General features: G+C 62.2%; 46 protein-coding genes and 1 pseudogene. 24 read left to right on the top strand and 23 right to left on the bottom strand.

Annotated features, from left to right (window positions below; genetic code table 11):
• Window positions 1–210: 210 nt before the first annotated feature.
• From JNA92_RS24025 to JNA92_RS24010, 5 genes and pseudogenes are all read left to right on the top strand, one after another.
• Window positions 211–1,983, top strand: coding sequence for a bifunctional diguanylate cyclase/phosphodiesterase (locus JNA92_RS24025; protein WP_241807022.1), 1,773 nt, complete (start codon window positions 211–213; stop codon window positions 1,981–1,983).
• A 39-nt stretch (window positions 1,984–2,022) separates the two neighbouring features.
• Window positions 2,023–2,784, top strand: a pseudogene (locus JNA92_RS25865) (PAS domain-containing protein); the annotation flags it as partial.
• Window positions 2,785–2,814: 30 nt separating this feature from the next.
• A complete protein-coding gene (locus tag JNA92_RS25860; protein ID WP_277818278.1) occupies window positions 2,815–3,321 on the top strand; it encodes a methyl-accepting chemotaxis protein in 507 nt (168 codons plus the stop codon).
• A 134-nt stretch (window positions 3,322–3,455) separates the two neighbouring features.
• Window positions 3,456–4,808, top strand: coding sequence for an MFS transporter (locus JNA92_RS24015; protein WP_241807020.1), 1,353 nt, complete (start codon window positions 3,456–3,458; stop codon window positions 4,806–4,808).
• Between the two features lie 201 nt (window positions 4,809–5,009).
• Window positions 5,010–7,202, top strand: a complete 2,193-nt coding sequence (locus tag JNA92_RS24010; RefSeq protein ID WP_241807019.1) for a TonB-dependent receptor — start codon at window positions 5,010–5,012, stop codon at window positions 7,200–7,202.
• 229 nt (window positions 7,203–7,431) lie between these two features.
• Here JNA92_RS24010 and JNA92_RS24005 read toward each other — a convergent pair whose 3' ends face one another.
• The 7 genes from JNA92_RS24005 to gloB form a co-directional block, all read right to left on the bottom strand.
• Window positions 7,432–9,036 (bottom strand): ABC transporter ATP-binding protein, encoded by a 1,605-nt coding sequence (locus JNA92_RS24005; RefSeq protein WP_241807018.1) that lies wholly within the window; start codon window positions 9,034–9,036, stop codon window positions 7,432–7,434.
• Window position 9,037: 1 nt separating this feature from the next.
• Window positions 9,038–10,057 (bottom strand): ABC transporter permease, encoded by a 1,020-nt coding sequence (locus tag JNA92_RS24000; RefSeq protein WP_241807017.1) that lies wholly within the window; start codon window positions 10,055–10,057, stop codon window positions 9,038–9,040.
• A gap of 1 nt (window position 10,058) precedes the next feature.
• A complete protein-coding gene (locus JNA92_RS23995) occupies window positions 10,059–11,132 on the bottom strand; it encodes a microcin C ABC transporter permease YejB (protein ID WP_039603181.1) in 1,074 nt (357 codons plus the stop codon).
• 1 nt (window position 11,133) lies between these two features.
• Entirely contained in the window at window positions 11,134–12,969 is a 1,836-nt protein-coding gene (locus tag JNA92_RS23990) for an extracellular solute-binding protein (RefSeq protein WP_241807016.1), read from the bottom strand.
• Window positions 12,966–14,795 (bottom strand): extracellular solute-binding protein, encoded by a 1,830-nt coding sequence (locus JNA92_RS23985; protein WP_241807015.1) that lies wholly within the window; start codon window positions 14,793–14,795, stop codon window positions 12,966–12,968. Before JNA92_RS23985 ends, JNA92_RS23990 begins: the two co-directional genes overlap by 4 nt.
• Before the next feature lie 119 nt (window positions 14,796–14,914).
• Complete coding sequence (locus JNA92_RS23980; RefSeq protein ID WP_241807014.1) at window positions 14,915–16,336, bottom strand: lytic transglycosylase domain-containing protein; 1,422 nt, start codon at window positions 16,334–16,336, stop codon at window positions 14,915–14,917.
• A gap of 100 nt (window positions 16,337–16,436) precedes the next feature.
• Window positions 16,437–17,216 carry a hydroxyacylglutathione hydrolase gene (gloB, locus tag JNA92_RS23975; protein WP_241807013.1) on the bottom strand — a complete coding sequence of 260 codons (780 nt, stop codon included), beginning with the start codon at window positions 17,214–17,216 and terminating at the stop codon, window positions 16,437–16,439.
• Between the two features lie 86 nt (window positions 17,217–17,302).
• Between gloB and JNA92_RS23970 the strand changes: the two genes are divergently transcribed.
• The 4 genes from JNA92_RS23970 to JNA92_RS23955 all read left to right on the top strand — a co-directional run bounded on the left by JNA92_RS23970 (window position 17,303) and on the right by JNA92_RS23955 (window position 21,754).
• Complete coding sequence (locus JNA92_RS23970) at window positions 17,303–18,076, top strand: class I SAM-dependent methyltransferase (RefSeq protein ID WP_241807012.1); 774 nt, start codon at window positions 17,303–17,305, stop codon at window positions 18,074–18,076.
• A 13-nt stretch (window positions 18,077–18,089) separates the two neighbouring features.
• A complete protein-coding gene (gene rnhA / locus JNA92_RS23965) occupies window positions 18,090–18,536 on the top strand; it encodes a ribonuclease HI (RefSeq protein ID WP_012315304.1) in 447 nt (148 codons plus the stop codon).
• A gap of 51 nt (window positions 18,537–18,587) precedes the next feature.
• A complete protein-coding gene (gene dnaQ, locus JNA92_RS23960) occupies window positions 18,588–19,346 on the top strand; it encodes a DNA polymerase III subunit epsilon (RefSeq protein WP_241807011.1) in 759 nt (252 codons plus the stop codon).
• A 158-nt stretch (window positions 19,347–19,504) separates the two neighbouring features.
• Window positions 19,505–21,754 (top strand): Orn/Lys/Arg decarboxylase N-terminal domain-containing protein, encoded by a 2,250-nt coding sequence (locus JNA92_RS23955; protein ID WP_241807010.1) that lies wholly within the window; start codon window positions 19,505–19,507, stop codon window positions 21,752–21,754.
• Here JNA92_RS23955 and JNA92_RS23950 read toward each other — a convergent pair.
• Window positions 21,738–21,956, bottom strand: a complete 219-nt coding sequence (locus JNA92_RS23950) for a hypothetical protein (RefSeq protein ID WP_241807009.1) — start codon at window positions 21,954–21,956, stop codon at window positions 21,738–21,740. The two genes, JNA92_RS23955 and JNA92_RS23950, sit on opposite strands and share 17 nt — an antisense overlap.
• Window positions 21,957–22,112: 156 nt before the next feature.
• Between JNA92_RS23950 and JNA92_RS23945 the strand changes: the two genes are divergently transcribed.
• A complete protein-coding gene (locus tag JNA92_RS23945; protein WP_241807008.1) occupies window positions 22,113–22,673 on the top strand; it encodes an NADPH-dependent FMN reductase in 561 nt (186 codons plus the stop codon).
• A gap of 108 nt (window positions 22,674–22,781) precedes the next feature.
• On the opposite strand, the gene phnX is transcribed toward JNA92_RS23945, so the two are convergent.
• Window positions 22,782–23,609 carry a phosphonoacetaldehyde hydrolase gene (gene phnX, locus JNA92_RS23940; protein WP_241807007.1) on the bottom strand — a complete coding sequence of 276 codons (828 nt, stop codon included), beginning with the start codon at window positions 23,607–23,609 and terminating at the stop codon, window positions 22,782–22,784.
• A 34-nt stretch (window positions 23,610–23,643) separates the two neighbouring features.
• Entirely contained in the window at window positions 23,644–24,750 is a 1,107-nt protein-coding gene (locus JNA92_RS23935) for a 2-aminoethylphosphonate--pyruvate transaminase (RefSeq protein WP_241807006.1), read from the bottom strand.
• Window positions 24,751–24,862: 112 nt separating this feature from the next.
• Between JNA92_RS23935 and JNA92_RS23930 the strand changes: the two genes are divergently transcribed.
• The 8 genes from JNA92_RS23930 to JNA92_RS23895 all read left to right on the top strand — a co-directional run bounded on the left by JNA92_RS23930 (window position 24,863) and on the right by JNA92_RS23895 (window position 37,068).
• On the top strand, window positions 24,863–25,726 hold the full coding sequence (locus JNA92_RS23930; protein WP_241807005.1) for a LysR substrate-binding domain-containing protein: 864 nt from the start codon (window positions 24,863–24,865) through the stop codon (window positions 25,724–25,726).
• A gap of 38 nt (window positions 25,727–25,764) precedes the next feature.
• A complete protein-coding gene (locus JNA92_RS23925; RefSeq protein WP_241807004.1) occupies window positions 25,765–26,787 on the top strand; it encodes an AraC family transcriptional regulator in 1,023 nt (340 codons plus the stop codon).
• A 108-nt stretch (window positions 26,788–26,895) separates the two neighbouring features.
• The gene (locus JNA92_RS23920) at window positions 26,896–31,389 is read left to right on the top strand and encodes an NEL-type E3 ubiquitin ligase domain-containing protein (RefSeq protein ID WP_241807003.1); all 4,494 of its coding nucleotides are present in this window, start codon (window positions 26,896–26,898) and stop codon (window positions 31,387–31,389) included.
• Between the two features lie 123 nt (window positions 31,390–31,512).
• A complete protein-coding gene (locus tag JNA92_RS23915; protein ID WP_241807002.1) occupies window positions 31,513–33,159 on the top strand; it encodes an AMP-binding protein in 1,647 nt (548 codons plus the stop codon).
• A 13-nt stretch (window positions 33,160–33,172) separates the two neighbouring features.
• Window positions 33,173–33,940 carry an SDR family NAD(P)-dependent oxidoreductase gene (locus JNA92_RS23910; RefSeq protein WP_241807001.1) on the top strand — a complete coding sequence of 256 codons (768 nt, stop codon included), beginning with the start codon at window positions 33,173–33,175 and terminating at the stop codon, window positions 33,938–33,940.
• An 11-nt stretch (window positions 33,941–33,951) separates the two neighbouring features.
• Window positions 33,952–35,145: an acetyl-CoA C-acyltransferase gene (locus JNA92_RS23905; RefSeq protein ID WP_241807000.1), complete on the top strand. Its 1,194-nt coding sequence runs from the start codon at window positions 33,952–33,954 to the stop codon at window positions 35,143–35,145.
• An 8-nt stretch (window positions 35,146–35,153) separates the two neighbouring features.
• Entirely contained in the window at window positions 35,154–36,281 is a 1,128-nt protein-coding gene (locus JNA92_RS23900) for an acyl-CoA dehydrogenase (protein WP_241806999.1), read from the top strand.
• 13 nt (window positions 36,282–36,294) lie between these two features.
• Entirely contained in the window at window positions 36,295–37,068 is a 774-nt protein-coding gene (locus tag JNA92_RS23895) for an enoyl-CoA hydratase (protein WP_241806998.1), read from the top strand.
• Window positions 37,069–37,108: 40 nt separating this feature from the next.
• On the opposite strand, the gene JNA92_RS23890 is transcribed toward JNA92_RS23895, so the two are convergent.
• A complete protein-coding gene (locus JNA92_RS23890; RefSeq protein ID WP_241806997.1) occupies window positions 37,109–41,278 on the bottom strand; it encodes a DUF6543 domain-containing protein in 4,170 nt (1,389 codons plus the stop codon).
• A gap of 666 nt (window positions 41,279–41,944) precedes the next feature.
• Between JNA92_RS23890 and JNA92_RS23885 the strand changes: the two genes are divergently transcribed.
• The 4 genes from JNA92_RS23885 to JNA92_RS23870 all read left to right on the top strand — a co-directional run bounded on the left by JNA92_RS23885 (window position 41,945) and on the right by JNA92_RS23870 (window position 43,906).
• Window positions 41,945–42,349, top strand: a complete 405-nt coding sequence (locus JNA92_RS23885) for a TraR/DksA family transcriptional regulator (RefSeq protein ID WP_012315289.1) — start codon at window positions 41,945–41,947, stop codon at window positions 42,347–42,349.
• A 182-nt stretch (window positions 42,350–42,531) separates the two neighbouring features.
• Window positions 42,532–42,726 carry a hypothetical protein gene (locus tag JNA92_RS23880; RefSeq protein ID WP_241806996.1) on the top strand — a complete coding sequence of 65 codons (195 nt, stop codon included), beginning with the start codon at window positions 42,532–42,534 and terminating at the stop codon, window positions 42,724–42,726.
• 500 nt (window positions 42,727–43,226) lie between these two features.
• A complete protein-coding gene (locus tag JNA92_RS23875) occupies window positions 43,227–43,697 on the top strand; it encodes a hypothetical protein (protein WP_241806995.1) in 471 nt (156 codons plus the stop codon).
• Window positions 43,694–43,906, top strand: coding sequence for a hypothetical protein (locus tag JNA92_RS23870; RefSeq protein WP_241806994.1), 213 nt, complete (start codon window positions 43,694–43,696; stop codon window positions 43,904–43,906). The genes JNA92_RS23875 and JNA92_RS23870 overlap by 4 nt, the downstream gene beginning before the upstream one ends.
• Window positions 43,907–43,918: 12 nt before the next feature.
• Here JNA92_RS23870 and JNA92_RS23865 read toward each other — a convergent pair whose 3' ends face one another.
• From JNA92_RS23865 to JNA92_RS23835, 7 genes are all read right to left on the bottom strand, one after another.
• Window positions 43,919–44,284, bottom strand: a complete 366-nt coding sequence (locus JNA92_RS23865; RefSeq protein WP_241806993.1) for a Na+/H+ antiporter subunit G — start codon at window positions 44,282–44,284, stop codon at window positions 43,919–43,921.
• Window positions 44,281–44,559: a K+/H+ antiporter subunit F gene (locus JNA92_RS23860; RefSeq protein WP_241806992.1), complete on the bottom strand. Its 279-nt coding sequence runs from the start codon at window positions 44,557–44,559 to the stop codon at window positions 44,281–44,283. The genes JNA92_RS23865 and JNA92_RS23860 overlap by 4 nt, the downstream gene beginning before the upstream one ends.
• A complete protein-coding gene (locus JNA92_RS23855; protein ID WP_241806991.1) occupies window positions 44,556–45,044 on the bottom strand; it encodes a Na+/H+ antiporter subunit E in 489 nt (162 codons plus the stop codon). The genes JNA92_RS23860 and JNA92_RS23855 overlap by 4 nt, the downstream gene beginning before the upstream one ends.
• On the bottom strand, window positions 45,041–46,720 hold the full coding sequence (locus JNA92_RS23850) for a monovalent cation/H+ antiporter subunit D (RefSeq protein ID WP_241806990.1): 1,680 nt from the start codon (window positions 46,718–46,720) through the stop codon (window positions 45,041–45,043). Before JNA92_RS23850 ends, JNA92_RS23855 begins: the two co-directional genes overlap by 4 nt.
• Complete coding sequence (locus tag JNA92_RS23845; RefSeq protein WP_043213881.1) at window positions 46,717–47,061, bottom strand: Na+/H+ antiporter subunit C; 345 nt, start codon at window positions 47,059–47,061, stop codon at window positions 46,717–46,719. The genes JNA92_RS23850 and JNA92_RS23845 overlap by 4 nt, the downstream gene beginning before the upstream one ends.
• Window positions 47,061–49,976 carry a monovalent cation/H+ antiporter subunit A gene (locus JNA92_RS23840; protein WP_241806989.1) on the bottom strand — a complete coding sequence of 972 codons (2,916 nt, stop codon included), beginning with the start codon at window positions 49,974–49,976 and terminating at the stop codon, window positions 47,061–47,063. The genes JNA92_RS23845 and JNA92_RS23840 overlap by 1 nt, the downstream gene beginning before the upstream one ends.
• A gap of 150 nt (window positions 49,977–50,126) precedes the next feature.
• Window positions 50,127–51,071, bottom strand: a complete 945-nt coding sequence (locus JNA92_RS23835) for a DMT family transporter (RefSeq protein WP_241806988.1) — start codon at window positions 51,069–51,071, stop codon at window positions 50,127–50,129.
• A gap of 83 nt (window positions 51,072–51,154) precedes the next feature.
• On the opposite strand from JNA92_RS23835, the gene JNA92_RS23830 reads away from it, so the two are divergent.
• The gene (locus JNA92_RS23830; RefSeq protein WP_241806987.1) at window positions 51,155–51,718 is read left to right on the top strand and encodes a helix-turn-helix domain-containing protein; all 564 of its coding nucleotides are present in this window, start codon (window positions 51,155–51,157) and stop codon (window positions 51,716–51,718) included.
• Between the two features lie 26 nt (window positions 51,719–51,744).
• On the opposite strand, the gene JNA92_RS23825 is transcribed toward JNA92_RS23830, so the two are convergent.
• Both JNA92_RS23825 and JNA92_RS23820 read right to left on the bottom strand, forming a co-directional pair.
• Window positions 51,745–52,515, bottom strand: coding sequence for an alpha/beta hydrolase family protein (locus JNA92_RS23825; RefSeq protein ID WP_241806986.1), 771 nt, complete (start codon window positions 52,513–52,515; stop codon window positions 51,745–51,747).
• On the bottom strand, window positions 52,499–53,617 hold the full coding sequence (locus tag JNA92_RS23820) for a DUF3182 family protein (RefSeq protein WP_241806985.1): 1,119 nt from the start codon (window positions 53,615–53,617) through the stop codon (window positions 52,499–52,501). The genes JNA92_RS23825 and JNA92_RS23820 overlap by 17 nt, the downstream gene beginning before the upstream one ends.
• 214 nt (window positions 53,618–53,831) lie before the next feature.
• On the opposite strand from JNA92_RS23820, the gene JNA92_RS23815 reads away from it, so the two are divergent.
• The gene (locus JNA92_RS23815; RefSeq protein WP_241806984.1) at window positions 53,832–55,640 is read left to right on the top strand and encodes an aminopeptidase P family protein; all 1,809 of its coding nucleotides are present in this window, start codon (window positions 53,832–53,834) and stop codon (window positions 55,638–55,640) included.
• Window positions 55,641–55,696: 56 nt separating this feature from the next.
• Here JNA92_RS23815 and JNA92_RS23810 read toward each other — a convergent pair whose 3' ends face one another.
• From JNA92_RS23810 to JNA92_RS23800, 3 genes are all read right to left on the bottom strand, one after another.
• Window positions 55,697–55,978 carry a hypothetical protein gene (locus JNA92_RS23810; RefSeq protein ID WP_241806983.1) on the bottom strand — a complete coding sequence of 94 codons (282 nt, stop codon included), beginning with the start codon at window positions 55,976–55,978 and terminating at the stop codon, window positions 55,697–55,699.
• A 188-nt stretch (window positions 55,979–56,166) separates the two neighbouring features.
• Window positions 56,167–57,054, bottom strand: a complete 888-nt coding sequence (gene rhtA, locus JNA92_RS23805; RefSeq protein ID WP_241806982.1) for a threonine/homoserine exporter RhtA — start codon at window positions 57,052–57,054, stop codon at window positions 56,167–56,169.
• Window positions 57,055–57,250: 196 nt separating this feature from the next.
• Window positions 57,251–57,671, bottom strand: a 421-nt coding sequence (locus tag JNA92_RS23800; protein WP_241806981.1) for a hypothetical protein, incomplete at its 5' end; no start/stop codon positions are given.

Here is a 57,671-nt window from a genome sequence, read left to right as displayed (position 1 = left end):
CAGGTATGCAGCGCTGAATTTGCCGAATTCACGGCGGATAGGTCTTTCCTGCCATCAAAAAATTGTACATCCATCTGGATTTGTACAGGTTTTGTCGGTACTGTTGAATTCCTCGCAGGAGCGCGGAACGTTCAAGGGAGTGATCGAGTCTCAGTAATAGCCTATTGCCATAACCTAGTTGCCATTCCGATCGGGGCAGGTGAAATGAACATGAATGTCGCCCCAGTGCCGTACAACGAAGAGCAGCGCCTGGCTGCGGTCGCCGAGTGGTGTGTTGCGCACCAGGACTGCAGCACCGAGCTGCGCACGCTGGTCGAATGGGCCGGACGGTACTTCAGTGCGCCGATATGCCTGATCTCGATCGTAAGTGAGTGCCAGCAGTGGTTCATGGCCAAGACTGCATTGGAGGCCGACAGCACGCCGCGGGATGTCGCGTTCTGTGCCCACACCATTCTTCAGGCGCAGCCGCTGGAAGTACTGGATGCGACGCTGGACCCGCGCTTTGCCGACAACCCACTGGTCACCGGTGCACCCGGCATTCGCTACTATTGCGGCGCTCCGCTGCTGGTAGACAAGCAGGTCGCGATTGGCAGTTTCTGCATCATCGATACAGCCCCGCGTGCGGCCTTGGATGATGCCCAGCGCGGGATGTTGCAGGCGTTCGCCGACATGGCAGTGCAGATCATTGCCGGCATACGTCGTCGAAATTTCTACGACCAGCCGACCGGGCTGTTCAACCGGGTAAAACTTGAATGCGACGTGCAGACGCGCCTTGAACGCCATGATGCCCTGACCGTGGTGGTGTTCGACATCATGCCGGCGCAGGTGCTGACGCACATGATCAAGGTGTTGGGCTACAACTTCGCCCACGACCTTACCCTTCAGGTGAAAGACCTGATCGTCAGCCAGCTTGACTCCGATCTGGCGTTGTACAAGATCAGCCCCACCCGGTTTGCCGTCATCGTGCACCAGCACCCGCTGGCAATGTGCGCGCGGGTCATCGGTGTGCTGAGCGATCCTGTGCTGTGTCATCAGATTCCTGTCCTGCTGGATGCCTCGGTCGGTATTTCACCGGTCAGCCGCTGCGACGACGATGGCAGCCTTGACTGGTTGCGCCGTGCGGTCGGCGCCGCCGACGCGGCCCGTGGCAACCCTGGCCGCTGCGCGCACTATCAGCCGGAGGTGGACGCCGCACAGCGCAGGGCCTTCTCCCTGCTGACCTCACTGGGGGCGGCGCTGCAGCGCGATGACGAGCTTAGCCTGCACCTGCAGCCGCGCGTCGAACTGCAAGGCCATACGTGCAACAGCGCTGAAGCGCTGTTGCGCTGGCGCCACCCGCAATTGGGGGATATTTCCCCTGCCGAGTTCATCGCCCTGGCCGAGAAAACCGCGCTGATAGCGTCGATCAGCCTGTGGGTGATGCACGCGGTGTTGAACATCCTGCAACACGCTCAGGCGCCAGACTTACGCATCAGTATGAATGTCACCGCGCGCGACCTGGAGAGCGCAGCATTCATGGATGCCTTGCTCGCCGAGCTCCAGCGCAGGGCCATCGCGCCGGGGCGCCTGCAGCTGGAGTTCACGGAAAGCGTGCTGATCGAGCAACCCGAAGAAGTGCGGCGACAATTGCTGCGCGCCCGTCAGGCGGGGATCGACGTCGCCATCGATGACTTTGGTACCGGCTATAGCAACTGGGCCTACCTCAGCCGCATTCCTGCCACGCTGGTGAAACTGGACCGTTCGTTGATCCAGAAGGCCACGCACAGTGCCAAGGACCTCCTGCTGGTGCAGTCGCTGGTGGGGCTGGCTAACCAGCTCGGTTACCAGGTGGTGGCCGAAGGCATCGAAACCGCTGAACAGCTCACCTGTGCCAAGGCCTGGGGTTGTGCCCAGGCGCAAGGCTATTACCTGGCAAGGCCCATGCCACTGGCCGCCTTCCAGACGTGGTACTGCAACAACCGGCTTCGCTGGTCGCAGTCCTGATTTGACTTATTCGTCGCTTATCCTCAGCAGGTAGCCAGCATGTTCAACCGGCAATTGAAAACCACGCTCGCCGAGCGTGAACGCGAACTGGAAAGCCTTCGGCAGTGCCTGGAGCAGATAGAGCAGGCCGGTTTTTTTCTGCGGCTCGACGGCGATTGGCGGATCCTCGACTGCAACCTCGTCAGTGCGGCTGCGTTCGGCGTGACGGTGGACGCCTTGGCCGGCACCTCCTTGAAGCAATGGCTTCCCGCCCAGGCCTTGGGCGGGTTGGCCAGCGCGCTTGCCAAGGGTGCGCCGGTGCACGATGACATGAGCCTGAGCGCGGCCAATGGCAAGTCGGCGTGGTGGCGCTTGGGCTGGTATCCGCGGTTGGATGCACAAGGGCGGGTATGCGAAATACGGGCATTCGGGCGCGACGTGTCGCAAGAGGTCGGGCTGGCCCGGGAAAACCAGGCGCTGCTCGACGCGCTGTTACGCTCCAGCGCGGTCATCCAGTTCGACCTGGCAGGCAATGTGCTGGCCGCCAATGACACGTTCCTGGCGGGCATGGGCTACCGCCTCGATGAAGTGGTGGGTAAGCATCACCGGATGTTTTGCTGCGCAGAAGACACCGCCAGCCCGGCTTATGCAGAATTCTGGCGAACGCTCAACACCGGCCGCTACGTCACTGGCCGCTTCCGCCGGCTGGACCGGCACGGGCAGGAAGTGTGGCTGGAAGCCAGTTACAACCCGGTGAACGACGCCCAGGGAAAACGGGTGCGGGTGGTGAAATTCGCCTCGGTGGTGACCGCACAGGTCCAGCGTGAAGAGGCCATCAGGCAGGCTGCGCAGATGGCGCTGGAGGTGTCGCGCGACACCGTGGGCGGAGCGTCCGAGGGCGCGGCGGTGGTGCAGCAAGTGGAGCAGACCATGCAGGGCATGACCCAACAACTGCAATCGGCCGGCACGACGATCACTGCACTGGGTGAGCAATCGGTATTGATCAGCTCGATCGTGCAGACCATCGGCGGCATCGCGGCGCAGACCAACCTGCTCGCGCTCAATGCAGCCATCGAAGCGGCCCGCGCCGGCGAGCAGGGCAGGGGCTTTGCCGTGGTAGCCGACGAAGTGCGAAAGCTGGCGGCGCGCACCAGCACCGCTACCGATGAGATCGTCTCGGTGGTGGCGCATAACCAGACCCTCGCCAGCCAGGCCGTGGGCGAAATAGAAACCAGCCGCAGTCATGCCACGCAGAGCCTGCAACTCGCCTCGCAGGCAGGTCAGGCGATTGGCGTGATCCTGCAGGGCGCGACGGGTGTGGTGAACGCTGTAGAGCGAGTGAGTCAGGATTTGCGTTGAGCCGGGCCGGCGTACCGTTCAGCGGGCATCGCTCGGTATCAGCGCGGTCAATGGTGGCAGACGCACACCTGTTGGCCCTCTAGATTCGTGTGGCGTGCTGGAAGCCCCGAACAACAATAAAGAGGGACCTGACAATGCCGACCGCCATCCAAGCGAACAACGCCTGGCGCATCCTGTTGCTGCTGTTTCTGGCCAACCTGTTCAATTTCTTCGATCGCACCATACCCGCCATCATCATCGAACCGATTCGCCTGGAGTGGCACCTTAGCGACTTCCAGATCGGCCTGATCGGCACCGCCTTTACCCTGGTCTATGCCATCGCCGGCCTGCCACTGGCACGGCTGGCCGACACCGGCTCGCGCAGCCGGCTGATGGGCTGGGGCCTGATGGCGTGGAGCGGGCTGACGGCAGTCAACGGCATGGTCGGCAGCTTCTGGAGCTTCCTGCTGGTGCGCATGGGGGTGGGCATCGGCGAAGCCAGCTATGGGCCTGCCGCCAATTCGCTGATCGGCGACCTGTTCCCTGCCGAGCGGCGGGCACGGGTGATGGGTATCTTCATGCTCGGCCTGCCGCTGGGCCTGTTGCTGGCCTTCTTCACCATTGGCGCCATGGTGCAGGCCTTCGGCAGCTGGCGCGCACCGTTCTTCATCGCCGCTGTGCCGGGTGTGGTGCTGGCGTTGTTCCTGTTCCTGATCCGCGAACCCGCACGCGGTGCGGCCGAAACCGTAGCCGTCTCCCAGGCGCCGCTGGACCGGCCCCTGCGCCGCGTACTCAGCGTGCCCACCTTCGCCTGGCTGGTGCTCGCGGGCCTTACGTTCAATTTTGCGTCGTACGCCTGCAACTCGTTCATGGTGCCCATGCTGCAGCGGTACTTCGAGCTGCAACTGCAACAAGCCGCAGTGGCCACCGGGGTCATCGTCGGTGTGACCGGTCTGTTAGGCCTCACCCTGGGTGGCTGGGTGGCCGACAAGGTGCATCAGCGCTTTGCCAACGGCCGGCTGATGTTCGCTGTGTCGAGCATGCTGGTCGCCACGCTGGCCACCGCCTGGGCGCTGCATGCCGGGCGGATCGAGCTGGGCCTATTCGTGGCGCTGTTCGGCGTGGGCTGGCTGTTTTCGTACAACTTCTACACCTGCGTGTACACGGCCATCCAGGACGTGGTGCAGCCCCGCTTGCGCGCCACGGCCATGGCGCTGTATTTCGCCGGCCTCTATCTGCTGGGCGGTGGCCTGGGGCCGGTGGTGGTCGGTGGGCTGTCGGACCATTTCGCCGTCGCCGCCATGGACGCAGCGGGTGAGGTAACGATGAGCGAGGCGTTCAAGGCCCAGGGGTTGCACGACGCGATGTACCTGATACCGGTGGCGCTGATGTTGACCATGGTGTTTCTGCTGGCCGCGTCGCGGTGTTTCAGTCGCGATGCGCAGCGGATGCGGGAGGGGATGGTGGCTGACAGCGAAGCCGCGGTGGGCCGGGCTGTTCAGGCCTGAGTATTTTTAGCTGAAAAGCGGTCTGCGCGGGCGCTGCAATCCAACCCTAGGCATCGGTGGCTTGCTCGCCCTGTGACGGCTCGAAATGCCACTGGTCCTACGGATGGCATTTGGCCTTGTTTCAGGTTGATGTTCATACATAGGAAGCATTATCATTTACGCCATCACTCTAACTCACAATTCTTTGTCAGGATTTGTTCGATGGCGTCTCGCTTCCCATCGCGCCCAGCCATGCTGGCGCTCTGCTGTTCCGTAACGCTGATGGCGCAAGCGGCCGAGCCTATTCAGCTCGACGCCACTGACGTCAACGCCGACGCCGTCAAGCCCACACCCGGCGCGCTGCCCGAGGCGTTCGCCGGTGGCCAGGTCGCCCGCGGCGGCAGCATGGGCGTGCTGGGCAATCAGGACAACATGGACGTCCCGTTCACCCTGACCAGCTACACCTCCAAGCTGATCGAAGACCAGCAGGCGGAGGACATCGGTGACGTGCTGGCCAACGACCCGTCCGTGCGCGAGTCGTTCGGCTTCGGCAACCAGTCGAAGGTCTTCGTGATACGCGGGCTGCCGCTGGCAGGGGATGACATCTCTTTCAACGGCCTCTACGGCATTCTGCCGCGCCAGATCATGTCCACCGACGGTGTGGAGCGTGTTGAGGTATTCAAAGGGCCCAATGCGTTTCTCAATGGTGTGAGCCCGACCGGCACTGGCCTTGGTGGTAACGTCAACTTGCAACCCAAGCGTGCTGGCGATGTTCCTACCCGCCGTTACACCCAGGACATCAGTGCCGATGGGCGCATCGGCGAGCATCTGGACATCGGCCAGCGCTTCGGCGAAGACAACCGTTTTGGCGCGCGGCTGAACCTCAGCCAGCGTGAAGGTGAAACCGCTGTTGACGATCAGGACCAGCGGACCAAGCTATTCGTTGCCGGCCTGGACTACCGCGGCGACACGGTGCGCATCTCCACCGACTTCGGTTACCAGAAGCAGCGTATCAACCACCTGCGCAACTCAGTGCGCCCAGGCACCGCCACCCAGGTGCCAACCGCACCGGATGCCAGCCACAACTACGGCCAGGCGTGGAGCTACAGCGAGTCGGAAGATACCTTCGGCATGATTCGTGGCGAATGGGACCTGAACGAGAGCTGGGCCGCCTATCTGGCGGGTGGTGCGCGCCATACCCGCGAGCATGGCACCTATGGCACGCCGGTGCTGGTGGGCAATAGCGGCACGGCTACGCTCTCCGGTTCGGATATCGTCCACGGCGAAGACAACACCAGCTTCAGCGCCGGCCTCAATGGCCGCCTGCAGACCGGGCCGTTCAGCCACCAGATTGCCGTGGGCGCCAATACCCTGTGGACGCAGGCGGAAAACGCCTACACCTTTTATCGCCCAGTCCCTGGCAACACCAATATCTACGACAAGGTCACGCTGCCCAAGCCAACCGACGGCTACCTCACCGGTGGTGAGATGGGTGACCCCGGTGTGACCGGCAAGACCCGTAACCGCAGCATCGCTATTTCCGACACGGTGGGCATGTTCGATGACCGTCTGTTGCTCACTTACGGGGTGCGTCGTCAGCAACTGCGCATCGAAAACTATTTCTATGACGGTACCACTTTCAATGGCGTCGCCAACCCGGCCAATGACGGAAGCCGTAACGGTCCTGCTTATGAAAAGGGCGTGACTACGCCTGTCTATGGGATCGTGTACAAGGCCACCGACAGTATCTCGGTTTACGCCAACCGCATCGAAGGCTTGGCCCAGGGCCCGACGGCCCCGGCGAACACTGTCAATGCCGGGCAGATGTTCCCGCCTGGCCGAACCAAACAGCTTGAGGCAGGTATCAAGCTCGATAAGCAGACCTACGGCGCGAACCTGGCTGTGTTCCGCATTGAAAAACCGTCCGATGGCTATACCGAGGGCACTACCTACATTCGCGATGGCGAGCAGGTCAACAAAGGCCTGGAGCTGAGTGTCTACGGCGAACCGATCGAAGGTTTGCGCCTGATGGCCGGCGGTACCCGCATGGCGTCGGAGCAGAAAAAGACTGCCAATGGTACCAACGACGGCAACCACGCCATCGGCGTGCCGACTTTCCAGCTGAACGCCAGTGTCGACTGGGATGTGCCGGGGGTGCCAGGGTTGGCACTCAATGCCCGGATGCTGCGCACCGGCGGCCAATACGTCGATGCCGCCAACGACCTCAGCCTGCCGACCTGGAATCGTTTCGATGCCGGTGCACGCTACAAGCTGAAAGTCGCCGAGAAGGACCTGACCCTGCGGGTGAACGTGGAAAACCTCACCGACAAGAACTACTGGGCTTCAGCCAATGGTGGCTACATGACCCAGGGCGATCCGCGGTTGGTGAAGTTCTCGGGCACGATTGATTTCTGATCCGGAGCGCTTGCACCACTGTACGGGCTGCCTAGCTCCAGCGCTGCGCTTGCGTAGCTGCTGGAGGGGCTCGTCTCGCGATGAGGGGTTCGTTGGCGCTGGGCCTTCTCAGGCCAACACTTCAGGCCCGGTGCACCCTGCGTGGCGCTGTCAGCATCTGCAACCAGGGCAGTGCTGACAGCGCCGCACGCGTCGCGACGCACGCGCTGGCGCTTGAAGGCAGTCACCCTCAGCTGTCATGGCGCAAAAACGCTGCCTCCAACAGTTGCTGCGTATAAGCGTGCTGGGGTGAATGGAAGATCTGCCGGGCCTCGCCCTGTTCCACAACATGGCCATGCTTGATCACCATCAGTTGGTGGCTCAACGCTTTGACCACGGCAAGGTCATGGCTGATGAACAGGTAGGTGAGGTTGTACTTCTGCTGCAGGTTGCGCAGCAGTTCCACCACCTGCCGCTGCACCGTACGGTCCAGCGCAGAGGTCGGTTCGTCCAGCAGAATCAACGCCGGCTTGAGCACCAGCGCCCGGGCGATGGCGATACGTTGACGTTGCCCGCCCGAAAACTCATGCGGGTAGCGATGGCGGGTGCGAGGGTCCAGGCCGACTTCTTCCAGCACCGCGATAATCGCCGCTTCCTGTTCCGCGGCTGTACCAATCTTGTGAATCCGCAGCCCCTCGCCGACGATGTCCGCCACACACATACGTGGGCTCAGGCTACCAAAGGGGTCCTGAAACACCACTTGCATCTCGCGTCGCAGTGGCCGCACCTGCTGCTGGTTCAAGCCTTCCAGTGCCTGGCCGTGGAAGCGGATGCCCCCTTGGCTGGAAATCAAGCGCAAGATCGCCAGCCCAAGCGTCGACTTGCCCGATCCGGACTCACCCACGATCCCCAGGGTCTGCCCCTGGGGCAGGCTGAAGTTGATCCCGTCCACGGCCTTCACGTGGTCGACCGTCTTGCGCAGCAAGCCTTTCTTGATCGGGAACCATACCCTCAGGTCGTTCACTTCCAGCAGTGGCGTACCCACTGCGGTTTGCGCCGGCAACCCGCTGGGTTCTGCATTGATCAGCATCTGCGTGTAGTGGTGCTGCGGCGCGCTGAACAGCGTTGCGCAATCGGCCTGCTCGACAATCTGTCCGCGCTGCATCACGCAAACACGGTGGGCAATGCGCCTGACCAGGTTCAGGTCATGGCTGATCAACAGCAATGCCATGCCCAACCGCGCCTGTAGTTCCTTGAGCAGTTCCAGAATCTTCAACTGCACGGTCACGTCGAGTGCGGTGGTGGGTTCATCGGCAATCAGCAGCTCCGGCTCATTGGCCAGGGCCATGGCAATCATCACCCGCTGCCGCTGGCCACCGGACAGCTCGTGGGGCAGGGCCTTCAGGCGTTTGCGTGGCTCGGGAATGCCCACCAGTTCAAGCAGCTCCAGCGTGCGCGCAGTGGCTTGCTTGCCGGTGAGGCCCTTGTGCAGCAGCAGGATTTCGTTGATCTGCTTCTCGATGCAGTGCAGCGGGTTCAGCGAGGTCATCGGCTCCTGGAAGATCATCGCGATGCGGTTGCCGCGAATCTTCTGCATGGCCTTCTCACCTTGCTGCAGCAGGTCCTTGCCTTTGTAGCCAATGCTGCCACTGGGGTGGCGTGCCAGCGGGTAGGGCAGCAGGCGCAGAATCGAGTGGGCGGTAACGGACTTGCCCGAACCGCTCTCGCCGACCAGCGCCAGGGTCTCGCCCTTGCGGATGTCGAAGCTGATGCCATCGACCACACGGTTGACCTGTTCGCCGGTAACGAACTCTACCGCCAGGTCGCGCACTTCGATCAGGTTCTGTTCACTCATCTCACTTCCTCGGGTCGAAGGCATCGCGGGCGGATTCGCCGATGAATACCAGCAGGCTCAGCATGATCGCCAGTACGGCAAAGGCGCTGATGCCCAGCCATGGCGCCTGCAGGTTGGACTTGCCTTGGGCTACCAGTTCGCCCAGCGACGGCGCGCCCGGTGGCAGGCCGAAACCGAGGAAGTCCAGGGCGGTGAGGGTGCCGATGGCACCGGTGAGGATGAAGGGCATGAACGTCATGGTCGAGATCATGGCGTTGGGCAGGATGTGCCGATACATGATCGCGCCATTGCGCATACCCAGGGCACGGGCGGCACGCACGTACTCGAGATTGCGCCCGCGCAGGAACTCGGCGCGCACCACGTCAACCAGGCTCATCCATGAGAACAGCAACATGATGCCCAGCAACCACCAGAAGTTGGGCTGTACGAAGCTGGCAAGGATGATCAGCAGGTACAGCACCGGCAAGCCGGACCAGATCTCCAGAAAGCGCTGGCCGGCAAGGTCTACCCAGCCACCGTAGAAACCCTGCAGGGCACCGGCGATGACGCCGATGATGGAGCTGAGGATGGTCAGGGTGAGGGCGAACAGTACCGAAATGCGGAAGCCGTAGATCACCCGCGCCAGCACATCGCGGCCCTGATCGTCGGTGCCCAGCCAGTTGTCCGCCGAGGGCGGCGCAGGGGCGGGTACGCGCAGGTCGTAATTGATGCTCTGGTAGCTGTAGGGGATCGGGGCCCACAGCACGAAGCTGTCTTTCTTGGCCAGTAGCTCCCGGATATACGGGCTCTTGTAGTTGGCCTCCAGGGGGAACTCGCCGCCGAAGGTGGTTTCCGGGTAGCGTTTGAAGGCCGGGAAAAACCACTCGCCGTCGTAGCGCACGGCAATCGGTTTGTCGTTGGCGATCAGTTCGGCACCCAGGCTCAGGCCGAACAGGATGAGGAACAGCCACAGCGACCACCAGCCGCGTCGGTTGGCCTTGAAGCGCTCGAAGCGCCGACGGTTGAGAGGGGACAAGGCCATGTCAGTGCTCCCGGCTGGCGAAGTCGATGCGCGGATCGACCAGGGTGTAGGTGAGGTCGCCGATCAGTTTCACCACCAGCCCGAGCAGGGTGAAGATGAACAGGGTGCCGAACACCACCGGGTAGTCGCGGTTGATGGCCGCCTCGAAACTCATCAGGCCCAGGCCGTCGAGGGAGAAGATCACCTCGATCAGCAGGGAACCGGTGAAGAAGATGCCGATGAACGCCGAAGGGAAGCCTGCGATCACCAGCAGCATGGCATTGCGGAACACGTGGCCGTAGAGCACCCGTGAGCGGCTCAGGCCTTTGGCTTTGGCGGTGACCACGTACTGCTTGTTGATCTCGTCGAGGAAGCTGTTCTTGGTCAGCAGGGTCATGGTGGCGAAGTTGCCGATCACCAAGGCGGTGATCGGTAGCACCAGGTGCCAGAAGTAGTCGAGCACCTTGCCGGTCGTGGACAGCTCGTCGAAGTTGTTCGAGGTCAGGCCGCGCAGCGGGAACCAGTCGAAGTAGCTGCCGCCGGCGAACAGCACGATCAGCAGGATGGCGAACAGGAACGCCGGGATGGCATAGCCGACGATGATCGCCGAGCTGGTCCAGACGTCGAAGTGGCTACCGTGGCGCACCGCCTTGGCAATGCCCAGGGGGATCGACACCAGGTACATGATCAAGGTGCTCCACAGCCCGAGCGAAATCGACACCGGCATCTTCTCGGCGATCAGGTCGATGACCTTGGCGTCACGAAAGAAGCTCTCGCCGAAGTCCAGTTGGGCGTAGTTCTTGACCATTATCCATAAGCGCTCGGGGGGCGACTTGTCGAAGCCGTACATGCGCTCGATTTCCGCGATCAGCGCCGGGTCGAGGCCCTGGGCGCCGCGGTAGTTGGAGCCGGCCACGGAGACCTCGGCGCCACCGCCGGCGATCCGGCTGGTGGCGCCCTCGAAGCCTTCGAGCTTGGCGATCATCTGTTCGACCGGGCCGCCGGGGGCGGCTTGGACGATGATGAAGTTGATGACCAGGATGCCGAACAGGGTCGGGATGATCAGCAGCAGACGACGCAGGATGTAGGCCAGCATGTCAGTTGGCCTCTTGAGCGGGCGTTTCGGACACGGCTGGCGTCACGTCAGGCTTGATCCACCAGGTGTCGATGCCGATGTCGTACTTGGGCGAAACATCGGGGTGGCCGATGTGGTTCCAGTAGGCCACGCGCCAGGTCTTGATGTGCCAGTTGGGGATCACGTAGTAGCCCCATAGCAGCACCCTGTCCAGGGCACGGGAGTGGTTGATCAGGCTTTGCCGCGAATCGGCGTTGATCAGTGCTTCGACCAGCTGGTCGATGGCCGGGTCACGCAGGCCGATGAAGTTGCGGCTGCCGGGGTTGTCAGCCGCCGCACTGGACCAGAACTCGCGCTGCTCGTTGCCTGGGGAGTTGGACTGCGCAAAGCCACTGACGATCATGTCGAAGTCACGTGAGCGCAGGCGGGTGATGTATTGCGAGACGTCGACGCGGCGGATGTTCAAGTCGATGCCAAGGTCGGCCAGGTTGCGTTTGAACGGCAGCAGGATGCGCTCGAACTCGGTCTGGGCCAGCATGAACTCGATGGACACTGGTTTGCCGTTCTTGTCGACCATCTTGTCGTCGACGATCTTCCAGCCAGCGTCCATCAGCAATTTGTAAGCCTGGCGTTGCTGTTCGCGGATCATGCCGCTGCCGTCGGTGACCGGGTTGTGGAAGACCTCGCTGAACACCTGTTCGGGAATCTTGCCGCGCAGCGGCTCGAGTATCTTCAGCTCGGCAGGCGAGGGCAGGCCTCGGGCGGCCATTTCGGAGTTTTCGAAGTAGCTGCCGGTGCGGGTGTAGGCGCCGTTGAACAACTGCTTGTTGGTCCACTCGAAGTCCAGCAGCAGGCTCAGCGCCTGGCGCACGCGGATGTCCTGGAACAGCGGTTTACGCAGGTTGAAAATGAACCCCTGCATGCCGGTGGGGTTGCCGTTGGGCAGCTCTTCCTTGATCAGGCGGCCATCGCGTACAGCGGGAACGTTATAGGCGGTGGCCCAGTTTTTCGCGCTGGTTTCCAGGCCATAGTCGAACTGGCCGGCCTTGAGTGCTTCCAGTGCGACGGTGTTGTCGCGGTAGGCGTCGAAGGTCATGGCGTCGAAGTTGAACTGGCCGCGGTTGAGCGGCAGGTCCTTGGCCCAGTAGTCCTTGACCCGCTCGTAGCGGATCGAGCGGCCGGGCTTGACCTCGGTGATCTTGTACGGGCCGCTGCCGAGCGGGATTTCCAGGTTGCCGCGGTTGAATTCGCGGCCTTCGTACCAGTGCTTGGGCAGTACCGGTAACTGGCCGAGGATCAGCGGCAACTCGCGGTTGTTCTTGTGCTTGAACCTGAACAGCACACGCAGCGGGTCTTCGGCGACGACTTGGGCGACATCGCCATAGTACTGGCGGTACAGCGGTGCGCCGTCCTTGATCAGGGCGTTGAAGGTGAATACCACGTCTTCGGCGCGCATCGGGTGGCCGTCGTGGAAGCGTGCCTCGGGGCGCAGGTAGAAGCGTACCCAGCTGTTGTCCGGGGCCTTTTCGATCTTGCCGGCAACCAGGCCGTACTCGGTAAAGGGCTCGTCCAGGCTCTGGCGCATCAAAGTGTCGTAGATGGCACCGACGTTTTCGGCGGCCACGCCTTTGTTGATGAAGGGGTTGAGGCTGTCGAAACCACCGAAGCTGGACTGGCGGAAGGTGCCGCCCTTGGGCGCGTCGGGGTTGACGTAGTCGAAGTGCTTGAAGTCGGCCGGGTATTTCGGCGCCTCATCATAAAGGGTCAGTGCGTGTTGCGGCGCGGCCAGAGCCGGTAGGCTCAGGCAGGCGAGCAGCAGGCTGCCTGCCAGTTGGCGCAGGCGGTACGTTGGCATCATTGGGCTTTCTCCGAAGTCTTTAGCCACCAGGTATTCAGCCCGAGGGTATAGGGCGGTGTGGTGACGAAACCGAACCGGTTGCGGTAGGCCAGGCGGTGATTGTCGAGATACCAGTTGGGGATCATGTAGTACTGCCAGGAAAGCACGCGGTCCAGGGCGCGGGCGGCGGCGACCTGGTCATCGCGGGTGCGTGCGGCGAGCAGGGTATCGAGCAGGTGGTCGACCACAGGATCCCTGACCCCCGCGTAATTCTTGCTGCCCTTGGTCGCAGCCTGGCTGGAATGGAAGTACAGCCACTGTTCCAGGCCGGGGCTCAAGGTCTGGCTCAGGGTCATCAGAATCATGTCGAAGTCGAACTGGTCCAGGCGTTGTTTGTACTGGGCACGGTCCACGGTGCGCAAGCGCGCATCGATACCGATGCTCGCCAGGTTTTCGACATAGGGCTGCAAGATGCGTTCGAGGTTGGGGTTCACCAGCAGCAGTTCCATGCGCAGCTGCTGGCCGTGCGCGTCGACCAGGCGCTGGCCGTCGAGCTTCCAGCCGGCATCGCCGAGCAGGCTCAGCGCCTGGCGCAGGGTCTGGCGGTTGATGCCGCGGCCCTCGGTGTGGCTGACCTGATAGGGTTGGGTGAACAGCTTTTGCGGCAATTGGTCACGGAACGGCGCCAGCAGCAGCCACTCCTTGCCCGTGGGCAGGCCGCTGGCGGCAAACTCGCTATTGGGGTAGTAGCTGGTCGAGCGGCGGTAGGCGCTGCTGAAAAGGGCGCGGTTGGTCCACTGGAAGTCGAGCATCAGGCCCAGCGCCTGGCGTACCCTGGCGTCGCTGAAGGTGGGCCGGCGGGTGTTCATGAACAACCCCTGGGTCTGGGTCGGGATGCGGTGCGGGATCTGGGCCTTTATCACCTCGCCACGGCGCAGTGCCGGGAAGTTGTAGCCGTTGGCCCAGTTCTTTGCCTGATGCTCGATATAGATGTCGAATTCGCCGGCCTTGAAGGCTTCGAACGCGACTGTGGCGTCCCGATAGAACTCGTATTCGACGCGGTTGAAGTTGTACTTGCCGCGGTTCACCGCAAGGTCCTTGCCCCAGTAATTCTTCACCCGCTCGAACACCAGGCGCCTGCCGGGCTGCACCTGGGTGATGCGGTAGGGGCCACTGCCCAGAGGCGGCTCGAAGGTGGTGGCCTTGAAATCGCGGCCTTGCCAGTAGTGTTTGGGCAGCACCGGCATTTCGCCCAGGCGCAGGATCAGCAGCGGGTTGCCAGCGCGCTTGAACACGAAGCGGATGCGCAACGGGCCAAGGATATCCACGCGCTGCACTTCCTGCAGATTGGTGCGGTAGATCGGGTGGCCGCCTTTTAGCAGCGTGTAATAAGAGAAGGCGACGTCGGCCGAGGTGATCGGTTTGCCGTCATGCCAGCGCGCTTGCGGGCGCAGGTTGAACACCACCCAGCTACGGTCCTCGCTGTACTCCACCGAGCGGGCGATGAGGCCGTAACTGGACGTGGGTTCGTCGCCGGAAGGGTCGTACATGCCGGTGCCGACCATCAGCGTTTCGTTGAGCTCGTTGACCCCGTACTGCAGGAAGTTCGGCGTTGTGACTGGGCTTGAACCCTTGAAGGTATAGGCGTTGAGCGTATCGAACGTACCCAATGCCATAGCGCGCAAGGTGCCGCCCTTGGGCGCTTGCGGGTTGACCCAGTCGAAATGGGTGAATGTCGCTGGGTACTTGAGCGTGCCGAACTGCGCGTATCCGTGGCTTTCGCTCACCATCGCGGCTGCGGGAAAGCTCAAGGCCAGGCTGAGTGACAGCAGGAGGGGACGTATCAAGTCGGCATCCGATCCAGAGGCGTTGGGCTTTGGTCGGGCTACAGTAACAGCTTGGCGGGGCTGGAAAAAGGGTGTGGCTGGAAGGAGATCGAGGGGCTGCCAAGCAGCCCCGATTCAGATCAATGCCCCAGGTAGACGGTCAAGGTCTGGCCTGGCTTGAGGGCATGCCCGCTGCGCGGATTCCAGCGCTTGAGGTGCTTCATCTCGACGTTGAAACGTTTCGCCACCAGATACAGTGAGTCGCCCTTGCGGACCTTGTACTTAGTCGAGCGCTTGGAGGATGCCGCCACCCGGTTGCCCGCCGCACTACCGCCACGCAACGCCAGCACCTGGCCGGCCTTTACCCGGCTACCCGAGAGCTTGTTCCAGCGCTGGATATCCTTGACCGAAACCCGGTTGGCCCTTGCGATGGTGCTCAGGCTGTCGCCGCGCTTCACGCGGTAGCTGCGGGCGCTGGCAGGTGCCTTGGCTTCAGCCACGGCGCGAGCGAACACGGCCTTGTTCGGCTGCAGGCTGATCAGTTGTTCAGGCTTGAGGTTGGACAGGCTGTCGGAGAGCAGTTGCGCCTTGGCCGTCGGCACCAGCAATTGCTTGGGCCCATCCACGGTCATGCGCTTCTTGAAGGCCGGGTTGAGCTGGATCAGTTCGTCTTCGTCTATGTTGGCGAAGGCGGCAACCCGCGACAGGTCCAGGCGGTCCTTGATGGCGACGGCTTCGAAGTAGGGCTCGTTGGCGATCGGGTTGAGATTCACCCCGTACGCTTCGGGGGTCAGCACCACCTGCGACAGGGCCAGCAGTTTGGGCACGTAGTCGCGTGTTTCCTGCGGCAGGGGCAGGTTCCAGTAATCGGTTGGCAGGCCGAGTTTCTCGTTGCGCTCGATCGCCCGGCTGACGGTGCCTTCGCCGGCATTGTAGGCGGCCAGCGCCAACAGCCAGTCGCCGTTGAACATGTCGTGCAGGCGGCTCAGGTAGTCCAGCGCGGCATTGGTCGATGCGGTGATGTCGCGGCGACCATCGTAGAAATTGGTCTGGCGCAGGTTGAAGTGGCGCCCGGTGGAGGGGATGAACTGCCACATGCCTGCGGCATGGGCGCGCGAGTAGGCCATGGGGTTGTAGGCGCTTTCGATCGCCGGCAACAGGGCCAGCTCCAGCGGCATGTCGCGTTCTTCCAGGCGCTCGACGATGTAGTGCAGGTACAGGCTGCCACGCTCACCGGCGTTTTCCAGGAACGAAGGGTTGCTGGCAAACCACAGCCGCTGCTGCTCGATGCGCGGGTTGACGTCGATGGTGTCTTGCAGGGCGAAGCCCTGGCGCATGCGCTCCCACACATCCTGGGGCGCCTGCTCGGCCGGTTTGACCGCGAGGGGAGCGGGTTTGTGTTTGATCCGCGCCTGGTAGCTGTGCGCGCGAACGCTATCGGATTCGTCGAGCTGACGGGTGCTCTGGCAGCCCACCAGGGTGGCGGCCAGCGCCAGCGCACTGATTTGGGCCAGGCGCGTCAGGGCGACTGAATGAGCGGTTCTGCGGCTTGGGGAAGACATCGGCGGGGACGGGTATCCGGGCAAAAAATTTCGGCGATTCTAGAAACCGCATCCCGCCGGGTCAACCTTGCAGCGCATGTTGCGATATATCTTCAGGTTATCAGAAGGTGTCCTTCCAAGACCTCAAGGCAGCAAAAACAGCGACATGCGTGGTGTTTGAATGTCCCTTCCATTCGTCAGCTTTTTGTTTAACTAATGTTTCAGCGGTACGTAAAAACGGGTTGGTCAGCCGTTCCAGGCCGATGGTTGATGGCAATGTGATGCGATTGTCGGCCCGCAGCCGGGTAACATCATCGAAACGCTGCAGAACGTGCGGATTTTGCGGCTCGACAGCCTTGGCGAAGCGCAAGTTGCTCAGGGTGTACTCGTGGGCGCAGTACACCTCGGTACGCTCCGGCAGCGCGGCCAACCTGGCGAGGGCGGGCTGCATCTGCTCCGGCGTGCCCTCGAACATCCGCCCGCAGCCGGCGGCGAACAGCGTGTCGCCGCTGAACAGCACCGGCGTCGCGGGCTGGTCGCTGAAGAAGGCAATATGGCCCAGCGTATGCCCCGGCACTGCCAGGACCTGGAAGGTCACGCCCAGCACGGTCACCTTGTCACCCTCGTCCAATGCAAGGTCGCGGCACGGGATGCGCTCGTTGGCGGGGCCGCAGACGCGCGCTCCGGTCAGCGCTTTCAGCTGCTCGACTCCGCCGACGTGGTCATTGTGGTGGTGGGTGACCAGGATATCCTCCAGCAGCCAGTCAGGATGGGCGGCCAGCCAGGCCTGCACCGGTCCGGCATCGCCAGGATCGACCACCGCGCAGCGGCGTTTGGCAGTATCCTGTAACAACCAGATGTAGTTGTCGGAGAAAGCGGGGAGCGCATCGATCTGTATCATGGTGTGGATCCGTATCGCCAAGCGTGGCACATGAGGGCATCTTAGCCGCGATGGCGCGGTGCGAGAACCTTCGAGGGAGAGCGCAAATGACCGACCAACCCTTTGCCCAGGCCGACCCGGCCTGGGTCGAGCTGATCAGCCTGGCCCGTGACTGGTTCCACGGCCCGCTCGGCCAGCTGATGCTCAAAGAAGAGGAAAAATTGCTGGAGGAAGAGCTCGGGCGCTTCTTCGGTGGTTACCTGGTGCATTATGGCCCCTGCGCCGAGGCCCCGCCCAGCGCCCCTCAGGTCCAGCGCAACGTGCGCCTGGGCGCGCCGTTGCCGGGGGTGGAGATCGTCTGTGAAGAGCAGGCCTGGCCCTTGAGCGAGCACGCCGCCGACGTGGTGGTGCTGCAACACGGCCTGGACTTCTGCCTGTCGCCCCATGGTTTGCTGCGCGAGGCCGCCAGTGCCGTACGCCCCGGTGGGCATCTGCTGATCGTCGGCATCAACCCCTGGAGCAGCTGGGGCATACGCCACTTCTTCAGCCATGGCGCGCTGCGCAAGGCCCGCTGCATCTCGCCGTCACGGGTGGGTGACTGGCTCAACCTGCTGGGCTTCGCGCTGGAGAAACGCCGCTTCGGGTGCTATCGTCCGCCGCTTGCCTCACCGGCTTGGCAACAACGCCTGGCGGGCTGGGAACGGGTGGCGGGCGGTTGGCAGAGCTCCGGTGGCGGGGTTTACCTGCTGGTAGCGCGCAAGATGGTGGTCGGCCTGAGGCCGCTGCGCCAGGAGCGCCGCGAGCCGATGGGCAAGCTGCTGCCTTTGCCCCTGGCCAAGGTCAACCGCACCGCGGTCAGCCCGGATACCGAAAAGCACTGAACATGAGTGGTACATGAGCGATAGCGTCGAGTTGTATACCGATGGTGCCTGCAAGGGCAACCCTGGCCCTGGTGGCTGGGGCGTCCTGTTGATCTACAAGGGCGTCGAAAAGGAGCTGTGGGGCGGCGAGCGCGAAACCACCAACAACCGCATGGAACTGATGGCCGCGATCCAGGGCTTGATGGCGCTCAAGCGCGAATGCGAGGTGGTGTTGACCACCGACTCGCAGTACGTGATGAAGGGCATCAACGAGTGGATGGTCAACTGGAAGAAGCGCGGCTGGAAGACGGCCGCGAAAGAGCCCGTGAAGAACGCCGACCTGTGGCAGCAGCTCGACGAGCAGGTCAACCGCCACAAGGTCACCTGGAAGTGGGTGCGCGGGCACATCGGCCACCCCGGCAACGAGCGCGCTGACCAGTTGGCCAACCGTGGCGTCGACGAGGTGCGCGCCAAACGTTGAGCTGGGGTACAATCCTCGGCTTTGTAACTGATGCAAGTTGGAGCGCCCCGCGTGGAGCAGCAGCAAGATAAACGCCTGGTCATTCTCGATACCGAAACCACCGGCATGCCGGTCAGTGAAGGCCACCGGATCATCGAGATCGGCTGCGTCGAGGTCATTGGCCGGCGCCTGACCGGTCGCCACTTCCACGTCTATCTGCAACCGGATCGCGAGAGTGACGAGGGCGCGATCAATGTCCACGGCATCACCGACGCTTTTTTGGTCGGCAAGCCGCGCTTCGGCGATGTAGCCGAGGAGTTCTTCGAATTCATTCAGGGTGCCACGCTGGTCATCCATAACGCCGCGTTCGACGTCGGTTTCATCAATAACGAGTTCGCCCTGCTCGGCCAGCGTGACCGTGCCGACATCTCGCAGCATTGCACCATCCTCGACACCCTGTTGCTGGCCCGGGCCCGGCACCCGGGGCAGCGCAACAGCCTTGACGCGCTGTGCAAGCGTTACGACATCGACAACTCCGGCCGTGAACTGCACGGCGCGTTGCTTGACTCGGAGTTGTTGGCTGACGTCTACCTGGCGATGACCGGGGGCCAGACCAGCCTTTCGCTGGCTGGCAATGGGGCTGACGGTGACGCTGAAGGGCAGGGCAGTGGTGGCAGCGAGATCCGCCGGATCACCGGGCGTGCGCCTGGGCGGGTGATCATGGCCAGTGCCGAGGAGTTGGAGGCGCATGCAGAGCGGTTGGCGGCGATCGCCAAATCGGCGGGCGGGCCGTCGATGTGGCAGGCATTGACCGAAACGCCTGCCGGTTGATGCTCGGCCTGCCATGGCCTTGTCGCCGGTAAGCCCACAGGCTCTTTACTGAACTGCAGGCCCGTACAGGAAACGGCGTGCCCGCGACAGGACGCACTGACAACACCAGGCTCTACTACCCTGTGAAAGACGCTCTGTCCTTCGGAGGTAGCAGCCTGATGTACAAGGACCTCAAGTTCCCCATCCTCATCGTCCACCGCGCCATCAAGGCCGACAGCGTTGCCGGCGAGCGCGTGCGGGGGATTGCCGAGGAACTGCGCCAGGACGGCTTCGCCATTCTTGCCGCCGCAGACAATGCCGAAGCGCGCCTGGTCGCTGCCACTCATCATGGGTTGGCCTGCATGCTGATCGCCGCCGAAGGCGTTGGTGAAAATACCCACCTGCTGCAGAACATGGCCGAATTGATCCGCCTGGCCCGCCAGCGTGCGCCTGACCTGCCAATCTTCGCCCTGGGCGAACAGGTCACCTTGGAGAACGCTCCCGCTGAAGCGATGAGCGAGCTCAACCAGCTGCGCGGCATTCTTTACCTGTTCGAGGACACCGTGCCGTTCCTCGCCCGCCAGGTAGCACGTGCTGCCCACAACTACCTCGACGGCTTGCTGCCGCCGTTCTTCAAGGCCCTGGTACAGCACACTGCGCAGTCCAATTATTCCTGGCACACGCCCGGCCATGGCGGTGGCGTGGCCTATCGCAAAAGCCCGGTGGGCCAAGCCTTCCATCAATTCTTCGGCGAAAATACCCTGCGTTCGGACTTGTCTGTCTCGGTGCCGGAACTGGGCTCCCTGCTCGATCACACGGGGCCTTTGGCAGCGGCCGAAGCCAGGGCGGCGCGCAATTTTCGCGCCGACCATACCTTCTTCGTGATCAATGGCACCTCCACTGCCAACAAGATCGTCTGGCATGCCATGGTCGGCCGTGATGACCTGGTGCTGGTCGACCGTAACTGCCACAAGTCGGTGGTCCACGCCATCATCATGACGGGCGCCATTCCCATTTACCTGTCCCCGGAGCGCAATGAGCTTGGCATCATCGGGCCGATCCCGCTCAGCGAATTCAGCGCTGAGTCGATCCAGGCCAAGGTGCGCGCCAACCCTTTGGCCAAAGGGCGCAAACCACGCATCAAACTGGCGGTGGTGACCAATTCAACCTATGACGGGCTGTGCTACCACGCCGGGCTGATCAAGCAGGCTCTGGGTAGCAACGCCGAGGTGCTGCACTTCGATGAAGCCTGGTTCGCCTACGCCGCGTTCCATGAGTTCTTCACCGGGCGCTATGCGATGGGTACGGCCTGCACCGAGGGCAGCCCGTTGGTGTTCAGCACGCACTCCACGCACAAACTGCTGGCTGCCTTCAGCCAGGCGTCGATGATCCATGTGCAGGACGGCGCCCAGCGCCAGCTGGACCGTGATCGCTTCAATGAAGCCTTCATGATGCATATCTCCACCTCACCGCAATACAGCATCCTCGCTTCTCTGGATGTGGCTTCGACCATGATGGAGGGGCCTGCAGGGCGCTCGCTGCTGCAAGAGATGTTTGACGAGGCACTGAGCTTTCGTCGCGCCCTGGCCAACTTGCATGCACATATGCCTGCCCCCGATTGGTGGTTCAGCATCTGGCAGCCGCCGGGGGCTGAGGGTATCGACCAGCTCGCGGCGCAGGACTGGCTGCTGCAACCCGGCGCGCAGTGGCATGGCTTTGGCGAACTGGCGGGCGATTATGTGCTGCTCGACCCGCTGAAGGTCACCTTGGTGATGCCGGGGTTGCGAGCCGACGGTGTGTTGGACGAGCAGGGCATCCCGGCGGCAGTGGTCAGCAAGTTTCTATGGGAACGCGGGTTGGTGGTGGAGAAAACCGGCCTTTACAGCTTCCTGGTGCTGTTCTCGATGGGCATCACCAAGGGCAAGTGGAGCACACTGCTGACCGAGTTGCTGGAGTTCAAACGCCATCACGATGGCAATACCCCGCTAAGCCAGTGCCTGCCGAGCATCGTTGCAGTCGACACGGCACGCTACCACGGCCTCGGGCTGCGCGACCTGTGCCACCAGCTGCATGAATGCTATCGGGTCAATGCCACGGCCAAGCAGCTCAAAGGCTTGTTCGGACGCTTGCCGGAAGTCGCCCTCAGCCCGGCCCAAGCCTACGACCATATGGTGCGCGGTGAGGTGGAAGCGGTGCCGATCGAGGCATTGCTCGGCCGCGTTTCGGCAGTCATGCTGGTGCCATACCCTCCAGGCATACCCCTGATCATGCCGGGGGAACGGTTCACCGAAGCGACCCGCCCGATCCTCGACTACCTGGCGTTTGCCCGGGCCTTCAACAGCGATTTTCCCGGTTTCGTCGCCGATGTTCACGGCCTGCAGAATGAGTCCGGAAGTTATACGGTCGATTGCGTCAAGGAATGCGAATGATCTCGACGCCCGTCTGGACCAGTTCAAAGCGGTCTTCACCCAAGTGGTTGACGCGATCGCCGATGGCCAGGCGATAGGTGGTAACCGGCGCGCCCAGTGCGCTGCCGTCGGCCTGCAGGGTGGACTCTTGGAACTCGTGCACGGGGTAGATACGGCCTTCGGCGTCACGGGCGTGGAATTGGCCGACCATTACTGCTGCCATTTAGGTGAAAACCTCTGAATTACGTGGGAAATGTCTGCAGGAATAGACCGTGGATGGTACCTGGAAGTTTTCTGCCGGAGGAAAAAAACCTTAGCGCCAAGCGATGGTCATCTATAACTACAACGTCTCTTACCCCAGCAAAGGTTGAAAATCGCCATGAGCCAGGTGTATTCGGTAGCGGTCGTCGTCGGCAGCTTGCGCAAGGAATCGTACAACCGCAAGGTGGCCCGTGCCCTTTCAGAGCTGGCACCGTCCAGTCTCGCCCTGAAAATCGTCGAAATCGGCGATCTGCCCATGTACAACGAAGATGTCGAGGCTGCGGGTGTGCCTGAGCCGTGGAAGCGCTTTCGCGATGAGATCCGGCACAGCGACGCGGTGCTGTTCGTCACTCCGGAGTACAACCGCTCCGTACCGGGCTGCCTGAAAAACGCCATCGATGTGGGTTCGCGTCCCTATGGGCAAAGCGCCTGGAGTGGCAAACCTGCGGCAGTGGTGAGCGTGTCGCCCGGGGCTATTGGTGGGTTCGGCGCCAACCATGCCGTGCGGCAGTCGCTGGTGTTTCTCGACATGCCCTGCATGCAGATGCCCGAAGCTTATATCGGTGGGGCGGCCAGCCTCTTCGAGGACAGTGGCAAGCTCAATGACAAGACCCGACCCTTCCTGCAGGGCTTCATCGACAAGTTTGCCTCTTGGGTGAAGGTGAACAGGGCAGTCTGAGCCGGCCCTGTCGCCAGCACGCCGGCTCTCACAGATACCCCATCGTTGATGAAACAGCGGGGCCGTCATGGGAGCCGGGGCGCCGACGAAAGCAGCAACGAACACCGGTCAGAACGTCTGCGGCATCTCCCCCTTGGCCAACCGCCGGTTGATATCGGCGACCACCTCGGGCAGGTCATTGATGGTATCGATCAGGTAGTGCGGGCGTGACGCTGCGAACAGCGCATGAATTCGCTTGCGTTCACTTTCCAGCTTCTCGGCGCTCAGCGCCTGGTACCCTTCCCAGGTCAGCCCAAGCGCGTTGCCCGAGCACACCAGTGCCACGGTCCACATGCCGGCACGGCGGCCTTCGAGGATGCCCGGTACGGTGTCGTCGACCTTGACGCAGGCCGCCACATCATCAATGCCCAAGGCAATCACATTGGCCAGTGCCTGTGCCGGCCAGGGGCGGCCATTGGGGGTTTCGTCGGTGGCCACCACATGGTCGGCGACATAACCGTTGCGTGCCGCCAGTTCGACGACCTTGTCCATCACCACTTTCGGGTAGCCCGAGCAGGAGCCGATTTTCAAGCCGTCCTGGCGCAGGCCGGTGAGGGTGTCCAGAGCGCCGGGGATCAGCGCCGAATGCACGGCGATCTTCTCGATCTGCAGCGGCATGAAGCGGTTATAGATGGCGGTGACGTCATCGTCGGTCGGCGTGCGGCCGAACACGTTGCGATAGCGCTCGGCAATTTCCGGCACGTCACACAGCGTGCGAATGTGGTCCCACTTGCCCATGCCCATGGGGCCGCGCGCTTCCTCGATGGACACCTGCACGTCGAACTCGGCAAAGGCTTCGACAAAGATCTGTGTGGGGGCGAACGAGCCGAAATCGACCACGGTGCCGGCCCAGTCGAGGATCGCGGCTTGCAGCTGGGTGGGGTTGTTGTAGTTCATGTGCGCTAATTCCTGAATTGGGGTGGGCAAAGGGTCAGATGTCCAGCACTTCCATTTCCCGCAGCACGTCGGCCACGGCATTCACGGCGGCCTGCATGCCATCGGCACCGACCACGCCGATGCAGCCGACGCGGAAGGTTTCGACCTGGGTCAGCTTGCCCGGGTAGAGGATGAAGCCCTTGGCTTTGACCCGCTCGTAGAAGTCCTTGAACTGGTAGCGGGCATCGTTCGGTGCGTGGAACGTGACGATGATCGGCGCCTGGATGTCGGCGGGCAGGAAGCTGCGCAGGCCGATGGCAGCCATGCCGTCGAGCAGGGTCTTGCAGTTGTCGGCGTAGCGTCGGTGGCGCGCCGGCAGGCCGCCTTCCTCGTTGTATTGCTGCAGGGCTTCGTGGAGGGCCGCGACCACATGAGTGGGCGGGGTAAACCGCCATTGGCCGGTCTTGGCCATGTAGGCGTGCTGGTCGTGCAGGTCCATGGCCAGCGAATGGGCATTGCCCTCGGCAGCGGCCAGGGCGGCTTTTTCGGCGAAGACGAAGCCCATGCCAGGTACGCCTTCCAGGCACTTGCCGGAGGCGGCGATCAGCGCTTCGAAAGGGATTTCGCGGGCATCGATGGGCAGCGCGCCGAACGAGCTCATGGCATCGATGATCAGGCGCTTGCCGTGGCGTTGGATCACCTGGGCGATCTCGGGCAGCGGGTTGAGGATACCGGTGCTGGTTTCGCAATGGATCAATGCCACATGGGTCACGGCGGGGTCGGCAGCCAGCAGGCGGTCGACATCGGCGGCGGTGGTCGGTTGGTCTTCGGCGGTCTCGAAGGTGCTGTAGGTGCGGCCCAGCACGTTGCAGATCTTCGCCAGGCGCTGGCCATAAGCCCCATTGATCAGCACCAGGACCTTGCCATCACGTGGCACCAGGGTGCCGATCGCCGCTTCCACGGCAAAGGTGCCACTGCCTTGCAGGGGCACGCAGTGGTGGCTGGCGGCGCCGTCGATGATTGCCAGCAGTTGCTCGCAGACGCTGGCAGTCAGCTGATTGAAGTCGCGGTCCCAGGAGCCCCAGTCCACCAGCATCGCTTGGCGGGTGCGCAGTGATGTGGTCAGGGGACCTGGGGTCAGCAGAATAGGGGCGTTGCTCATTCCGTTATTCCTCGCAAGCGGTGGGCTGAAACTACGAGGCCTAGGTTGCAATTCGCGCTTCCATCAATCAAATTGTTTGTTGTTATCCCAGCTATAAGTCAGGCCGATAAATATGAACCTGTTTCAGCTGCGTGCCTTCGATGCAGTGGCCCGTGAGGGCAGCTTTACCCGTGCTGCCGAGCGCCTGTTCATCAGCCAGCCGGCAGTGACCGGGCACGTCAAGGCTCTGGAGGAGCACTACCAGATCACCTTGCTGCGGCGCACGGCGCGACGCGTGGAGTTGACCGAGGAGGGCACGCGGCTGGCGGCCATCACCCGGGCCATGTTCGGCCTGGCTGAAGAGGCACAGGCCATGCTCGAAGCCAACCGGCAACTGCTGACCGGGCGCCTGGAGGTGGCTGCCGATGGCCCGCACCGGGTCATGCCCATGCTGGCGCAGTTACGCGAGCGCTACCCCGGCATCACGGTCAATCTGCGCCTGGGTAACGCTCAGGAGACGCTGGCTGCCCTGTTGTCCGAGCATGCCGATGTGGCGGTGCTGACAGAGATCGAGCCACGCAAGGGCCTGTATCTTCAGAGCCTGTGCCAATCCCGGTTGTGTGCGTTGCTGCCAGCAGGGCATGCCTGGGCTGGGGGCGAGGGTGACCTGGCCTTGGCCGAGCTGCACCAGCAGATCATGGTGCTGCGCGAACCCAGCTCCACTACCCGGCGCACCTTCGACAAGGCCTGCGCTACAGCTGGCGTGCAGCCCCGGGTGCAGCTGGAGCTGGACAGCCGTGAGGCGGTCACCGAGGCAGTGGCATCGCAACTGGGCATCGGCGTGGTGTCGTCTACCGAAGTGGCCAACGACCCCCGGGTGGTGGCGCGACCGTTAGGCGGGCAGGGCCTGGTCAACCAGCACATGGTTGGCTGCCTGGAGCGGCGCCGTGAGTTACGCTTGATCCAGGCATTCCTGGGCCTGGCGGCCAGCCTTTGAGCCGGGCCCAGATGCCGGCATAACCTGATGGACTGCAGATGAGCGAGAAAGACACCATTTCCATGCAACTGGTGCGTGAGGCCTTGTTGCAGACCTGCCCGGCGGGTGAGCCGGATGCGGCGCTGCTGGCCCGTGCCGGTATCGACGCCGGGCAGTTGCAGGCCCCGGATGCACGGGTCAGTGCCCAGGCCTATGCCCGGCTCTGGCGGTTGCTGGCGCGGCGCTGCAACGATGAATTCTTTGCCATGGACCCGCGCGGCCTGCGCAGCGGCAGCCTGGCGTTCCTGTGCCGGGCGAGCATGGCCCAGCCAACCTTGGGCGAGGGGCTGGAAACCGCGCTGGCGTTTCTTTCGCTGATGCTCGAGGACCTGCAGCCGAGCCTGGTGCGTCAGCAGGGCCTGGCCGAGATTGTCATCAATGAGCCGCGCGACCTCCCACGGCGGGCGTTCACCTATTTCACCTTCTGGATGATCGTGCATGGCGTGGCCTGCTGGCTGGCCGGGCGACGCATTGCCATCCTGGCCATCGAGCTGCGCTGTGCCGAGCCGCCGTACTGCGACGATTACCGGGTGATGTTCTCGCAGAACCTGCAGTTCGAGCGGCCGCGCACCCGCATGATCATCAGTGCCGATTGCCTTGACGTGCCACTGCGCCGCAGCCCCGAGGACCTGCAGCGCTTTCTGGCCGAAGCGCCTGGCAACATCCTGGTCAAGTACCGTGATCCGGCCAGCCTGGCGTGGCGCATCCGCAGCGACCTGCTGCAACTGGACCCGTCCCATTGGCCGGATGCCGACGGCCTGGCACGAGATTTGTGCCTGTCGCCGTCAACCTTGCGCCGTCGACTGGCGGAGGAGGGGCAGAGCTACCAGGTACTCAAGGACAGCGTCCGGCGTGAGCTGGCCATCGCCTGGTTGAGCCAGGCCGAAGCGCCCATGGGGGAAATCGCCGAGCGCCTTGGGTTTGCCGACGGCAGTTCGTTCTACAAGGCGTTTCGCAAGTGGTTCGGGTGCAATCCCGGGCATTACCGTGCGCTGATCCTGGCTCGGGGCGCGGCAGGCTGAAAGGGCGCCACTGCGACCTCAGGCGGTGGCTACGGTGGTATTTCCTCATGCCTTGCCCAGTGCCGGTTGGCGAGCATGCCAGCCCCATCTTTCGCTCCCGGCACACCCATGACTTCCATCGCCTCGAACCCTGTTACCCGCCATGAACAAGCAACCGATGCCTTCATCGCTGCCAGGCTACCCGGCTGGCTCAAACGGGCCAGCCAGCCTCAGATCGCCGCCCTGCGCGCCAGCCTCAACGCCCACCACGCCAGCCAGGCCCGTCTGCGCGGGCTCACGTTGACCCTCGAGCCTCTGCAGCAGTTCGCCGAAAAACACCTGTCCGCAGTGCTGATCAAGCCGCTGCCTGCAGGCATGACCCTGGCAGGGCTGGAGTGGCTGCAGGTATCGCCGCGCATCGGCACATTGCCCGGAACATTCCAGCAGACTTACCGTTACTCGGCGGCTCGGCAGAATGGATTGCTCAGGCTGATGAGCAACTTCGGCCCTGACGAATCGTTTTTTCAGGGTACCGGGCTCGTACCCCCTGGGCGGGACACTCTGTTGACCGGCACGCCCGAGCAACTGGTTGAGACGTGCCGTGCGCTGGATGTGGGCCAGCTCTACCAGACCGAGCTGCAGCGTATTTTCAGTGCCACCACCCAAGACATTCTTGCCCAGGACAAACGTTCGGGCCTGGCACTGGCTGCGCAGGTCGCGACGCTCAAGGGTGATATCGACGAGCAGGTGCAGCAAGCCTTGCGCAAGATGGTTGAGGGGGGTGGTGCCCATCCCGACACGGGTCTGCACGGTTACCCCGGCTTGCTGGAGATGTTGGGCCAACGCGTGGCTGACGGGCTGTTCATTCGCTTGCGCGACGGTGTGGGCAATGATCGGGGTGTGGTCGTTTACCTGCCCAGTGATCCGGTGCAGGCCCTTCGCCGCTTCGATTCCACCGAGGCGATGAACACTGCGATGGTTGCAGCCTTGCAAGAGAAGGCCTACCGGGACTATTTCCTTCAGCTCATCAGCTTGCGGCATCGGGCAAGCGTCGCAGGTGTGCTCAGCGGACGCCTCAGGGATGCAAGGCCCGATCTGGCGCTCAAGGGCGCTACTGCGCCTGGCGACCTGTTCGCCGCGCTGGCCGCGCAACAGCTGCAGCGAGTCAAGGACGATGCCAGGCTGTTACTGGTACCCACAGCAGACGCTGATACGGCTGCCGCCCGCGCTCGCCATGCGGCCTGGCATGCTGCCGGCCTTGACTTGTTCAACCTGGCTGGGCTGTTCATCCCTGTCGTCGGCGCGCTGCTGCTGGGCCAACTGGTGGCGCAGACGCTTGGCGAAGTCTTCGAGGGCGTCGAGGACTGGGTCCGGGGGCATCAGCACGAGGCTCTGGAACACATGCTGGGGGTCGCCGAGACAGTGGCTGCCACAGGGGTGACCGCCGCCGCCGTGAGTTTTCTGCGCAGCAGCTTTGTCGATGGCTTGCAGCCTGTGAACGTGGGGGGGCGGCGTGGCCTGTTGTGTTCCGATGACATCACCGCCTACGCGTCCAACCCCGGCACCATTGCCCTGCGTGACGATGGCCTCTATGGCGATGGCAACAGGCGCTGGATGCGCAGGGGCCAGCGTTACTATGAAGTACAGCGCAGTGAGCCTGAAGCCCCATACCGCTTGCGTCATCCTGGCGTGGACAAGGCGTACGGGCCAACGGTGCTGCACAACGGCGAGCGCGGCTGGCGACTGCTGCGCGACCAGCCGCAATGCTGGAGCGACGTGCGCTGGATGCTCGATACCCTGTGGCCGCAGCATCCGGTCATTGATGCACAGCAGGCGGCGCAAGTGCTGCGGGTTGCCGGTATGGATGCCGAGGAGTTGCGGGGCGTGCTGGTCGAAAACCGGCCGGCGCCTGTAAACCTGCGTGAGACGTTGCGGCGCTTCGAGGCCCATGCACGTATCGAGTCGTTCTTCACGCGCCTGGCCAGCTACTCGCTGGCCACACAGGACAATGCATTGCTGGAGTGGTGCCAGGCCCGTTCCGCCAGTACCGACATCGATGTCCTGTTGCGTCAGCGCGCTGCGCTGCAGGGGCCTCTTCTCGAACAACTGAGCACGCCACCGGCTGTCGACGACGCCCTGCTGCCCTTGATAAAGCGTGACTTCGCCGGTTTGCCGCAAGCCTATGCGCAGGCACTGGCCACCCAGGCCAGCGAGGGTGAACGCTTCATGGCGACGTCAGCTGGGCACGTGACGCTGGGGCTGGCGAACAAAGCCCGCTCCCTTCTGCGCTTGGCCAGGTTGAATCGTACGCTCGAGGGGCTTTACCTGCCCGCCAGCTATTGCAACGACACTGGCCAACTGGCGCTCACCCTGCTTCAGGGCGAGATGGAAAACAACGCAGGCGTGAGTTGCGAGGCGCTGAGCATCGAGTTGCGTGATACCGGCCCGCACGGGCGGCTGCTAAAGGCCGTTGGCACCGCTGTTGACCCTTTCGTGCGCAGGATCGTGGTGCGTAAAGACGGGCAGTTCCACCTTTACGATGGCTTGGGGCGCGGGTTGCCGTTCGGCCCTGGCAACTCGGCGAGCCTGTATGAAATGCTTGCCGCGGTGTTGGCGCCTGAGCATCGCGCGGCCTTGGGTATGGCCCAGGCCGACGCCGGTCCACAGCTACGCCAGCGACTGCTGGCCAGGCTTCCTGCCACGCACCGCGAGGTGGCTGAGCTCTTGCAATGGCCGGCTCAGGCTCAGTGGTTCAACCCAGGACGACGCTTGCCGGACGGGCGTGTTGGCTATCCGCTCAGTGGCCGGGCCGAGGGCGACAGCCGTTCGTTCCCAGCGCGCATTCGAGAGCGTTTGCGTCAGCTTTACCCCGGGCTGGATGAGGCGCAACTGGATCAGGAGCAAGCGCTTCTTGCAAGCGGGCAGCGGCCGGCCTATGAACGCCTCGTCGAGCTTGAGGATGACCATGATCAGTTGGTTCGCCACCTCAACCGATGGAGCAGTGCTCAACTGGACGCACGGCGACGGGTACTCCGGCGGCGAGTGGCCGACGCCATTCTGCGGGCTTGGCGTTTGCAGGGGGACTGGATTTACGACGATGCGGGTACAGCAACAGGCCAGAACTTGTCCCTGAGCGGCATGTTGCTCAACAGTTTGCCGGACCTACCGGGTGTCATCGATTTCCACCGTGTAACCCGCCTGAGTCTGCAAAACTCGGCGGTCGATCTGGTGCCAGTGGACTTCTTGCGCCCATTTACTGCGCTGACCGAGCTTGACATGAGTTTCAACCGGCTGCGCAACATCCCGCTCGGCATCGCTTACCTGCCGCAACTACAGCGCTTGCGCCTGGCGCATAACCAGATCCGCTTCAACGCGCAGACCGTCGGTGTGCTGCAGGCAATGACTGCCTTGTCCCATCTTGACCTGAGCTACAACCGGCTGGAGCACCTTTATCTGGACTTCAACCATTTCTCGGCAATGACTCATCTGAACCTGCGCCACTGCCGGCTGGGAGCCTGGCCGACCCGGCTCGAGCTGTGCGGCCAGTTGGTGCACTGCGACCTGAGCGACAACCAGTTGCGCGAACCGCCGGAGGCGTTGCTGGCAATGCCTCATGCCTGGCGCCGGGGGCTGGTCGTCGACCGGAACCCGCTAAGGCGGGCGCAATTGCAACGGCTGTACGTGCTGGACCCCATCGAGGAACACGGCCATTTGCCAGAGTCGATGGCAAGGGTCGACTTGCCCCGTGCCCGAGCCTTGTGGCTGGGGCATGTCGCCGACAACGATCGAGCAGCGCGCGGGTTGCTGTGGGACGGCCTTGCGGCCGAACCGGGCAGCGCGAGCTTCTTCCGTATTCTGGCATGGCTGGAGCATACGGCTGATTATGCCCCGGCCATTGCTGATGGCGGCCGGGATGCGCTTGCGCGGGATGTATGGGCCGCGTTGCAGGCGGTCGAGAGCAACCCGGCGTTGCGCATACGCGTTTTTGAAGTGGCCAGCCAACCGGTTTCGTGCACGGATATGGTCCGTGACATTTTCAGTGATATTCATGTGAGGGTCTTGCTGGCCCAGGCTGAGACCGATGCGCGAGACCCGACGCAGCGGGGACGATTGATGGCATTCGGCCGGCAACTATTTCGGCTTGACCTGGTATGGCAGCAGGCCAGCCGGGCGATCATGCGCCTGGGCGCCGAGGGTGAACACGTGGGGCGTTCAGCCGTGTCGTTGGCATACCGGGTGCGTTTGCGCGAGCGCCTTGATTTGCCGGGCCAACCACGCGCGATGCGCTACCCGGACTCCGCCGGGGTGAGCGATGAGCAAGTCAATGACGTGCTTGCCGCTGTGCTCGCCAGTGAAACGATCGAGGCGCTGAGCCAAAGCCTGTTGAGCCGACTGTTCTGGCAAACCTGCCTTCGTGAACAGCACCGGCCCCTGTTCGAAGCGCTCAATGCCGACTATCTGCAGCGCAGGGCAAACTGGCGTGTTGTCCGGCCACCCATCCCGGCCGATCAGCTGCGTTTGCAGCTCGCTGATCTGGACGACCAAGAACAGCGCGATTCAGAACGGCTGCTGGCAGGCTTGACCGAGTCTTACTTGCATGGGCTGGGCCGTGGAGACGGCTGACGTCCAAGGCGGCCAAACCAGTCATCCAGATTGACAGCTTTGGCCATTGCCGCCTTGCTTGAGCGGCGCGAACATCGTCGGACCGATGGTTAACACCAAAAACAAGAAACCAGGAGTCCGACGATGCGCGATTACATCGAGGCTGCTCGTGCGTTCGACCATGGCCAGGCTGCTGCCGCGGCGCTGCATGGCGACCTCCAAGCCCTCAATGCCTGTGTCGAATGCTGTGACCGCCATGCCGGTAATGGCAAGCTGGCGCTGATTCACGAAGACCGCGATGGCAACACGGCGCGGTTCAGTTTCGACCAGCTCAAGGCGCAGTCTGCGCGTTTTGCCAATGTGCTCAGAACCCACGGCGTGGGCCCCGGTGACCGGGTGGCTGGGCTGATGCCACGTACTCCCGAGCTTCTTGTCACCATCCTCGCCACCTGGCGCCTTGGCGCTGTGTACCAGCCTCTGTTCACTGCGTTCGGCCCCAAGGCTATCGAGCACCGCCTTGAGCAGTCGCATGCCCGCGTAGTCGTTACCGACAGCCTCAACCGTGGCAAGCTGGACGAGGTGCAGGCCTGCCCGACCATCATCACGGTCAATGCCCGCGCCGGCGAGCTGGACTACCAGCAGTGTCTGGCAGGCGCCCCGAGCGACTGCGAACCGGTAATGCGCTCAGGTAACGATCCGTTCTTGCTGATGTTCACCTCAGGCACCACCGGCCCGGCGAAACCGCTGGAGGTGCCGCTGCGTGCCATTGTCGCGTTTCAGGGCTACATGCGCGACGCCATCGACCTGCGCAGCGAAGACAACTTCTGGAACCTGGCCGACCCGGGTTGGGCCTATGGCCTGTATTACGCGGTTACCGGCCCGTTGTCGCTGGGCCATGCCACCACGTTCTACGATGGCCCGTTCAGCGTCGAAAGCTGCGCGCGGGTGATCGACAAGCTCGGTATCACCAATCTGGCAGGCTCGCCCACTGCGTACCGCATGCTGATTGCGGCCGGCAGTGCTTTCTCGGCGCCCGTCAAGGGCCGCCTGCGCGCAGTCAGCAGTGCCGGTGAGCCGCTCAACCCCGAAGTGATCCGCTGGTTCGCCAATGAGCTGGGCGTGACCATCCACGACCATTACGGCCAGACCGAACTGGGCATGGTGCTGTGCAACCACCACGGCCTTTCACACCCCGTGCACCTGGGGTCTGCCGGCTTCGCCGTCCCCGGCCATCGCATTGTGGTGCTGGACGAGCAGGGTGAAGAACTGCCGGTCGGCCAGCCGGGCATCCTTGCCGTCGACCGCGAGCAATCGCCACTTTGCTGGTTCGGTGGCTACCACGGGCTGCCGACCAAAGCGTTCATCGGCAAGTACTACCTCAGTGGTGACACCGTCGAGCTCAACGCGGATGGCAGCATCAGCTTCGTTGGCCGCAGCGATGATGTGATTACCACCTCCGGCTATCGCGTCGGGCCGTTCGACGTCGAAAGCGCGTTGATCGAGCACCCCGCGGTGGTCGAGGCCGCCGTCATCGGCAAGCCGGACCCGGAACGGACCGAGCTGATCAAGGCTTTCGTGGTGCTGGCCCAGGGCGTCGTCGGTTGCGCCGAACTGGAAGAAGCGCTGCGTCAGCATGTGCGCCAGCGCCTGTATGCCCATGCCTACCCCCGCGAAATCGAATTCGTCAGCGAGCTGCCCAAGACCCCGAGCGGCAAGCTGCAACGCTTCATCCTGCGCAACCAGGAAGTCGCCAAACAACACGCGCAACAGGCCACCCCTGCCAGCGCCTGAAAGGAAACCGATCATGCAGATAGCCACTAAACACTTCATTGTCAGCGGCGCCGCCTCCGGGCTGGGTGCTGCCACTGCGCAGATGCTGGTCGAGGCCGGCGCCAAGGTCATGCTGGTCGACCTCAACGCTCAGGCCGTCGAGGCCAAGGCCCGTGAACTGGGTGACAACGCCCGCTTCGCCGTGGCCGACATCAGCGACGAGCAGGCTGCCCAGGCGGCCGTCGATGCAGCCGTCAGTGCCTTTGGCAGCTTGCATGGCCTGGTCAATTGCGCCGGCATCGTCGGCGCCGAGAAGGTGCTGGGCAAACAGGGCCCGCATGGCCTTGCCAGCTTCGCCAAGGTCATCAACGTCAACCTGATCGGCAGCTTCAATTTGCTGCGCCTGGCCGCTGCAGCCATGGCCGAAGGGGTCGCCGATGAGGCGGGCGAGCGTGGGGTGATCATCAACACCGCCTCCATCGCTGCCTACGACGGCCAGATCGGTCAGGCTGCCTACGCTGCCTCCAAGGGCGCCATTGCCAGCCTCACCTTGCCGGCCGCTCGCGAACTGGCACGCTTTGGCATCCGTGTGATGACCATCGCCCCGGGCATCTTCGAAACGCCGATGATGGCTGGCATGACCGAAGAGGTACGTGCTTCGCTGGCTGCCGGTGTGCCGTTCCCACCGCGCCTGGGCCGCCCGCAGGAATACGCGGCGCTGGCCCGTCACATCATCGAGAACAGCATGCTCAACGGCGAGGTGATCCGCCTCGACGGTGCACTGCGCATGGCTGCCAAGTAAGGAGCGTGAACATGACCCTCGCCAATGATCCGATCGTTATCGTCAGCGCCGTGCGCACGCCCATGGGCGGCCTGCAGGGCGATCTGAAAAGCCTGACCGCGCCCCAGCTGGGCAGCGCGGCCATTCGTGGTGCCGTGGAACGTGCCGGCATCGATGCCGCCAGTGTCGAGCAAGTGCTGTTTGGCTGCGTACTGCCGGCCGGCCTGGGCCAGGCCCCTGCGCGCCAGGCTGCACTGGGTGCCGGGCTGGACAAGCACACCACCTGCACCACCCTCAACAAAATGTGCGGCTCGGGCATGCAGGCCGCGATCATGGCCCATGACCTGCTGTTGGCCGGGACCGCGGACGTGGTGGTGGCGGGCGGCATGGAGAGCATGAGCAACGCCCCGTATCTGCTGGACAAAGCCCGTGGCGGCTACCGCATGGGCCACGGCAGGATCATCGACCACATGTTCATGGACGGCCTGGAAGACGCCTATGACAAGGGCCGCCTGATGGGCACCTTCGCCGAAGACTGCGCCCAGGCCACTGGCTTGAGCCGTGAAGCCCAGGACCAGTTCGCCATTGCCTCGCTTACCCGTGCCCAGGACGCGATCCGCAGCGGCCGCTTTACCGCCGAGATCGTCCCGGTGGAAGTCAGCGAGGGCAAGGAAAAGCGCGTCATCAAGGACGACGAGCAGCCGCCCAAGGCGCGCCTGGACAAGATCCCGCAGCTCAAGCCTGCCTTCCGTGAAGGGGGGACGGTGACCGCCGCCAACGCCAGTTCGATCTCCGATGGTGCTGCGGCCCTGGTCCTGATGCGCCGCTCCGAAGCCGACAAGCGCGGCCTCAAAGCCCTGGCAGTCATCCACGGCCACGCCGCCTTCGCAGACACCCCGGCGCTATTCCCGACTGCGCCGATCGGGGCCATCGACAGGTTGATGAAACGCACCGGTTGGAACCTGGCCGACGTCGACCTGTTCGAGATCAACGAGGCCTTCGCTGTGGTCACGCTGGCGGCCATGAAACACCTTGACCTGCCGCACGACAAGGTCAACATCCACGGCGGCGCCTGCGCCCTTGGCCACCCGATCGGTGCTTCCGGCGCACGCATCCTGGTGACCTTGCTGTCGGCCCTTCGCCAGAACAACCTGCGCCGCGGCGTGGCGGCCATCTGCATTGGCGGCGGCGAGGCCACGGCCATGGCCGTCGAATGCCTGTACTGAGGTGAACCATGCTGGTAACTGACGAGCAACAACAGATCGCCGATGCAGTACGCGCTTTTGCCCAGCAGCGGCTGAAACCCTTTGCCGCGCAGTGGGACCAGGAACACCGCTTCCCCAAGGAGGCCATCGAGGAGATGGCCGAGCTGGGCCTGTTCGGCATGCTGGTCCCGGAGCAATGGGGTGGCAGTGACACCGGTTACGTGGCCTACGCCATGGCCTTGGAAGAAATCGCCGCGGGTGATGGTGCCTGCTCGACCATCATGAGCGTGCACAACTCGGTCGGGTGTGTACCGATCCTGCGTTTTGGCAGCGAGCAGCAGAAGGCGCAGTTTCTCACCCCCCTGGCAACTGGCGCGATGCTGGGTGCCTTTGCCCTCACCGAGCCTCAGGCTGGCTCCGATGCGAGCAGCCTGAAGGCCCGTGCGCGCCTGGAGGGTGACCATTATGTGCTCAATGGCAGCAAGCAGTTCATCACCTCCGGGCAGAACGCCGGGGTGGTGATCGTGTTTGCCGTGACTGACCCAGAGGCCGGCAAGCGCGGGATCAGCGCCTTCATCGTGCCCACCGATTCACCGGGCTATCAGGTAGCGCGGGTCGAGGACAAGCTCGGCCAGCACGCCTCCGACACCTGCCAGATCGTCTTCGACAACGTGCACGTGCCGGTGGCCAACCGCCTGGGCGCTGAGGGCGAGGGCTACAAGATCGCTCTGGCCAACCTTGAAGGCGGGCGCATCGGTATTGCCTCGCAGGCCGTGGGCATGGCCCGTGCAGCGTTCGAAGTGGCGCGTGACTACGCCAAGGAGCGGCAAAGCTTCGGCAAGGCGCTGATCGAGCACCAGGCCGTGGCCTTCCGCCTGGCCGACATGGCGACGAAAATTGCCGTGGCGCGGCAGATGGTGCTGCACGCCGCCGCGCTACGTGATGCCGGGCGCCCGGCGCTGGTGGAAGCGTCGATGGCCAAGCTGTTTGCCTCGGAAATGGCCGAAAAGGTCTGTTCGGATGCCTTGCAGACCCTGGGCGGTTATGGCTATCTGAGTGACTTCCCGCTGGAGCGGATCTACCGCGATGTGCGGGTTTGCCAGATCTACGAAGGCACCAGCGACATTCAGCGCATGGTCATTGCGCGCAATCTTTGAAGGAGCAGTCTGCATGGCATTTGAAACCATCCTGTTGGATATTCACGGTAAAGTCGGCCTGATTACCCTTAACCGGCCCCAGGCGCTCAATGCGCTCAACGCGCAGATCGTCAGTGAGATCAACCAGGCCCTGGACCAGCTCGAACGTGACCCGAATATCGGCTGCGTGGTGCTGACGGGTTCGGCCAAAGCCTTTGCCGCCGGCGCCGATATCAAGGAAATGGCCGAGCTCAAATACCCGCAGATCTACGTCGATGACCTGTTCAGCGATGCCGACCGCATTGCCAACCGCCGCAAGCCGATTATCGCTGCGGTGTCGGGTTTTGCGTTGGGCGGTGGTTGTGAGCTGGCGATGATGTGCGACTTCATCCTGGCTGGCGACAATGCAAAGTTCGGGCAGCCGGAAATCAACCTGGGCGTACTGCCGGGCATGGGCGGTACCCAGCGCCTGACCCGTGCCGTGGGCAAGGCCAAGGCCATGGAGCTGTGCCTGACGGGGCGCCTGATGGGGGCTGAGGAGGCGGAGCGGGCAGGCCTGGTTGCGCGCGTGGTGCCACAGGCCGAACTGGTCGAGGAGGCATTGAAGGTGGCTGCAACCATTGCTGGCAAGTCGATACCGGTGAGCATGATGGTCAAGGAAAGCGTCAACCGGGCCTTTGAAGTCACGCTGAGCGAAGGTGTGCGTTTCGAGCGCCGTGTGTTTCATGCCGCATTTGCCACTGAAGACCAGAAGGAAGGGATGGCGGCGTTCATTGCCAAGCGTGAGGCTCAGTTCAAGGATTGCTGAGCTGCACCGGCAGGGGCAGCGAAACTGCCCCTGCCTATGATCAGGCCTGATGGTTGAAGAAGTACCGCTTTGCCGCAGCCAGGTCGATCGGGCTGCGATGCACTTCGGTCTCATGCCCGCCTGCGTCCTTGACGACACGGCCCCGTGCGTAGCGCTGCTCAGCCGTTTTCAGGTGGCCGGCAGTATAGGCGGTTTGCTCGTCATCTCTGGCCGAATAGTGGAAGTGTGCATACCAGAGGTCGTCGCCCTGATGGCTGATGGCGTATTCCTCCAGGTAGTCATCGGCCCTGCCGGCAAGCTTGGCCAGTTCCCGCCTTGGCCCGGTCGTACGAACCTGCACCTGCTTATGCTCCAGCAGAAAGGCCAGTTCGCTCATTCGAGGCTTTTGCCGCAGCGCTACCCGCGTTCTCTGTTCCACCGCCTGCGTTGTCAGCGTTGCCGACAGGTCTTCGATTGCCTTGATGCTCAGTGCCGCATCGGCATCGTGGACGCTCTCGTCAGTCTGGTTGGCACGGGTCAAGCGCAGTTCGATGGCTGCGCGGTGGTGGTCAAGGCCTTCGCGGTGCAGCAGTAGTATCTCCTCGATCTCCACGGGCAGATAAGTATTGGCCCTGGTGCCTTGCATCAGGGCCAGGCTGCTTCTTGCGCTGGCCAGCCGCCTTTCGCTTTCCCTGAGTAGCGCCTTTAGCTTGGCTGGCGCCTGTGTGTCAGTATTATTGGGTGCAGCGCGTACCGGTACCCACTGCTCGTTGTCACGCTTGTAGCTGCGCGTGACTGAACCTTGCTCGCTGCCAGGGATGTCGACGATGCTCTCATCGTCCGCCCGCGGCTGGCCCAGCAGCAAACCATCGTCACGGGTTTCGATCAGGCCCGGCAATTGCTGGCTGAGCTGCTTCACGGAGGTGGATTGGGGCCAGTCGGGGTATTCGGCGAGTTGGCCAAGCACCTCTGCGGTCATGTCGCCGACATCGCTGAGCAGTTGTGTCAACGCCGTGGGTACTGCGGCCTCTTCGAACTGGCTTTGCAGGATGCCGGCCCGTCGTTTAGCAGTCTCCAGATGCTGCCTGATATTTTCCAGCAAGCGGTGCTTGGCCTCGTCGCTGGCATTGACCCGCTTGTTCAACTGAACCCGTTGCCCTACGGCCAGTTCGATGCTGTCCCCCGTCCGCTCGAGCCAGAAGGTTCCGGCGTCGCTCAGCGGTTCGAGCGCGATGCGGTTGATACAGTTTTCGATGCGTATGACGCGCCAGTGCAAGGGTGACCAACGGCCTCGCTGCTCTTGAAGCCCCTGCACCATGGTCAGGGTGCCGTGCAGCGAAGGGCTGGCCAGCTGGCGCAGGTTCTCAAGCCCTTGGTCGAAGGCCGTGGCGTTGTCGAACAGGTTATCGATCAGCGACGTCAGGTTGGCCAACCTTGTAGCAAGAATCCCTTGATCGGCGGGCGTCAATTGGGCTTGGTGCTCGATCATGTCCAGCAAATGGGCACGTTCAGGTTTGTACAGGCGCATCAACACTTCACGGATCTGCAAATGGCAATTGAGGTGCTGGTAGAGCGTCCCCGCCCGTTTGACTTTGTAGTCCGTCACTGGCGTCAGCTCATTGAGCTCCTGCAGGCGCTGGATATGCTCGGCAACGAACGCCTCGAACGTCTGCAGCTTTTCGAGGCAGTTACGTAATACGCGCTGGTCGTCCGACCGGCTGGCGAGTTCGCGCAGCTTTTTCATGTACGGCAACTGCTCGGTGATGCTTTTCGAATCGTTTACCACCCGTTCGATCTTCTGCCGGGTATTGTGCTTGCGTTGCGCTTGAAGACTGGCGATGCGCTTGGAGGGTGGGGTGCCACCGCGCAGCCGAAGGCGCAGGTCCAGCTGCCACCGGCCTGCCTCATCGCGCCTGAGCAAAGGGCCTGGGGATGTGTCGTTTGCGCCGCCGACAATTCGCATCTGATCCAGAACCGGGTCCAACTGCGCCTTGAACAGCATGCCCTGCACCTGCACCAGTAAGTGATCAGCCTGCACATACAAACCGCGCATCGGCCCTGTGGGGATGGGTGGGCCGAGCGTTATCGTCGATACATCTGCCTGCAGCGCGGCAAGCGCCTTGGCCTGGCCGCTGTCGAGCCTGAGTGTTGGTTGGGCCCAAGCGAAATCGAGTTGTGTCTGAGCGGGGTGGGTCAACACCATTGGGGCAGGCATCCGCTCGTGCTGTTGACCAGGGCCGAGGACGGTGGCCAGCGGATGCTCCTGCTCCAGCCGTCTCATGGCATGGTTGAAAATCAGGAATGCGACATTGACCAGCAGTTCGATCCATTGGCCTGTACGCTCCTCTGCACTGGCCTGACCCTCTGCACCGACCAGGCGGACAAAGGTGCTTTCCATCTCCACCAGCCACGTGGCCTCTGCGAGCGGGCCTTCGACAAAGGGCAATACGGTGTCGAGCAATAACCAGCCCAGCGCTTGCCAGCGCTGCCAGCGGGTTTCGGCGCTGCTTGCCGATTGCGCCTTGAAATTGCTCAACGTTTCCAGCACGCATCCTTCGTAAATGGCCCGGGCAGGGCTGAGCAGGGCGGCTTCTCGTGACAATGTGATGGGCGCAGGCCTGCCCAGTGGCACTGCCCAGTCATCCTCCAGCGGGTAGAACAGGTGCGGCTCCTTGAACCCACCATGGGCATAGATGCGGCGGTCCTCCGGGGCCAGACGTTGAAGCACGTCGTTTTGCAGATCGCCAGGCTCTGAGAGCGCCACCAGCAGCGCCATGCGGTCTGCATATTCGACCACCGGTTCGCGGTGCAGGGGCCGGTACAACAGGCACCGGGCGCTTTTGCAGGCGTCGTCCTCGATCAGCCAGGTATTGAGCGGATGATCGGCGGTCGCATCCATTGTTCGCAGCAGGCCTAGAGGGCGCACGACCCAACTGCCGTGCTCATTGGGCAAGGGCGCGAGCACCTGCTCTATGGCCGCGATTGCCGCTGGCGATGGCCGGCCCCGGGCAAGAAAACTCCCCATCACTTTGGTCGGCAACTGGGTACTCAGCTGTTTGGCGAACAGGTGCTCGCGGTGCGCGCGTGCCTGGGCATCATTGAGCAGCAACGCGCGTAAGCGCGCAGGATAGGTCGACCCGATGTCCGCTTCGGTGACGAGCGCACGCAGTGCCAGCGTGTCCAACCACGCCGGTATCGCTTGACCATCGACGCTTTCCACTACTACGCGGCCGGGTTTGAGCAGCCCCAGATTGGCGATGGCCAGTTGAGCCAAGCTGAATCTCAAGGGTTTTGTGGTCCCGCCATTGATGACTTCGCCTGGCAGTGGTATCGCTGTTTCGACGGTTTGATAATTGATCACCCGCATGGCCGCCGGGTTCAGCGTGGATTCGGGGTGGTCACGCCGGATCAGCTCGGTGAGGCGTTCGCAGGCAAAGTCATGAGCGTTAGGCACACCGTCCAGCCAGGTTTGCCCTTCGCTTTCAGAGATGCTGCGGGCGACGTCCGTCAGCATCGAACTGTAGACGATCAAGGCTTGGGGCTTGCCTGCACGCATCCAGTCCGGCAACCGATCGACCAGTGTTCGCTGGCTGGCCACGTCACTCCTGTCACACAGATGCGCCATGGACGTGAGCCGATCCAGTGTGTCGGCGAGCTGTTGGGCGCTGCTTGCGCCTTGGAACTCCAAGGCGGCCAGCTCCAGGCATTCCAGTTGTTGCTGCAGCAAGTTGGCCGCTTGGGCCTGAAATGGCGGCTGTTGGGGAATGCCCAGGCGCACGCTGGGTGGCGACATAGCGACGGAGGAGGGCCAGTGCCTGGCAATGCTTTCCTGCAGCTGTTGGCGCGACGCAAATGACAGCAATCGGCCGGTTGGCGTGAATAACAAGGTGAAGGGCGGCTGGCCTGGGGATTCAGGCCGTTCGATGAGTAGCGCACTGGCAAGATAAGGGTCGATCTGCCAGGCAGTTGAATAATCGCAGGCCAAGGTGTGTATGGAAACGCCATGGTCGCTGGTCAGGGTTGGCAGGTCATCCGCTTTGGCCGCGCTGTCAGACAATGCCTTGAGCGTGGCCGCGGCAGCCACCAGCTTGCCGTCGGCGTGTGCTTGCTCGGCGGCGCTGCGCAGCAGTGCCTGCAGGTGGTCGGCAAACCACTTCCACGGCGTTTCACCGTGGCTGTCGGCCTCGCACCAGAAGTTGACCATGGCTGTGCGATAGGCGTGCAGCAGCATTGGCCCGCAGTCATTTACCAACGTTTCAAATGCATGCAGGTCAACCGCAACAGGATTGTCGGGGTCTATGACCGGAGTGCTACAAATCACATCCTGATTAGCGGTCAGGTTCAGTGTACGCCGCTGGCAATATCGCTCCACCAAGACCTGATACAGCGGGCGCACATAGGCAACCCCCCTGATCGGGCCGAAGCTGGCGAGCCGCAGTGAAAGGGGATCGAGCTGGGTATCGAGCCCATAATCGGGCCAGTGCCTGATCAAAAGCTGTGCGGCAACTTCGAACAGGGTGGGGCGGCTGGCAAACCGCTTGGCAACGGAACAGGACGGGGTGGTGGCACGCGGGAGTCTGATGGATGATGTCATGGCTGGGGCCTGGGTGGCGTCTGTCTAGGGGCGGGGGCCCATGAAACCGCCCGGGTTATCTGCCTTGGCTTTAAAGATGTACTGCCAGTGACATCGTCCGCACGGCAACTTGCTGCCGTCAGGCGTAAACCATGTCATTTCGGTCAATTACCCCCTGATTGGTGTTGCCCCTCGCGACGTGGGGCCTTAGACTGCCGCCCCCTGCAAAAGAGTGCCGATTGGCGCTTGAAGAATTCCGTTGCCAATGCCGAGGCGTTGGCGACACCCGAATCGCCCAAATGCACATTTTTCATAGAGAAATCGATGACCAAGGAACAGTTGCTGGCCATGTCGGCCGATGACTACATGAACGCTGATCAGCTGGCCTTCTTCACTGGCCTGCTGCAGGCGATGAAAGTAGAAACCCATGAACGCATCGAGCTGAGCCGTGCCACCATCGAAAGCCTGGATACCCCGTCGGATCCTGCCGACGTGGCCTCGGTCGAAGAAGAGCGTCACTGGTTGGTAAATGCCATCGAACGTGATCAGCGTTTGCTGCCGCAGCTGGAAATGGCCTTGGGCCGTATCGCTGACGAAAGCTTCGGCTGGTGCGATGACAGTGGTGAACCGATCGGCCTGCAGCGTCTGCTGATCAGCCCGACCACCAAGTACTGCATCGAAGCCCAGGAGCGCCACGAGCAGCTCGATCGCCATCAGCGCCAGATCTGACCGAGCGTTGTGTGCCAGGCCCCACGGAGCAATCCTTGGGGCTTTTTGCGTTTGCTGGCGGGTGCGGGCTGATTCGTTGCTGCTGACGCAATACTGCTATACCAATGTTGGCTTTTTTCGGCCGGGTGTCGGCCGTATCATGGCTTTATCGTTAGGTTGCTAAGTAAGTTCCGGAGGGGATGATGAATAGCCGAGTCGATATAGCCGTGATGATTGGCTCAGGTGTGCCCGCTGCCTTGCAGGTGTTGGGCCGCCGAGTCTGCTGGGTGGTACTGGTGGACGGCGAACGTCGGGGCCCTGCGTTTGCGACACGTGATGAGGCGCGGGCGTGTCAGGTGGCCTGGCTGGAGCAGCTGGAGAAAGGCCGAGCCGCCTGACTGTGGTTCAGTTTTCGAGGCTGCGGGCCAGCTCGCAGGCATCATGGTGGCGACGCCGAAAGCCCTTTACTCTACCGGTAGCGCTTTCGGTGATGTGGAAGAACTCGATGCCGGCAGGTATCACGACGTAACGCGGTGTGAGGCGAGAATAAATGCGCTTTGCCTCTCGACGTGTTTCTGTGTTTTCGTGCATATTTCCTTCCCAGTAATGCGCTGATGGATTGCAGAGCCCGTTCTGCCGAAGGGCCTGGCGTTATCTATCGCATCTTTTCTGACGGAATAGTTGTAAGACATTACGCTTCCCGGTTGGGGAATGTGCCTAAACCCGTCCTTTGGGCGAAGTCTGGCAAGCAGGAGTAAAGATTCCTCCATGCTGTATAGCCAGAAGGCACAGACGTTATGCACATCGCTTCATTACTCTTTTCGCCTATCGAAATGAAAGGGCCGTGCCTCACCGATGGTGAGTGGGGGCGGATGTTACCGATTTGAGGATTACTTCATTGGCAGTCAGTACTCTGGATACCCACGCTTTGTTCGCCCTTGGCGATTTGCGCGGTAAGTTGGCCAAGCTGTTTCAGGGCCGTTTCGTTTATGTCACCGAGCAAAGTCCCGAAGGCCTGTATATGGCCGAAATCGACACCGAGAGTGCGTTGGTAGTCGATGACAAGCAGCGTTTGGAATTGAAGGTGGGGGATCACTTTCGTGCTGCCGTATTGCCCAGTCGTGAGGGCGGCAAGTTGGAAATGCGCTTTCGCGAGATCAAACTGAACGTCTATGGCGTCGGCGACTATGCCTTTGTCTCGGTGCCGCAAGGTGAAGGTATCGTGTTTCGTGAAGGCCAAGGCGTAATGCTGGTGTTCGCGGCTCAACAGCAAGTCCAGGAGGGCTTGGGCAAGCTGCTCAAGGCCGTTACCGGTAAGGTCGCGAAATGGCGCAAGGGTGAATTGACCACGTTCAAGGCGAGTGAATGAACGAGGCGCAAGAGGCGGATGGCGGCCGTGCCGCGTTCCATCGACAACATCAGGCCATGGCCTTGGCACAGGCAGAACGTTTGCTGGCGCGACGCGATGAGATGAAGGGGGCCTGGTTGACCTGGGTGGCGGCCCAGCTCTATCAATTAGGCCCACCTCCCTACGTCGCGATGGTGCGGCGAGCGTTGCAGCGGATCACCCAGCAATGAGCCTGCCGCACATCAATTGCCACCCTCCTGGCTATTACTGACTTCTTCGGGTACCGCTTCCCCGGCCATGCGTTTGCGAAACAGCGCCGCCCTGGCCAGTAACAGGGTAGTGACCGGTACGGTGATCGACAGTAGAACAGGGATCAACCAGGCGTGCAGTACCGGGCCTTGCTTGAGCCATGAAAAGTAGATGATCGAAGCCAAGGCAACGCACCAGGCTCCGATGGTCGAGGCCAGGGCTGGCGGGTGCATGCGCTGGAAATAATCCTTGAGGCGCAGCAGGCCAATGGCCCCGATCAGCGCGAACAGGCTGCCGAGCAGCAGCAGGGCGGCGGTAATGAGCTCGAGCCAGAGCGGTAGTTCAAGAACCTCGGTCATTCTATTACCTCGCCACGCAGCAGGAACTTGGCTAAGGCAAACGAGCCGACAAAGCCGAACAGTGCAATCAATAGTGCACCTTCAAAGTAGGTATCGCTGGCATAGCGGATCCCCAGTACCAGCATCATGAGCATGCCCAGGATGTACAGGTAGTCCAGTGCCAGTACCCGGTCCTGGGCGGAGGGGCCGCGAAACAGCCGGATCAGCGTCAGGCCCATGGCCAGGGCAAAGATGAACAAGCTGGCGAGCACTGCGTAGGCTAGCAGGCCTGTCATTGGAAAATCTCCATCAGCGGTCGTTCGTAGGCGTGTTTGAAGTGCTCGATGAAGGCGTTTTCATCCTTGAGGTCGAACACGTGCAGCAGCAGGACGCTGCGGTCCAGTGCCAGCTCTGACCAGACGGTACCGGGCACCACGGTGGTGATCATCGACAGTGCTGCCAGGCCGTGGGCATCGCGCAGGTCCAGTGGGATATGGACAAAGGCTGAGCGAGGCGGGTGTTGCCCGGCGCGCAAAACGCTGAGGGCGACTTGCAGGTTGGACTGGATGACGTCGATACCCACCCGGCCCAGCAGTTTTACGACCATCAGCGGCCTGCGCACGCGGGCGTGCTGGGGGCGCAGTGGCGCCATCAGCAGCGGCGCCAGAATGCCAAGCACGGCGGCGAGCAGCAGGTTGCCCGGGCTTACCGACAGATTCAGCAGCAGCCACAGTACGAACAGCGCGACAGACAGCAGCGGTGCGGGGAAAAGTCGGCTCATGGCTGCACCTGTGCGTCGAGCGTGGTCGGGCCGGGTATCGGCTGCGCGGCCATCACGGCCTTGATGTAGGTGTCAGGGGCCTGCAGGCTGGCAGCCGTGTCCTGGGTGTATCGTAGCAGCGGCTCGGCCCGGAAACTGAGCATGATGCACAGGCCCAGCAAAATGACGATCGGCAGGCATTCATAGTGCCGCAGTACTGGAGAGGGGCGCTCTTCAGGCTTCCAGAAACGCTGGATGCCCACGCGGCCGAAAGCGATCAGCGAGGCCATGCCAGACAGGACGAGCAGGACTACCAGCACCCAGCCGGCCGCAGACAGCGGGCGTTCGCTCGGCATTCCCAACCCCAGTGGGTTGAACAGCGCACTGATCAAGTTGAGTTTGCCGACGAAGCCAGACAGCGGTGGCATGCCGATGATCAGCAACGCACAGGCAATGAAGCTCAGGCCCAGGAACGCCATGGTCCAGGGAATGATCTGGCCGATCACTGCCTTCTGCTCATCGTCGAGGTTGATCCCTTTGGGCGGGTGCAGTGATTCCAGTGGCGAGGGCATGCTGCCTTCTTCGTCCTCCAGCGGCGGCTCGTTGGCCGAGCGAGAGCGTTCCACCAGTTCGGCGAGCAGGAACAGGGCACACAGTGCCAACGTCGAGTTGACCAGATAGAACAGGGCTGCACCCGTCAGGGCCGGCTGGGCGAAGCCGATCGCGCCCAGCAGGGTGCCTGCCGAAACCAGTATGCTCAGTGCCGCCATGCGCTCCAGTCGCTGTGCGGCAAGGATCGATACGGCTGCGATGGCAAGGGTGACCAAGCCCCCGTAGATCAGCCATTGCCCACCGAAATGCGCCGATGCACCGGCCTGGCCCGAGAACAACAGGGACCAGAGCCGCAATACAGCGTACAAGCCAACCTTGGTCATGATGGCGAACAATGCGGCGACGGGTGCGCTGGCCGAGGCATACGCCGGTACCAGCCAGAAATTCAGCGGCCAGATGCCGGCCTTCGCCAGGAAGGCTACGGCCAGGATTGCCGCGCCCGCGTGCAGCAAACCACGGTCGGCCTCGGGCACCAACGGTACTTTCAGCGCGAGGTCGGCCATGTTCAGGGTGCCGGTCACACCGTAAAGCATCGCGGCGCCAATCAGAAACAGCGAAGAAGCGAACAGGTTAATGGCGATGTAATGCAGGCCGGCGCGCACCCGCGCTCTTCCCGAACCGTGCAGCAGCAGGCCATACGAGGCCGCTAGCAGCACTTCGAAAAAGACGAACAGGTTGAACAGGTCGGCAGTCAGGAAGGCGCCATACAGGCCCATCAACTGGATCTGGAACAGTGCGTGGAAGCTGGCGCCGGCGCTGTCCCAGCGGGCGCGAGCGAACAGCAGGGCGCTGATGCCGATGACCCCGGTCAACGTCAGCATCAGCGCCGAAAGGTGATCAACCACCAGCACGATGCCAAAAGGCGCGGGCCAGTTGCCCGGCAGGTACACGCCAATCGATTCCGCCTGGCCCTGGACGCGCACCCACAACAGCAAGCTGACGGCGATGACCAGCCCGGTGAAGGTCGACAGCAGGTTGAGGCGCGCCTTGAGCAGGCGGTGCTTTTCGCCCAGTATCAGCATTACTGCGGCGGTCAGCAGCGGCAGCAGGATGGGGGCGACGATCAGTCGGCTCATCTCGCTCATTCTTCACGCTCCCGGCCATCCACGTGGTCGGTGCCGGTCAGGCCGCGAGAGGCCAGCAGCACCACCAGGAACAGGGCGGTCATGGCAAAGCTGATGACGATGGCCGTCAGAACCAGTGCCTGGGGCAGCGGGTCGGTGTAGTGCAGCAGGTCCTGGGTCACGCCTTCCTTGATGATCGGCTCCTTGCCGATGAACAGGCTGCCCATGCTGAAGATGAACAGGTTGACGCCATACGATAGCAGGCACAGGCCCATGATCACCTGGTAGGTCCGAGGGCGCAGGATAAGCCACACGCCCGATGCGGCCAGTACGCCGATGGCGACTGCAATGACTTCTTCCATCAGGCGGCTCCTGCTTGGCTGGGTTTCGACGGATTACCCGGGCGGTAGGCTCGCACCGACTGGTGGGCCAGGGCAGTGAGGATCAGCAGGGTCGAACCGACCACCACGGTGTACACGCCGACGTCGAAGAACAGCGCGCTGGCCACGTGCACATCGCCGAGCACTGGCAGGTGCAGGTGGGCGGTATGGGTGGTCAGGAACGGGTAGCCCAGCAGCATGGCGCCGCCCCCGGTCAGGGTCGCACAGAGTAGCCCGGTGCCCATCCAGCGCAGTGGGCGCAGGCTCATCTGGGCTTCGACCCATTGGGTGCCTGCGACCATGTACTGGAGGATGAATGCCACCGACATCACCAGGCCCGCGACAAAGCCGCCGCCAGGCTGGTTGTGGCCGCGCATGAACAGGTACATCGAGATCAGCAGGGCGATCGGCAGCAGCAGCCGTACCAGCACTGCAGGCACCATCATGAAGCCCAAAGCTGTGTCGGTGGCATGGCGCGGGTTGATCAGGTCGGTGACCACGTCAGGTGCAAGCTGGCGCTGCTGAGCTGGCAACTGCATGCTCTCCTTGGGTGGGCGGAAGCGGCGCAGCAGGGCGAATACGGTCAGGGCGACGGCCACCAGCACGGTGATCTCGCCCAGTGTGTCGAAGCCGCGGAAGTCAACCAGCATCACGTTGACCACATTGGTACCGCCACCTTGTGGCAAGGCCCGGCTCAGATAGAACGAAGAAATGTCGTTCGGCGTGGGTCGTGTCAGCATGGCGTAGGACAGCAGCGCCATGCCACCGCCGACCAGGATCGCCAGCAGCAGGTCGCGCAGGCGGCGCATGCGGGCGCGGTCGAGGCTCCCGGGCAGCGGCGAGACACCTTCGATACGCCGCGGCAACCAGCGCAGGCCAAGCAGGATCAGTACCGTGGTGACCACCTCGACGACCAGTTGGGTCAGTGCCAGGTCAGGTGCGGAGAACCAGACGAAGGTGATGCAGGTCATGAGGCCGCAGACGCCGACCATGATCAAGGCCGCCAAGCGGTGATACTTGGCTTGGTAGGCAGCGCCGATGGCGCATGCGATAGCGATCACCCAGAGGGCGACGAACACACCTGACCCCGGGATTTTCGGGCGGTCACCCCAACTCAGGCCGCTGTACAGCATGGGTGTGAGCCCCGCGAGGAAGGCGGCGAGCACCAGCATGAACAGCTGCGCTTGCAGGCGGCGAGTGGTCAGCAGCCCCTCGATGCGCCTGGCGAGTAACATCAGGTGCACCTGGCCGTGCTCGAACAGGCGCTTGCCATTGAACCGCTCGATCAGGGGTGGATACGGGAAGCGCCCACGGCGCAACTGCTTGCGCAACAGCAGGTACAGCACGATACCGCCGCTCATGGCCACCAGGCTCATGATCAGCGGGGCATTCCAGCCGTGCCAGATGGCCAGGCTGTACTCGGGCAGCGTACCACCCACCACCGGAAGGGCTGCAGCGGCCAGCAAGGGGCCGACCGACTGGGCAGGGAAAATGCCCACCACCAGGCAGGTGAGAACCAGCAGTTCGACGGGTGCGCGCATCCAGCGAGGCGGTTCGTGAGGTGTGTGAGGCAGGTCTTGGGCGGCAGGGCCAAAGAATACGTCGACGGTGAAGCGCAAGGCGTAGGCCACGCTGAAGGTGCCGGCCAGGGTCGCTATCACTGGCAGCGTGGCCTCGACCCAGGCCGTGGAGCTGATGAACACAGTTTCGGCGAAGAACATTTCCTTGGACAGGAAGCCGTTCATCAATGGCACGCCGGCCATCGAGGCGCTGGCCACCATCGCCAGGGTCGCGGTGTACGGCACCAGCCGGATCAGCCCGCTGAGGCGGCGGATGTCGCGGGTGCCGCTTTCGTGGTCGATGATCCCGGCGGCCATGAACAGCGAAGCCTTGAACGTGGCATGGTTGAGTATGTGAAACACGGCGGCCACTGCCGCGAGTGGGCTGTTCAAGCCCAATAGCAGCGTGATCAGGCCCAGGTGGCTGATGGTCGAATACGCCAGCAGGCCCTTGAGATCATTCTGAAACATCGCTGCGAAAGCACCCAGCAGCAAGGTTATGGCCCCCGCGCCACCGACGATCCAGAACCACTCTTCGGTGCCCGAAAGCACCGGCCACAGCCGTGCCAGCAAGAACACCCCGGCCTTCACCATGGTCGCTGAGTGCAGATAAGCTGAAACCGGGGTGGGTGCGGCCATGGCATGAGGTAGCCAGAACTGGAAGGGGAACTGCGCGCTCTTGCTCAATGCGCCGACCAGGATCAGCGGCAGCAGCACTGGATACAGCGCGTGCTGGCGAATGGTCTCACCAGCAGCCAGCACTTTGTCCAGGTCATAGCTGCCCACCACATGGCCCAGCAACAAGGCGCCGACCAACAGGCACAGGCCGCCGGCACCGGTCACCATCAACGCCATATAAGCGCCGCGTCGGGCGTCGGCGCGGTGGTGCCAGTAGCCGATCAGCAGGAACGAGAACAGGCTGGTCAGTTCCCAGAAAAACACCAGCTGGATCAGGTTGCCCGAGATTACCAGGCCGAGCATGGCGCCCATGAACGCCAGAAAGAAGGCAAAAAAGCGTGGTACCGGGTCTTGTGGCGACATGTAGTAGCGCGCATACAGCGACACCAGGGTGCCTATGCCCAACACCAGCAACGAGAACAGCCAGGCAAAGCCATCCATGCGCAGGACCAGGTTCAGGCCCAGGCTTGGCAACCAGAGGAACTCCTCGCGGATCACACCGCCGTGGGCAACCTGGGGGTATAGCAGTGCTACCTGAACGGTACCGACCAGGGCCACCAGCCCAGCCAGGATGGATTCGGCGTTACGTGCGTTGTGCGGCAGCACAGCTGCCAGGCAACTGCCCACGAACGGCAGAAGCAGTAGCACTATCAAGGACATAGCGTTCTATTCTGGAAAGGTTTGTCAAGGATCATACGTGCCGAGCGGTTGATCACCAACACGCAAGCTGTCGCAGAATCATACAAACAAGGTGTGACAGGCGGTTTTTTTATAACAGTTTCTTACAGAGCATAGCTGTTGTTCGCTGTTTTACAGGCCGCCTTCGCGTTCGCCCTCCAGCTCGAGCGCTTCGCTGGCTGGGCGATGGCGTCGAACGTTGAGTTCGCTCACCACCACGGCGATGACGATCAGCAGCCCGCCCAGCAAGGCCACCCCGGGCAGGCGCTCGCCGGCGAGGCGGCCGACGATCCCGGCCCACACCGGCTCGCCGGCGTAGATCAGGGTAGCGCGGGTAGGCGATACTGATTTTTGCGCCCAGTTCATCGCCACCTGGATCACGGCACTCATGGCGCCCAGGCCCAGTGCGCTGAGCAGCAACAGCCAGGAAAAGTCGGGGATGGGCTCCTGCGTCGGTACGATCATCAGGAACGAGAGCAGCGAGGCGGTGGCCAGTTGCACAACGGTGACGCGGCGCACATCGACCTGTCCGGCATACCGGCTGATCAGAATGATCTCGGCGGCGATGGCCACGGCACTCACCAATGTCACCACTTCACCCTCGCTGAAATGCAGGGACCCGCCCTCGGGGCCAGCGAGCAGCATCAGGCCGAGGAACGCCAGGCAGATACCCAGGCTTGGCATCAGCCCTGGACGGCGGCCAAGCACTAGCCATTGCAACAGCGGTACGAAGGGAACATACAGCGCAGTAATAAAGGCCGACTGGCTGCTGCTGATGGTCTGCAGGCCCATGGTTTGCAAACCATAACCCAGCATGATGGTCGCCCCGATCAGCACGCCAGCCTTTATTTCGGTGAATGTCAGCCCAGGCAGCGCGCGTACCGAGACGAGCCCCACGAACAAGGCCGCTGCAGCAAACCTCAGGCCGACGAAGAACATCGGGCCACTCACGGTCATGACGTTGTGCACCAGCAAGAAGGTGCCGCCCCACAGCATGGTGATGAACACCAGTACCACCTCAGCTTTGCTCAGGCGCAAGGAGACGGTGGTTTGCTGAGGGATGATCGGTTGGCTCATGGTCTTGCTTACTCTGAAGGGGCAGCGCACAATCGCCGCAAAGTGGGCAGTATACTGCGCAACCGGTTAAAGTGAGCAATATAGTGCACAGAGATTCCGCGCACCGTGCTTCGGTGCTGCAGCATGTGAGCCTCAACGTTCGTGGCCTGCGCAATACAGCGGGGATGAGCCAGAGTGCCTTGGCCGAACGCTCAGGTGTCAGCCGGCGCATGCTGGTGGCGATCGAGGCCGGTGAAAAGAATGTCAGCCTGACTACGCTCGACCTGATAGCCGAAGCGTTGGGGGTCGCCTTCAGTCGGCTGATCCAGGCGCCCGACCAGCGCGATACCAGCCGCATCGACGAGCTGGCCTGGGCCGGTGAGCATCCCCAGAGCAAAGCGGTGCTCCTGGCCAGCAGCGCCGCGCGGCGAGAGGTGGAGATCTGGGAGTGGACTCTGGCACCCGGTGAGTGCTACACCAGCGAGGCCGATGCCGAGGGCTGGAGCGAACAGATTTACGTGGCCGAAGGGCAACTGACCCTGATCATTGAGCAGACCGAACACTGCCTGCACGTGGGGCAGTTTCATGTGTTTCCCAGTAACTGCCTCTATGCCTACCGCAACGATGGTGACGTGCCGACGCGTTTCGTACGCAATGTGGTGATTTGAACGGTCAGTTTTTCACAAGGCCATCCTCAGGCATACCAGGGGGCGTAGTGGGGATAACGGTCCAGGCGTGCACCCGTCACCATCTCGCTGACCCACGAAGCGAGGATCGAGCTGTAGGCTTTTTGGCTTTCTTCACTCGATAGTGCGTGGTCGGCACCATCGACTATGCGGTGGGTCAGTGAATGGGCGCTGATGAAGGCCGAGCGATAGCTCATCAGCGTGGTGTGCGGCACATAGTCATCCTGTTCAGATTCCACCAGCAGCACGTCACCCGCGAACTGTGCGCAAGCGGCCAGTGCACGATTGTCACTGGGGCCAAGCAGGCGTTGGCGGTAGGCATTCAGGCGTTGACGGTCCAGCGTTTGTTTGGGCGTGTCCCATTCCTCGTCCCAGTACAATGCCGGTACGCGTAGGGCCAGCCATTTCACTGGCCGTTGCAGTGTCAGCAGGGGGGCCAGATAACCACCGTAGCTGCTGCCAATGACGGCTATGGCGCTGCTGTCTACGGCGGGATGGCTGACCAGGCGATCGTAAGCTGCCAGCAAGTCTTTGAGATTCTGTTCGCGGGTTACGGTGAGGCGCTGGCTTTCGGTTTTTTCGTGACCGCGCAGGTCAAAGGTCATGCAGACACAACCCAAGCCGGTGATATGCCGGGCCCGAGCAAGGTCGCGTTGCTGGCTGCCGCCCCAACCATGTACGAAAAGGATGCCGGGCATTTTGCTGCCGGGGCTGACCAGAGTGCCGCTAATGCTTTCATCCTCGACCTGCAGCTCGATGGTTTCACTCTGAATGGCCATGCTCGCGAATCCGCGCGTATTTGCAGAATTGTCCGAGTTCACTGTCGTTTCCTTGATAGAAGAGGGTGGCGTCAGTGGGAAGGTTGGGCGTGCCGAATATTTCGTGGGTGGAGGCACGCACCCGTTGCAGTGCCGGGTCATCGGCAAAGGCTTGTAGGGCCAGTAGCTCTGCGCTGCTGGCGCCGCCCAGGCGCCAGGATTGTTCGAGCACGCCACTGCGCATATGGCCCTCATGGTTTTTGCCGCGGGCGATGTCGTAGTTGCGCCGGGAGGCGATGAAGCCTGGAAAGTGCTGCTCGGCTGCATGCTCATAGGTCAGGGCCTGGTTGACGGCAAGGCGCAGGTGGTCCTCCAGCGGCAGTTGCAACAAGGCATGGTAGTCGCCGCGCACCACCACCAGATCGGAACCTCCGTAAACCTCCGTGCCTTGGTGGTCCAGGGTCAGTTGCTGGGTGCCGAAGTAGCTGCAGCTCAGGCCGGCGACACGCACTTGGCCGACGCTGAAGGTTTCGACTTCACTGAGGTCCTCCTCCAGCACAAGCCCCCACAGTGCCAGGTCCTGATCGTCGATGTTGGCCAGTAAAGGCTCCAGTTCATCCAGTTCAACGATCACCTGTTGGCCGCGCCCCGCGCGAGCCAGCACAGGTTTGAGCCGCACTGCGCGATCACGCAGTAGTAGCTGCGCGGCTCGTCGGGCATCGGCTTTGCTGAATACGGTGTAACCGCACAGCAGCGCATCGCTGGCCTGGCGGCCGAAGTCGTCAGTCCAGCCTATGGGGAAGGTGGCATTGGCAGGCAAAGGATGGGAGATCGCCTTGGTTGCCATGTAAGGGTGGCTGACCAAGCCACCGAACAGGTCATGTTCAGTGTGGATGCCCAGGTGGGCATAGCGTTGCGGGTCGATGAGGGTTTCTGTGGGGAGGTAGTAATAGCGGTCGGCCGCTTTGGGGGGCTTGTCTGGGGGCACTCGCGTGCATCCGAGAAGCTCGGCCAGGCCCTCAGCCAGCTTCAGGTGCACTGTGTGTTCGTGCTCTGGAGTGTGCTCGCGAGTATCGAGGAGGACGACCCCCGCTTTTGATTCGCAGGTGCTGGGCATGGGCATCAGCCTGTCTGCAATGAATGTACTGCTTGTGAAGCCCGGGGTTAGGGGAAGTTCATGTGGAAGCGATCGGTGGTTCGTGAAGGCTCCTATTGCTTTCATTCTTGCGCGCGCAGGGATGGCTTGCAGGCCGGGAGTCGGTCGTCGAGATTGCAGGGTGAGGTTGGCTGTTCCATTATCGTGCCTCTGGATCAATCGAGATACCGCAGGAGTGCGAATGAACGTTCAAACCACCCGTGAGCAGAGTGTGTCCGAGCGCCTGATGCGCGTGCGCGAGGTAATGGCCAGGGATGGGATTGATGCCCTGCTGGTGCCCTCTGCCGACCCGCACCTTTCTGAGTACCTACCGGGCTACTGGCAGGGGCGGCGGTGGCTGTCGGGCTTCGATGGCTCGGTGGGTACGTTGGTTGTCACTGCGGATTTCGCCGGCGTGTGGGCCGATAGCCGTTACTGGGAACAAGCCCTCAAGGAGCTGGCAGGTAGCGGCATCGAACTCATGAAGCTGCTGCCGGGTAAGCCGGGTGCTTTGGAGTGGCTGGGCGACAATGTCCGGGCCGAAGGCGCAGTGGCCGTGGACGGGGCGGTCATGGCCCTGGCGTCTGCGCGTCAGCTCGAGGAGCGTCTCAAGGGCAGGGACATTCGCTTGGTAACCCATCAGGATTTGCTGGCCGAAGTTTGGGAAGGGCGCCCTGCGCTGCCTGGTAACCCGGTGTATCAGCACCTGCCGCCTCACGCCACTGTCAGTCGGTCGCAAAAACTTGCCCAGTTGCGCCGCACCATGGAAGAGAAGGGCGCAGACTGGCACTTCATCGCGACCCTGGATGACATCGCCTGGTTGTTCAATTTGCGTGGTAGTGATGTCTCCTACAACCCGGTATTCGTTTCCTTCGCATTGATCAGCCAACAGCAGGCCACTTTGTTCGTCGGTGCTGGAAAGGTTGATGAGCATTTGCGCCAAGTACTGGAAGCCGATGGTATCGAGGTGCGTGATTATTCGCAGGTTGGCGAGGCGCTGTCAGCGATACCTGCCGGCGGCCGGCTTTGGGTCGACCCTGCGCGCGTGACGTGTGGCCTGCTCAAGAACCTGGGCCCGCAGGTGTCGCTGATTGAGGGGTTGAACCCGACGACGTTGAGCAAATCACGCAAGGGTGAAGAGGAACTGGTGCACATCCGCCGCGTCATGGAGCAGGATGGCGCAGCTTTGTGCGAGTTCTTCGCTTGGTTTGAAGCGAGTCAGGGAAAGGAGGCCATCACCGAACTGACCATCGATGAGAAATTGAGTGCTGCCCGTGCACGGCGCCCCGATTTTGTCTCGCTGAGCTTCTCTACCATTGCTGCCTTCAACGCCAATGGTGCAATGCCCCATTACCGTGCCACGGAGCAGTCTCACGCGGTCATTGAAGGTAACGGTTTGCTGCTGATCGACTCGGGAGGTCAGTACCTGGGGGGCACCACCGACATCACGCGGATGATGCCGGTCGGCACGCCAAGCATTGAGCAGAAACAAGATTGCACCCGGGTGCTCAAGGGCATGATCGCTCTGTCACGCGCCACGTTCCCGCGCGGTATTCTGTCGCCACTGCTCGATGCGATCGCGAGGGCACCGATTTGGGCGGATCAGGTCGACTATGGCCATGGCACTGGCCACGGTGTCGGCTATTTCATGAATGTGCATGAAGGGCCGCAGGTCATTGCGTATCAGGCTGCAACCACACCGCAGACCGCCATGCAGGAGGGGATGATCAGCTCCATCGAGCCTGGGACCTATCGCCCTGGGGCTTGGGGTGTGCGCATCGAGAACCTGGTGGTCAACCGTGCATCGGGCAAAAGCGCGTTCGGGGATTTCCTCAATTTCGAGACCCTGACGTTATGCCCTATCGATACGCGTTGCCTGCTCACCGAGTCCCTCACCCAGGATGAACTTGCCTGGCTCAACGGCTACCACGCGACGGTCCGCGAGCGCCTTGCTCCGCTGCTGTCAGGCGATGGGTTGGCTTGGCTTGAGGCGCGAACAGCGGCTTTGTAAGCAGCCGATTTGGGCAGTGAATAGAAGAAGGGCAGCTCACGAGCTGCCCTTTCTGTTCACTTGCAGATAACGATCATGCTGCGGCTGGTATAACCGGCGGGGTTGATGCCGAAGAGGTAATCACCCGGCTCCTCGTCGGTGTCTCCAGAGCGGGCGATGACCTTGTAACCGCGTGTGCTGCAAGCCGTGGCGGCCTTGCTATAGCACTTGTCCCAGGACGAGGAGAGGCCGGAGCAGTTTATGTGCAGGCCCTTCTTCCCTCTTTTGACCTCGGTCTTGGCCGTCGCGGCACATCCGGCAATGGCCAAGACGGCCAGGATGAGCAAAATACGTTTCATTCCTGTCCTTAAATGCAGGGTTGATCAGTTGTCTGACCCTGTCGTTATCGCTTCGGTTCTTCCTGAATAGTCTTTGGCATCCGTGTTCATGCAAGTAGATAGCGTAGAGATTATGGTTCTGTGACAGCTTAATCAGCAGGGCTGCTCGCTACAATGGTCAATTCCGGGCCAATGAAAATATTTCTCAACTAATCGGCCGCTACCGGGGGCTTGGCGTCGCGGCGCATGGACAGCGTGGCGCCCACTGACGCGGCAATGATGGCGAGAATGGCCAGCCACTGGGTCAAGCTCAGCAGCTCACCGAGGAACAATAAGCCGGAAAGGGCGCCAATGGCGGGTTCTATGCTCATCAGCGTGCCGAAAGTGCGTGCCGGCATGCGGGTCAGGGCGACCATTTCCAGGCTATAGGGGAGGGCAGTCGAGAGTATTGCAACGCCTAGGGCCAGCGGGATGAGGGCAGGTGTCAACAGTGCGGTGCCTGCATGAGCGATGCCGATCGGGGCAACGAATATCGCTGCGACCACTACACCCAGTGCTGCACTCTGAATCCCATGTTCTGCTCCGGCGCGTTGGCCAAACAGAATGTACAGGGCCCAGCACACGCCGGCACCCAGTGCATAGACGGCGCCCGTGAGGTCGAGGGGCTGGCCGCCATGGCCGACTGGGATCAGCAGCAGCAGGCCGCTGACTGCCAGCGCAATCCACAGGAAATCAACGGCGCGCCGCGATGCGAAAAGCGCCACGGCCAATGGGCCGGTGAACTCCAGGGCTACAGCGATGCCCAGTGGTGTTGTCTGCAGTGCCATATAGAAGAGGAAATTCATCCCGCCCAAGGCCATGCCATAGATGATCACATTACGGAGTGTCTGTGTGGTCATCCGTACGCGCCAGGGGCGCAGAATCAGCAGCATGATGATGCTGGCGAATATCAGGCGCAGTGTTGTGGTGCCTTGTGCGCCAATGATGGGGAACATGCTTTTGGCCAGAGATGCACCGGACTGAATCGATGCCATGGCGATAAGCAGCAGGCCTATAGGAAAAAGCGTAGGGGCCAGGCTGCGGGGCTGGGTGTTCATTTGTGCTCGGCATTCCTTCAGATGAGGGCTAGGTGTGCAATATAGTGCGCAAATGCAAGGGGGTGGTGCAAGGTGCCCTGAAAAACACTTATTTGGCAAAATGGGTGTGATTTGAAATAACTCCTTGACGCCTTCCCGAATCCCCTTATAATGCGCCCCACTTCCAGCGTGGTCGGAACGAGAAACTCCTTGAAATTCAAGAGTTGCTTAATCCAGGTAGTGCTAGAGGTGCTTCGGTCATCTGATCGATAGCGGTTGAAATGGTGGTTGACAGCGCTTCTAAACGCTGTATTATTCGCCTCCCGCTACGAGAGGTCGAAGCGAGCCAAGTGTTTGAAGCTAAACGAGTTTCTCGCAAAAACTTCAAAATAAACGCTTGACAGGCTCTGAGGAAAGCGTAGAATGCGCGCCTCGGTTGAGACGAAGCGCTCTTAACCAAACGCTCTTTAACAAATCGAATCAAGCAATTCGTGTGGGTGCTTGTGAGTATGGACTGATAGTCAAAAAGATTATCAGCATCACAAGTGACCATGCGAGAAATCACATAGTCATTTGAGATTGCTGAGCCAAGTTTAGGGTTTCTTAAAAACCCAAGCAGTATTGAACTGAAGAGTTTG

Origin of the sequence: Pseudomonas putida, from assembly GCF_022627325.1 — a bacterium.
Classification (GTDB): Bacteria; Pseudomonadota; Gammaproteobacteria; order Pseudomonadales; family Pseudomonadaceae; genus Aquipseudomonas; species Aquipseudomonas putida_X.
This window is presented reverse-complemented; position numbering and strand designations above follow the sequence as displayed.

What these genes read in the sequence shown, in the direction of transcription:
- JNA92_RS24025 (WP_241807022.1), top strand. Translation starts at nt 211, where the DNA reads ATGAATGTCGCCCCAGTGCCGTACAACGAAGAGCAGCGCCTGGCTGCG.
- JNA92_RS25860 (WP_277818278.1), top strand. Translation starts at nt 2,815, where the DNA reads ATGGCGCTGGAGGTGTCGCGCGACACCGTGGGCGGAGCGTCCGAGGGC.
- JNA92_RS24015 (WP_241807020.1), top strand. Translation starts at nt 3,456, where the DNA reads ATGCCGACCGCCATCCAAGCGAACAACGCCTGGCGCATCCTGTTGCTG.
- JNA92_RS24010 (WP_241807019.1), top strand. Translation starts at nt 5,010, where the DNA reads ATGGCGTCTCGCTTCCCATCGCGCCCAGCCATGCTGGCGCTCTGCTGT.
- JNA92_RS24005 (WP_241807018.1), bottom strand. Translation starts at nt 9,036, where the DNA reads ATGAGTGAACAGAACCTGATCGAAGTGCGCGACCTGGCGGTAGAGTTC.
- JNA92_RS24000 (WP_241807017.1), bottom strand. Translation starts at nt 10,057, where the DNA reads ATGGCCTTGTCCCCTCTCAACCGTCGGCGCTTCGAGCGCTTCAAGGCC.
- JNA92_RS23995 (WP_039603181.1), bottom strand. Translation starts at nt 11,132, where the DNA reads ATGCTGGCCTACATCCTGCGTCGTCTGCTGCTGATCATCCCGACCCTG.
- JNA92_RS23990 (WP_241807016.1), bottom strand. Translation starts at nt 12,969, where the DNA reads ATGATGCCAACGTACCGCCTGCGCCAACTGGCAGGCAGCCTGCTGCTC.
- JNA92_RS23980 (WP_241807014.1), bottom strand. Translation starts at nt 16,336, where the DNA reads ATGTCTTCCCCAAGCCGCAGAACCGCTCATTCAGTCGCCCTGACGCGC.
- gloB (WP_241807013.1), bottom strand. Translation starts at nt 17,216, where the DNA reads ATGATACAGATCGATGCGCTCCCCGCTTTCTCCGACAACTACATCTGG.
- JNA92_RS23970 (WP_241807012.1), top strand. Translation starts at nt 17,303, where the DNA reads ATGACCGACCAACCCTTTGCCCAGGCCGACCCGGCCTGGGTCGAGCTG.
- rnhA (WP_012315304.1), top strand. Translation starts at nt 18,090, where the DNA reads ATGAGCGATAGCGTCGAGTTGTATACCGATGGTGCCTGCAAGGGCAAC.
- JNA92_RS23955 (WP_241807010.1), top strand. Translation starts at nt 19,505, where the DNA reads ATGTACAAGGACCTCAAGTTCCCCATCCTCATCGTCCACCGCGCCATC.
- JNA92_RS23950 (WP_241807009.1), bottom strand. Translation starts at nt 21,956, where the DNA reads ATGGCAGCAGTAATGGTCGGCCAATTCCACGCCCGTGACGCCGAAGGC.
- JNA92_RS23945 (WP_241807008.1), top strand. Translation starts at nt 22,113, where the DNA reads ATGAGCCAGGTGTATTCGGTAGCGGTCGTCGTCGGCAGCTTGCGCAAG.
- phnX (WP_241807007.1), bottom strand. Translation starts at nt 23,609, where the DNA reads ATGAACTACAACAACCCCACCCAGCTGCAAGCCGCGATCCTCGACTGG.
- JNA92_RS23935 (WP_241807006.1), bottom strand. Translation starts at nt 24,750, where the DNA reads ATGAGCAACGCCCCTATTCTGCTGACCCCAGGTCCCCTGACCACATCA.
- JNA92_RS23930 (WP_241807005.1), top strand. Translation starts at nt 24,863, where the DNA reads ATGAACCTGTTTCAGCTGCGTGCCTTCGATGCAGTGGCCCGTGAGGGC.
- JNA92_RS23925 (WP_241807004.1), top strand. Translation starts at nt 25,765, where the DNA reads ATGAGCGAGAAAGACACCATTTCCATGCAACTGGTGCGTGAGGCCTTG.
- JNA92_RS23920 (WP_241807003.1), top strand. Translation starts at nt 26,896, where the DNA reads ATGACTTCCATCGCCTCGAACCCTGTTACCCGCCATGAACAAGCAACC.
- JNA92_RS23915 (WP_241807002.1), top strand. Translation starts at nt 31,513, where the DNA reads ATGCGCGATTACATCGAGGCTGCTCGTGCGTTCGACCATGGCCAGGCT.
- JNA92_RS23910 (WP_241807001.1), top strand. Translation starts at nt 33,173, where the DNA reads ATGCAGATAGCCACTAAACACTTCATTGTCAGCGGCGCCGCCTCCGGG.
- JNA92_RS23905 (WP_241807000.1), top strand. Translation starts at nt 33,952, where the DNA reads ATGACCCTCGCCAATGATCCGATCGTTATCGTCAGCGCCGTGCGCACG.
- JNA92_RS23900 (WP_241806999.1), top strand. Translation starts at nt 35,154, where the DNA reads ATGCTGGTAACTGACGAGCAACAACAGATCGCCGATGCAGTACGCGCT.
- JNA92_RS23895 (WP_241806998.1), top strand. Translation starts at nt 36,295, where the DNA reads ATGGCATTTGAAACCATCCTGTTGGATATTCACGGTAAAGTCGGCCTG.
- JNA92_RS23890 (WP_241806997.1), bottom strand. Translation starts at nt 41,278, where the DNA reads ATGCTGCTGCACGCCTATCGCACAGCCATGGTCAACTTCTGGTGCGAG.
- JNA92_RS23885 (WP_012315289.1), top strand. Translation starts at nt 41,945, where the DNA reads ATGACCAAGGAACAGTTGCTGGCCATGTCGGCCGATGACTACATGAAC.
- JNA92_RS23880 (WP_241806996.1), top strand. Translation starts at nt 42,532, where the DNA reads ATGAATAGCCGAGTCGATATAGCCGTGATGATTGGCTCAGGTGTGCCC.
- JNA92_RS23870 (WP_241806994.1), top strand. Translation starts at nt 43,694, where the DNA reads ATGAACGAGGCGCAAGAGGCGGATGGCGGCCGTGCCGCGTTCCATCGA.
- JNA92_RS23865 (WP_241806993.1), bottom strand. Translation starts at nt 44,284, where the DNA reads ATGACCGAGGTTCTTGAACTACCGCTCTGGCTCGAGCTCATTACCGCC.
- JNA92_RS23860 (WP_241806992.1), bottom strand. Translation starts at nt 44,559, where the DNA reads ATGACAGGCCTGCTAGCCTACGCAGTGCTCGCCAGCTTGTTCATCTTT.
- JNA92_RS23855 (WP_241806991.1), bottom strand. Translation starts at nt 45,044, where the DNA reads ATGAGCCGACTTTTCCCCGCACCGCTGCTGTCTGTCGCGCTGTTCGTA.
- JNA92_RS23850 (WP_241806990.1), bottom strand. Translation starts at nt 46,720, where the DNA reads ATGAGCGAGATGAGCCGACTGATCGTCGCCCCCATCCTGCTGCCGCTG.
- JNA92_RS23845 (WP_043213881.1), bottom strand. Translation starts at nt 47,061, where the DNA reads ATGGAAGAAGTCATTGCAGTCGCCATCGGCGTACTGGCCGCATCGGGC.
- JNA92_RS23840 (WP_241806989.1), bottom strand. Translation starts at nt 49,976, where the DNA reads ATGTCCTTGATAGTGCTACTGCTTCTGCCGTTCGTGGGCAGTTGCCTG.
- JNA92_RS23835 (WP_241806988.1), bottom strand. Translation starts at nt 51,071, where the DNA reads ATGAGCCAACCGATCATCCCTCAGCAAACCACCGTCTCCTTGCGCCTG.
- JNA92_RS23825 (WP_241806986.1), bottom strand. Translation starts at nt 52,515, where the DNA reads ATGGCCATTCAGAGTGAAACCATCGAGCTGCAGGTCGAGGATGAAAGC.
- JNA92_RS23820 (WP_241806985.1), bottom strand. Translation starts at nt 53,617, where the DNA reads ATGCCCATGCCCAGCACCTGCGAATCAAAAGCGGGGGTCGTCCTCCTC.
- JNA92_RS23815 (WP_241806984.1), top strand. Translation starts at nt 53,832, where the DNA reads ATGAACGTTCAAACCACCCGTGAGCAGAGTGTGTCCGAGCGCCTGATG.
- JNA92_RS23810 (WP_241806983.1), bottom strand. Translation starts at nt 55,978, where the DNA reads ATGAAACGTATTTTGCTCATCCTGGCCGTCTTGGCCATTGCCGGATGT.
- rhtA (WP_241806982.1), bottom strand. Translation starts at nt 57,054, where the DNA reads ATGAACACCCAGCCCCGCAGCCTGGCCCCTACGCTTTTTCCTATAGGC.